This window comes from Pseudomonas sp. SWRI51 (genome assembly GCF_014268825.1).
Classification (GTDB): Bacteria; Pseudomonadota; Gammaproteobacteria; order Pseudomonadales; family Pseudomonadaceae; genus Aquipseudomonas; species Aquipseudomonas farsensis.
Genome location: NZ_JABWRG010000037.1, coordinates 1 through 42749 on the forward strand (window position 1 = coordinate 1; position 42749 = coordinate 42749).

Genomic DNA, 42749 nt, shown 5'->3' on the forward strand with positions numbered 1-42749 from the left:
CTGCGTAGCAGCCCCGGGATCTGAGCACCATGCAGAATCGCTGGGGCTGCTACGCAGCCCATCGCGACACGAGGCCGCTCCTACACTGACCGGGTAAACTGCATCGACCTCAGGCGTTGCCAGACAGCTTCAGGCGCGCTGCCTGGGTGAAATCGAGCATGCGCTGCAACGGTTTCACAGCCTTGGGGATCAGCGCCGGTTCGACGAAGATCTCGTTGCTGCCAGTGCGCAGGCAGTCGAGCACCCGCTCCAGGGTGTTCATCGCCATCCACGGGCAATGCGCGCAACTGCGGCATGCCGCGCCGTTACCGGCGGTGGGCGCTTCGACGAACTCCTTGTCCGGGCACAGCTGCTGCATCTTGTAGAAGATGCCGCGGTCGGTGGCGACGATGAAAGTCTTGTTCGGCAACGTCTGCGCAGCCTTGATCAACTGGCTGGTGGAACCCACCGCATCGGCCAGGTCGATCACCGCCTCCGGCGACTCCGGGTGCACCAGAATCGCTGCATCCGGGTACAGCGCCTTCATGTCCGCCAACTGGCGCGACTTGAACTCTTCGTGAACGATGCAGGCGCCATCCCACAGCAGCATGTCGGCGCCGGTCTTTTTCTGGATGTAACGGCCAAGGTGCTGGTCCGGGCCCCAGATGATGGTCTCGCCGTTGTCCATCAGGCTTTCGACGATTTCGAGCGCGCAGCTTGACGTTACCACCCAGTCGGCGCGGGCTTTTACCGCTGCCGAGGTATTGGCATACACCACCACGGTGCGCTCGGGGTGCTGGTCGCAGAACGCCGAGAAGGCCTCTACCGGGCAACCCAGGTCGAGCGAGCAGGTGGCCTCGAGCGTGGGCATCAGCACGCGTTTTTCCGGGGTGAGGATTTTCGAGGTTTCGCCCATGAAGCGCACGCCGGCTACCACCACGGTATCTGCGGCGTGGTTCTTGCCGAAGCGGGCCATTTCCAGCGAGTCGGACACGCAACCGCCGGTCTCCTCGGCCAAGGCTTGGATGATCGGGTCGCAATAGAAGTGTGCCACCAGTACCGCGTTCTGCTTTTTCAGCTCGGCAGCGATGGCCGCACGGTATTCGGCCTCTTGCGCGGGCGTCAGCGGCTGGGGCTGCTTGGCGTCGAGATGGGCCTGAACCAACAGGCGTTCGGAAATCTGGGTCATGATCGCTGGACCTGCGGGGCGCCGTGGCGCGTCAGTCGAGAGTATCACCCGGCCCTGGCAGATCGGCTAATGGCGCCGGACGGCCAGCCGGGGCGGGCCCTCGCGGCCCCTTCTGCGGGCGCGGATTATTATCGGACGGCGAAGGCTACAGGCAATCGAGGCGATGCAAAAGGGGTTTTTACGCCGGGCTGCCCAACGCAATCGCGGGGCCAGCCCACCCCCACGCTGCCCGGTATATCAGGCTTGCGTGCAAGCGCGCTGGCCCCGCGATTAAAGTGCCGCGCGGTGGATCAACCCTGCGGCTGCAACGCCGCTACCTGCGAGCTGATCATCATGGCGAATTCTTCAACGGTCATTTTCTTGCCATTGAAGTCGACCATGCCATCGGCGTACTGCAGGCTGGTCACCACGTCGTTGCCCTGCACGGTAGCCATGCCGCTCTGCACCGCCATCATGCCGACCATTTCACCAGCCTGGCTGGACTGCTGAGCAATGGCCTGGGCATCGGTTTCACCGGCCAACAGCGCTTGCAGCGTGGCCAGGTCGCCAATCATCGGCTTGGACAGGGTGAGCTTGCTGTGCATACGGCTGACCAATTGCTTGCCCAGCTGGTCAGGCGGCAGGTCGAAGGAGCTCGGGTTGGTGAAGTCCATTGCCAGGTTGAAGTGGCTCTCGCCGTTGGCCGTCTTGAACGCCAGTTTTTCCAGCGCGAACTGCGGCTTGCCAGCCAGCAGCTTCTGCACATCGGCTTGCACCTTGGCTTTTTCTTCTGCGCTCAAGTTCAGCTGAGGCAGGCCGTTGCCTTCGGCGGCAGCTTGCTGCATTTCTGGCAGCTTGGTCTGGTACCACTGCACCAGCGCCTGCATGGCCGGGATATCGATGGACTTCATGGTGAAGACCATCTCGCCGCTACCCACTTTGCGCCCGGCATAGGTGATGTCGCCGACCTTGTACTCCAGGCGGCCAGACAGTTTGTCCTCGGCGTCGCCTTCAGCGCTGTACAGGTTGTTCTGCTGCAGGTCCGTCATCAACAGCACGTCCTGGGTCAGGCCGCTGGTGATACGCGCCTCGGCCAGGGCCAGGTCGATGTTGCCGACGTAGATCATGTCATGGCTGGTCTGGCGCATCTTGCCGCCCAGCTTGAAGCCTTTGAGCTCGACCTTGGCCGGCACCTGCTGGGCATCGGCGAAGTTCAGCTCCAGGCTGCCCATATTGCCGTGCACCTCGGCGGCCTTGCCTTCACGGTCACCGCTGACCAGCAACTGCATGCCGGAGAAGTCCAGCACCTTGACGCCTTCCTCTTCGACCTTGACCGGCGCCAGGCGAATATCGCTGTCGACGCTGCCGGTGTAACCCAGGCTCACCTGCGCAGTAACCGGTGGCTTGTCGCCAGCGGCGGCGAACCAGTCGGCGGTGAAGTCGTCTTTTTCCAGCGCGCTGTTGCTGGTGGCCATGACCGGCATCAGCTTGAACGCCTTGACCCGCGACCATGGGAATGGCCCGTGTTCGATATTGTCGACCACGCCAACCTCGAAGTTGAGCGCTTCGGCTTCACCGAACGGGATGTCTTTGGCTTTGATGCGGTAATGGGCGGTGCTGGTAAAGAAGCGCTGCTCCAGCGAGGCCAGCTCGATGGTCATGCTGCCACCCGTGCCGGCCAGGGATTTTTTCAGCTCGGCGTTGCCGTCAGCGATCGAGCGCTCAAGCTCTGCCGGCAGTTGCTGGCCGGTGTACCAGGCGCCAGCGGTGGCGGCGATGGCGATGGCAACTGCCAGGCCGGAAAGGATGCCTACTGATTTCTTCATGAATGGGAACCGTTGCTGTCCATAAGGGGCGAATGCGCAGTGTTACGCGGGCGCCAAGAATATCCCATTGGATGGACCGGCTGCACGAGGCGAAGCGCAAGCAGGGTTGGCAATCAGGCAAAAAAACGGGGTTTCTTGCCTGGAACGCACCCATTGGCCTTAGCCGCACCTTGGATTGAAATACAGGCCGCGCATTCTCTGCACGATAGTGCTCATCGCCCTATTTACATACTGCAACAAGGTGGCAGAATGCCACAACTCTGCGTGACCGCTTTACGCCGCCCCGCTGCACCCCTTCCGCTGCCAGGGCACGAATGCCCTGGCCAATCCTGCAAGGAAATGGACATGAGCACTCTGGATCAATACACCTTCGGCAATGATGGCCAGAATATCGTCATCAAAGAAGGTGCTACGGTGAAGTACGAAGGCAGCGGCAGCCAGAGTGTTCAGCTCGATGGCGGTAGCGTGCAGATTATCCGCGAAAGCAACAACACCCTGGCCTCGGGCAACGTCGATGGGCCAGCCATGGCCGCACTGACCGCCAATGGCCAGGACGATGGCTATGCGCTGGTGTGGAGCTCTACTGACGCTACCTTCGAAGGCGTGGTAGTGGCGCGCTACAGCGCCAGCGGCGAGTTGTTGCAGCGTACCGAAATCGCCAGTGACGAGGTTGATGACCCGTCGGTTACGGTCTTGCCCAATGGGCAGTTCATCGTGGCCTGGACGTCGGAGAATGACGCAACTGACGTTTCTACCGTCTACACCCAGCTGTTTGCAGCTAACGGCAGCAAGGTCGGCAACCCGGTCAAAGTCGCCAGCGCCGGTTTCGAACTCGAAGACGCCACCGTCACAGTGCTGGGGTCGAACAAGTATATTGTCATGTGGGGCGAAACCCATGGCGACGACCGCACCCAGGACGATCTCTACTCCAATGTCAAAGCGGTGGTGTACACCAACGGCAAGGCCGGCGCGGTACAGACGCTGCTGACCGGCAACGCCCAGAAAGGTGAAGCCGACGACATGGCGTTGCATTCGGCGGGTGACGGTAACTACTGGCTGACCTACACCCTGCAGAAATACCAGTTCGATACCGACGGCCAGCAGGTAATGACCCCGACCACGCTGATGGCCACCAAGGTGACCGCCGATGGCAAGCCCATCGCTGGCACCACCGTGACCGTGCAGGAGGTGGTGCCTACCGGTACCGCCAACGCCGAGTACTTCCAGGTTGTGCCGACTTTTACCGGGTTTCTGGTTACCTGGGTCGACACCGGCAGTTCAGACCCCTCGCGCGTGATTCACGCCCAAGCCTATGAATCGAACTTCGAGCCGCGCGGCGACGCTTTCGAGGTGGGAAGCAGTGTCAACGGTTCTTCGGCCATCGCCCTCCCCGACGGCGCATACCTGCTAGCCTGGAACGTCTACGACCCAAATGGCGCCGATGTCTACGTACAACGCTTCAACTACAACGGCAGCGCCATGGATGAGACGCCGATTCTGGTCGGCAAGTCGGCCAGTGGCGAGCAGCTATGGGACGCCCCGACCGTATTGGTACGCGCCGACAACAGCATGGTCGTGAGCTGGTCGACCTCCACTGAGCCCGGCAACAGCGATGATAGTTTTTCTCAAGTCGTGCATGTGCAACATGTCAACGCGCAAGGCTTCCTGGTCGGTAATAGCACGATTACTGAAATCCGCGGTGACGAAGGCGACAACACCCTGCACTGGGTCGGCAGCGACGACGTCACCCTCGACGGCGGCGACGGCAACGACACCGCACAGCTGGACGGCAACCTGGCTGACTTCACCTTTGGCACCGACAAAGAAGGCAATGTCGCAGTCAAGGGCCAGCAGACCACCAGCTTGGAAAGCATCGAACAGATCCGCTTCGATGACGCCACCCTGACCCTCGACACCGGCCGCTTTACCAACGAAAGCGGCAGCACGATCACCATGGAGCCGGCCTCGACCAAACTGAGCGATGGTGGCTACGTGATCGTCTGGGAACAACTCGGCGACGTTGGCCAGCCTAGCGGCATCTGGCTGCAGCAGTACGACAAAGACCAGGACCTGGTTAAAAACGTCCTACTCGACGGCGCCAACGGCAGCAACCCGATCGTTACCGCCGACAAGGACGGTGGCTATCTGGTCGGCTGGACCGCCACCGATTACACCTTCACTGTCCAGGCCTACACCAATGCAGGTGTGGCCAATGGCACGCCGGTCACCATCCACACCCAAGACAGCGACAACCCCAGCGTGCGCGTCGAAGACGCCTCGATCACCGTGCTAAAGAACGGTACCTGGGTGTTTGCCTGGAACGAGGAGATGCGTGATTCGTGGGTGGACCAGCAGGGTAACAATCACTTCTCCGAAGGCGGTGAAGTGTTCATCCAACTGGTCAACCCGGTGACCCACGCGCTGATTGGCGAGCCCATTTCGGTCGATTCCGCCACCCGCGACAATTTCATCTACGCCGAAGAGCCGAGCGTGACCGCCCTGACCAATGGCGGCTTCGTGGTGGTCTGGGAGCGTGAAATCGACGCCACCGATGACGCCGATATCTACATGCAGCGCTATGACGACAGCGGCAAGGCCATCGGCGCGAATGTGCGCGTCAACACCACAACCGCAGGCAGGCAGACGGGCTCCGAGGTCGCGGTACTGGACGATACCAGCTACGTGGTGACCTGGGTCAGCACCAAGCTGGACAAGAACGAAAACGCCATCAGCGGCAATGTGTTCATGCAGCGCTACAGCGCCACCGGCGCCAAGCTGGGCGGCGAAACCCAGGTCAACACCGCAGGCACCGAGATCCAGGGCGAACCTGCAATCACCGCGCTCAAGGGCGGTGGCTACGTGATCAGCTGGGCCACCTCCGATGAAGCCCCGCACAGCGGCCCGGCCAACCTGTACGCGCAGGTGTTCGACAAGAACGGCGTCAAGGTCGGCAGCCAGTTGACCATCGCTTCGGACGCCAGCAACGACCTGTTCCCGGTGGTTGCAGCCACCGACGATGGCGGCTTCATCGTTACCTGGGAAGCGCTGTCGCCTACCCGCGATATCAACAACCGCAATACCTCCGGCGACATCTACAGCCAGCGCTTCGACGCCAATGGCAACTCCACCAAGCTGATCGGCGACAGCGGCGACAACACCATTACCTGGACTGGCGACAGCGCGGTGATTCTCAGCGGTGAGGATGGCGACGACCACCTGGTCGGCGGCAAAGGCAACGACACCCTGATCGGCGGTGCTGGCGATGACGTGCTCGACGGCGGTGCCGGTGCCGACACCCTGGCTGGCGGCACCGGCAACGACACCTACATCGTTGACAACATCAAGGACGTGATCATCGAGAACGAAGGCGAAGGGACCGACACCGTACAGTCGTCGATCACCTGGGCCTTGGGCGCCAACCTTGAGCACCTGACCCTGACCGGCAGCGCCGCAATCAACGGCACCGGCAACGCAGGCGACAATATCCTGATCGGCAACAGCGCCAGGAACGTGCTCACCGGCGGCGCCGGCAATGACACCCTCGACGGCGGCGCCGGCATCGATACCCTGATCGGCGGCACGGGCGATGACAACTATGTCGTCGACCTGCTGGTCAAGGGCACCGGCGCCAAGGCGACCGTGGCGCTGGAAGACACCATCACCGAGAAAGCCAACGAAGGCACCGACACCCTGACCCTGCGCATGGGCAGCGATGCCATCGCAGCGTTCGCCGGGACCGCCGCACTCACCCTGGCCGCCAATCTGGAAAACCTCGACGCCAGCCTGACCGGCGCGCTCAAGCTGAACCTGACCGGCAACGCGGCCAACAACACCCTCACCGGCAACGACGCGGACAACGTGCTCGACGGCAAAGCCGGCATCGATACCCTGATCGGCGGCAAAGGCAACGACACCTATGTGATCGACGACGCCCAGGAACTCGACCTGCTGGTAGAACACGCCGACGAAGGCATCGACACCCTGCAGATCACCTACCGCAACCTGTCGAAAACCACCGCGTTGCAGGTCGACCTGTCCCAGGCCTCGCTGCTGAACGTCGAGAACGTCACCGTTACTGGCACCGGCCTGTTCAACATCACCGGCAATGACGGCGACAACGTGCTGATCGGCAATGCCCTGCGCAACATCATCATTGCCGGCGAAGGCGACGACACACTCAACGGCAAGGGCGGCGGCGACCGCCTGGTCGGCGGCAATGGCAACGACACCTACTACGTCTACAGCGACAAGGACGAGGTGATCGAGGACAACGCCGAGGCCGGCGGCATCGACACCGTGCGCGTGGTGTCCTACGCCAAGAACAGCTACACCCTGGCCGACAACGTTGAAAACGCCATCGTCGACTCGGCCGCTGCCATCAACCTGACCGGCAACAGCCAGGACAACGTCCTGATGGGCAACGCCGCCGCCAACATCCTCGATGGCGGCCTTGGCGCCGACACCATGATTGGTGGCAAGGGCAACGACACCTATATCGTCGACAACGAAGGCGACGTGGTGGTCGAGCTGTTGAACGAAGGCATCGACACGGTCAAGTCGTCCATCGACTACGTCCTGGGCGATAACCTCGAAAACCTGATCCTGCTCGATGGCGCCAGCAACGGCACCGGCAACGACCTGAAAAACAGCATCACCGGCAACAGCGGCAACAACCGTCTGGACGGTGGCAAGGGCGTGGATATCCTGACTGGCGGCGCTGGCGACGACACCTATGTCGTCGACCTGCTGGTCAAGGGCACTGGCGCCAAGGCGACCGTGGCGCTTGAAGACACCATCGTCGAGAAAGCCGGCCAAGGCACCGACATTGTGGAACTGCGCCTGGACGCCAACAGCATCGCCAGCTTCACCGGCAGCGCCTCGATCACCCTGGGCGCCAACCTTGAGAACCTCGACGCTCGTCAGCTGGGCAACCTGTCGATTAATCTCACCGGCAACGCGGCCGATAACGAAATATGGGGCAGCGGTGGCAACAACGTGCTCAACGGCGGCGCTGGCAACGACACGCTGCATGCTGGGGACGGCGGCAACAATGTGCTGATCGGCGGCCTCGGTGCCGACACGATGTATGGCGGTTCGGGCAAGGACACCTTCAAGTTCAACGCCTTGACCGAGTTGGGCCTGGGTGACAAGCAGGATGTGATCCATGACTTCGGCACCGACGACACGCTCGATTTCTCGGCGCTCAAAGGTTACACCTTCAAGGGCACCGGGGCGTTCGACGGCGCCAAGCAGCTGCGTTACGAGGTCGATGGTGACGGCGGTATCACGGTGTATGGCAACAGCAACGCCAACACCGCGCCAGATTTCTCGATCAAGCTGGTCGGCGTTACCGAACTGCATGCCGATCAGTTGACGCTGTAAGGCATACTCGCCCCCTGCCCTGGCCTGCCAGGGCACCCTGCCAATGCCCATGCCTGCCTCGCAGCCATGGGCATTGGCCTGTTCGAACGTTCACTTTTTCACGCATCACCACCCGAATTTCAGGCACATACCCATGGCGACACCCACCCGAACCGAACTTGAGCAAGCGCTTGCCACCTGCAAGAACAGCTTCCTCTCGGTCGGCTTCTTCAGTTTCTTCGTCAACCTGCTGATGCTGGTGCCGTCGTTCTACATGCTGCAGGTGTACGACCGCGCAGTGGGGAGCGCCAGCGAATCGACCCTGTTGATGCTGACGCTGATCATGCTGCTGTTGATGGGCACCCTGGGCGCCCTTGAATGGGTACGCTCGCGCATCATGGTGCGCATCAGTACCCGGCTGGAAACCTTGCTGGGCAAGCGCCTGTTCGATGCAAGCTTTCGCCAGGCCCTGGACAGCGGCGGCATGAACGCTTCGGCGCAGCCGTTGAGCGACCTCAGCAGCCTGCGCCAGTTCTTGACCGGCAATGGCCTGTTCGCCTTCTTCGACACCCCGTGGATTCCGATCTACCTGGCCGTGATGTTCATGTTCCACCCCTGGTACGGCTGGATGGGCGTGATTTGCGCGCTGCTGCTGGGCCTGCTGGCCTGGTTCAACGAGCGCATGACCAAGGCGCCATTGCACAACGCCAACCGCGAGCACATGGCCGCCACCGCCTTTACCAACAAGAGCCTGCGCAATGCCGAGGTGGTGGAGTCGATGGGCATGTTGGGCGACCTGCGCCAGCGCTGGAGCGCGCGGGTGCACAAGGTGCTGAGCCTGCAGAGCGTGGCCAGCGACCGCGCCGGGGCCATCGCTTCGGTATCGCGCACCTTCCGGCAAATCGTGCAGTCGCTGGTACTGGGCCTGGGTGCTTACCTGACCATCAAGCATGAGATCAGCTCGGGGCTGATGATTGCAGGCTCAATCCTGCTGGGCCGGGCGCTGGCACCCATCGACCAGCTGATCGGGGTATGGAAGGGCTTTGTCGGCGCCCGTGGCCAGTATGCCCGCCTGCACGAACTGCTGGAGAAGATCGCCGCACAGCCCGAGCGCATGTCGTTGCCGGCGCCAGTGGGTGCAATCAGCGTCGAAGGCCTGTCGGTGGCCGCACCCGGCAGCCGCACGGCGCTGCTGCGCAACCTGAGCTTCAAGGTTGGCGCAGGCGAAACCGTCGGCATCATCGGCCCCAGCGGCGCGGGCAAATCGACCCTGGCCCGCGCCCTGTTGGGTATCTGGCCAGGCCTTGCCGGCACGGTTCGCCTGGACGGCGCCGATATCACCCAGTGGCGCCGCGAAGAGCTCGGCCCGCACTTGGGCTATCTGCCGCAGGATATCGAATTGTTCGAAGGCAGCATCAGCGAAAACATCGCCCGCTTTGCCAGTGTCGACGCCGCAGCCGTGGTGGAAGCGGCGCGCATGGCCGGGGTGCACGAGATGATCCTGCAACTGCCCCAAGGCTACGACACGCTGATCGGCGCCAACGGCGGCGGCCTGTCCGGTGGCCAGCGCCAGCGTGTGGGCCTGGCCCGCGCGCTGTACCGAAAACCGCGGCTGGTGGTGCTGGACGAACCAAACTCCAACCTGGACGAAACCGGCGAGCGGTTGCTGGCCGAGGCGCTGCTCAAACTCAAGCAGAGCGGCGCCACGGTGTTTGTCATCACCCACCGCTCCGGCGTGCTGGCCGCCGTCGATCGCCTGCTGGTGCTGAACCAGGGCGAGCTGAGCCTGTACGGCCCACGCGACAAGGTGCTCGCCCATCTACAGAACGCTGCAAACCCGCCCGCGCCGAATGCGCAGGCCATCGGTACCCCGCTATGAACCTGAACCTGCAAGCACCGGCCTCGGCGGATGACGCCGACGCCCCACTGCCGGTGGACGACCGCCCGACCCGGCGCATTGGCTACCTGATCGTGCTGGTGACCTTCGGCCTGTTTGGCGGCTGGGCCGCCCTCGCCCCGCTCGACAGCGCCGCCCTCGCCCCAGGCGTGGTCACAGTGAAAAGCTACCGCAAGACCGTGCAGCACCTCGAAGGCGGCATCGTGCGCGAATTGCGCGTGCATGACGGCGATCAGGTCAAGGCCGGCGATGTGCTGCTGGTGCTGGACAACACCCAGGCCCGCGCCGAAGCCGAGATGATCCGCAGCCAGCTGATCGCCGCACAGGCGCTGGAAGAGCGCCTGGTGGCCGAACGGGATGGCCTCGCCGCCCCTGCCCTGCAAGCACGGCTCAACGCCGACGACCCGCGGGTGCGTGAAGCCCGCGAAAGCGAAGCGCGAATCTTCCAGGCCCGTCGCGCTGCGCTGCTGGGCGAAATCAGCCTGCAAGAAAAGACCATGCAGCAGATCCGCGCGCAGATTGCCGGCAACAAAGCCGTGCGCGCCGAGAAAGAGCGCCTGTTGCCGGGCTACGACAGCGAAATCGCCAACCTCGACGACCTGCTCAAGCAAGGCTATGTCGACAGCCAGCGCCTGCAAGAGCGCCAGCGGGACCTGGGCAACATGAAGGCGCAACTGGCCGAACTGCACTCGGACGCCGCCCGCGCCGAACAGCAGATCGCCGAGGCGCAATTGAAAATCCTGCAACTGAACAAGGCTTTTGCCAGTGAGGTGGCTGGGCTTCTGGGCGAGACTCGCAACAAGGTCTACGACCTCAGTGAACGTCTGGGTGCCGTGCAGGACCGCGAGCAACGTACCCAGGTGCTGGCCCCCGAGGCGGGCATGGTGATGGGCATGACCGTACACACCCTGGGCGGGGTCATCAGCCCTGGCACCCCGCTGATGGATATCGTGCCGGCCAATGAAGAGCTGATCGTCGAGGCGCAGATCTCGCCCATGGACATCGACCGCATCAACGTCGGCACCTTGGCCAACATCCGCTTCAGCGCCTTCAAAAGCAGCACCACCCCGGTCATCGAAGGCCGCCTGGTGCAGGTTTCGGCTGACCGCCTGATCAACAAGGACACCGGCGCGCCGTACTACCTGGCGCGGGTTGCGGTGACCGACAACGGCCACAAGGCGCTGGGCCGCCTGGCACTGTTGCCGGGCATGCCGGCCGAAGTGCTGGTCAATACCGGCGCACGCACGCTGCTGCAGTATCTGATGCAGCCCGCCAGCAACGCCTTTGCCCGTTCGCTGATCGAGGAGTGACATGAAGTACTTGTTCATCCTCCTGCTGGGCTTGCCCGGCTTGGCAATGGCCAGCCCTGCGTCGACCGACCTATGGCAGTTGCAGCAAGAAGCCGCCAGCGCCGACCCCCGCGTGCTGCGCGCCCAGGCGGTAATCCGCAGTGGCGCGGGCCGCGAACGCGAGGCGCTGGGCCAGATGCTGCCGCAGATCAGTGCCACCGGTAGCATCAACCGCAGCCGCCGTGACGATGCGCTGAGCCGCACCGAATACAACGGCAAGCGCGTGGCCATGAGCATCAACCAGGCGATCTACGACCCCCAGGTGTGGCGCAGCTACCAGAAGTTCCAGCAACTGACCCGCCAGCGCACCTTCGAGGCCGAAGATACCAGTATCCAGGCCAGCATCGACCTGGCCGAACGCTACTTTGCGGTACTGGCCGCCGAAGACGAACTGCAGCTGGTGCGCGCCGAGCTCGAAGCCACCGAGAAAGACAGCAAGCGCCTGGATGCCATGCTCGCCTACCACATGGCCACCACCCAGGACTCGCAGGCGATGCGCGCCCGCGCAGACAACCTGATCGCCGATGAAATCGAGGCAAGCAACCGCGTGGCCGTGGCCCGCGAGGCGATTTCCGAGCTGGTCGGGCGTGATGTGCAGGAGCCGCTCAAGCGCATCGCGAGCAACGCCACCTACACCTTGCCGGCGCAGTCACGGGCGTACTGGGAAGAGACCGCGCTGCGTGAGAACCCGGGCATCAAAGCCCGCGAACGCAGCCTGGATGCCGCCCAAGCCGCTATCTCGGAGGCCAAGGCGGGCCACTTGCCGCGCCTTGGGCTGAGCCTGACCGCGCTACGCAGCGACATCGGCTATGAAGGCACGCTGACCCCGCGCTCGGACAACTATGTCGCCTCGCTGGACATGCAGGTGCCGCTGTACAGCGGTGGGTCCACCAGCGCACGGGTGGCAAGTTCGATGGGGGATCGGGATGCGGCCGAGCAGGAACTGGAAGCGTTGCGCCGGGAAGTCAAACGCGAAACGGCCACGGCGTTTCTGACCATGAACGCCGAGTTGCAACGCATCAAGGCGACGCGGGTGGCGGTGGAGTCGACGGCCAAGGCCACCGAGTCGTCCAAGGAAGTGTTCAAGCGCGGCATTACCACCAGCACTGACGTGCTGTACAACATCCGCGAAGAGTTTCGCGCACGGCGCGACTTGCAGCAGGCGCAGTACCGCTTCATCACCAGCCTGCTGACCCTGCACCGCTGGCGCGGGCAGTTGACCGACAGTGATATACGTCGGGCCAATGACTGGTTGGTTGAGCCCTGAAGCGGGGTTTGGCTTGGGCGCCATGGGGGCCGCCACGCGGCCCTTCGCGGGGCAAGCCCGCTCCTACACGTACCGCGTGATCATCTAGGAGCGGCCTTGTGCCGCGAACACCGGCGAAGCCGGTGCCCCGAAACAGCGATGCCAACTGTCAGGTGAGTGCCAGGAAGTCTGCCTGGGTCAGGCTCTTGACCCCAGTGAGTGCGATCTCGAAGCCTGGCTCCAGGCTGCCCTCCAAGGTGCCCTGCAGCACGCCTTGCACCAGTTTGACCTGGAAGGCGCCGGTGAAATCCGCACTGCTGTCGATCAACTGGAAGTTGCCGATGGCACTCAAATCGATCAAGTCTTCGCCGCTTTTGAAGTCGGTGATGGTGTCTCGGCCAGCAACACCTTTGCCCAACTGATCCAATGCATCAAAGCGGAACACATCGCTGCCACGCCCCCCGGTGAACACATTCTGGGCGCTGTTGCCGACGAGCACGTTGTCCAACGCGTTGCCGACCAGGTTCAGGCGCACACCCGCTGCCGTTGCGCTGACGTCGAGGTTCTCAAGGTTGGCGCCCAGGGAGATGGTCTTGCTCGCAAGCCCGGCGGTGCCGCCACGTACATGCAAGGTGTCGCTGCCCTGCCCGGCCAGTTCGACAACCTGGTCCTCCAGCGCGTTGGCCGCAGTCAGGTCAACGAAATAGCTGTCGTTCCCGTCCCCGCCGCGCAACGTGTCCACCCCCGCACCGCCGTCGAGGCGGTTATCGCCGTCGTTGCCGATGATGATGTTCTTCAGGCCATTGCCGGTGCCGTCGATGCCGCTGGAGCCTAGCAAAGTGAGGTTTTCAACGTTGGCACCCAAGGTGAAACTGACGTTGGCTTGAACCAGGTCGATACCTTCATTGAAACCTTCGACCACGGTGTCGCCAGCGCCGACCACGTAGGTATCGTTGCCTTTACCGCCCGCCAACTGGTTTGCCGCGCTGTTCTGCGAACCGTCGAGCAGGTTGGCCAAGGCGTTGCCGGTGGCATTGATGGTTGTACTGCCGGTGAGCACCACGTTCTCCAGCGTGGAATTCTGCAGGTCGAAGCTGATGCTGGAGATGACCGTGTCGACTCCTGCGCTGTCGATGATGACATCGCCAGTATCGTCCACGTAGTACGTGTCGTTACCGGCACCACCGTTCATGGTGTCCGCACCCGCGCCGCCGTTGAGCACATTTGCGGCAGCGTTGCCGGTCAGGATGTTGTCCAGGGCATTACCGTTGAGGTCAAAGGCTACCTTGTTGATCAAGGTGCCATTCTCGACGTTGGCGCCGAGGGTGTAGCTGCCTTTGGCCAGCGCGATGGCGATCTTGACCGTGTCGGTGCCCTGGTCGGCCAGCTCGACCACAGTGTCCGCAACGTTGTCGACGGTGTAGGTGTCGTTACCTTCACCGCCGAACATCTGGTCGACGCCAAGGCCGCCGTCAAGGGTATCGTTGCCCAAGCCACCGCGCAGGGTGTCATTGCCGGCCAGGCCCTGGATCACGTTATCGGCATCATTACCGATGATTTCGTTGTCGGCGGTGTTACCCGTGAGGTTCAGCAGCGCCGCGCCGGTTTGCTGCGCGTCGAGGTGCTCAAGGTTGGCGCCCAACACCTGCGTCACCAACTTGATGCCAGTGGTGCCGCCGGTAAGGCGCAGGGTATCGGTACCGGCCGCGGCAGCCTCGATGACGCGGTCTTGCAGCGCGTTGGTGGCGGTCAGGGCAACGATGTAGGTGTCGTCGTCAGCCCCACCCTGCAAGGTATCCACGCCCCCGGCGCCGTCCAGCACGTTGTCGCCACTGTTGCCGATGATGATGTTGGCCAAGTCGTTGCCAGTGCCATTGATATCGGCACTGCCGAGCAGGGTGAGGTTTTCGATGTTGGCGCCCAAGGTACGACTGAAGCTGGTCTGGACCAGGTCAACCCCTTCATTGAACGCCTCGACAGCGGTGTCATTGGCGCCCAGCAGGTAGGTGTCATTGCCCTTGCCACCGGTCAGCACGTTGGCTGCGCTGTTGCGGGTGCCATCTAGAATATTGGCCGCATCGTTGCCGCTGCCGTTGATCGCGGCGTTGCCGGTCAGGGTCAGGTTTTCAAGGCCTGCGGCGAGGGTGTAGGCGATGGACGACTCAACGGTGTCGATGCCTGCGCTGTCGATGATGCGGTCATCGGCATTGTCCACCACATAAGTATCGTTGCCTGCCCCACCGTCCATGGTATCGGCGCCCAGACCACCATCGAGGCGGTTGGCCGCAGCGTTGCCGATGAGGATGTTGTCCAGCCCGTTGCCAGTGAGGTCGTAGGCAACCCGGTTGGTGAGCGTGCCGTTTTCGATATTGGCGCCCAAGGCGTAGCTGCCGCTGGCGGCAATCGCGACCTTGACCGTATCGGTGCCTTCGTTGGCCAGCTCCTCGACCTGGTCGGCGATATTGTCCACCACATAGGTGTCGTTGCCTTGCCCGCCACGCATGAGGTCGGCACCCGCGCGCCCGTCGAGCAGGTCATTGCCGGCAAAACCCAGCAACGTGTCGTTGCCCGCACTGCCCAGCAACGTATCGTCGCCGTCGAGGACATAGGCGTAGGTTTCCAGCGTGTCGCCCTCGGTGAGGGCAAACTCTGCCAGCTCCGCCAGGCTCTTGTTCATACCGGTGACGGTATAGACGAGTGCGCCATTCATGCGGAATGTGCTGGTAGACACCACGCCGCTGACCATATCCCCGAAGTACACGAAGCGGCCGCCAAAGGTCTGGGTGTGAATGCCGTCGCTGATGACCATTGAGGTGCTGGTGGCCTGGGTGACATCCCAGCCCCAGTCCTGCGCGTCGAGAAAGCTGAAAGTGCGGGATAAGGTGATAGTGGCCATGTCGCGTCGCTCATTCCGTTGATAGGGGATCGGGCTGGCAGCACAGGGCTGCGACAAGGCCGATGAACCAGCAGACTAGTTGATCTTGCGGCGAGTAGGAACAACCCTTTTACAAGGTTTTTTGCCTGCAGCAATACCGAAAAGCGCGCACAAAAAAGCCCGCCATGAAGGCGGGCTCTTTCTTGTTGCGTATGGTGGGTCGTGTAGGATTCGAACCTACGACCAATTGGTTAAAAGCCAACTGCTCTACCAACTGAGCTAACGACCCGTTGGATGGCGCGTATATTACTGATTTCCCACAGGAAATCAACACCCTGTGGGAAATTTTTCAGTAGTAGCGCGTCGGGTCTGGTACGCCAGCCGCCTTGAAACCATCGGCGCGCAGGCGGCAGCTGTCGCACTTGCCACAGGCGCGGCCAGCATCGTCGGCCTGGTAGCACGACACCGTGAGGCTATAGTCAACGCCACGCGCCATGCCGGCTTGCACGATCTGCGCCTTGCTCAGGTTCTGCAGCGGCGCCTGGATGCGGAAGCCATTGCCTTCGACACCGGCTTTGGTGGCCAGGTTGGCCATGCGCTCGAACGCTTCAACGAACTCAGGCCGGCAGTCCGGGTAACCGGAGTAATCCACCGCGTTGACACCGATGAAGATATCGCGCGCTTCGAGTACTTCAGCCCAGCCCAGGGCCAACGACAGAAACACTGTGTTGCGCGCCGGTACATAAGTGACTGGGATGCCTTCAGCGGGTGCCTCCGGCACAGCGATGCTGCTGTCGGTCAGGGCCGAGCCGCCGATACCGTTGAGGTTCAGGCCAATCACCTTGTGCTCGACCACGCCCATCTCGCGGGCCACGCGCTCGGCCGCATCCAGCTCGGCGCGGTGGCGCTGGCCGTAATCGAAGCTCATGGTGTAGCAGGCGTAGCCGTCGGCCTGGGCCATGGCAACCACAGTGGCGGAATCAAGGCCACCGGACAGCAGAATTACCGCACGTTTGTCAGTCATGTCTTTTCCTCTCAACGGCCAGGTTCGTCGTTCCACAGAAGCTTGTGCAGCTGCATCTGGAAACGCACGGGCAGATTGTCGGCAACGATCCAGTCAGCCAGGTCAGTGGCGCTCACCTGTTGGTGGCTGGGCGAAAACAGCACTTCACCGGCGCGCTCGGCCAGGTTGTACTGGATCAACTTGGAAACTGCCCAGTCGTAGTCTTCGCGCGAACAGATGACGAACTTGACCTGATCGTTCCGGGTCAGCAGCTCGATGTTCTCGTAACGGTTGCGATGCGACTCCTGGGAACCTGGGGTTTTGAGGTCGACTACACGGCTCACCCGGGTATCGGTCGCCGAGATATCCAGCGCGCCGCTGGTCTCTAGCGATACCTCGTAACCTGCGTCGCACAGGCGCTCCAACAGCGGCACGGCGTTAGGCTGGGCCAGTGGCTCGCCACCAGTGACACAGACGTAACGCGGCTTGAAGCCGGCCACCTGTTCCAGGATGGAGTCGAGGGTACGAAGGGTGCCGCCGGTGAAGGCATAGGCACTGTCGCAGTACTGGCAGCGCAGGGGGCAACCGGTGAGGCGCACAAATACGGTGGGCAGCCCCGCCGTTCGTGTTTCACCCTGCAACGAGTAAAAGACTTCGGTGATGCGTAATGTGTCTTGCATGATCGCCTCGGGCGCGGCAGCTAAACAGGCTGCTCGCCTCTGTCAGGCACTGTCGCGGACTCGACATGGCGTTATCCGCAAAAGCGTGTGAAAAAAGGGCGGCAAGTGTAACGAAAAGCGCCTATTCAGTCCACAAGCACCGGGATCAGGAGCGGCCTTGTGTCGCGATGGGCTGTATCCACAACGAAAAAACCCGCGACAGGCGCGGGTTTGGTCTTGGCGGTACAGCTCAGAGCTTTTGCAGGTCGCGTTGCGCCAGTTGCGCGGCGGAAGTGCCGGGGTACTGGGTGACGACCTGTTGCAAGATACCTTTGACCTTGTCGGTGTGGCCAAGACGGCGTTCGACGTCGGCCAGCTTGTACAGCGAATCTGGCACTTTGCTGTGCTGCGGGTATTGCTGGCTGACCTTGGCAAAGGCTTGCCCTGCAGCTTGCAGGTCACCCTTGGCCAAATTGACTTCGCCAAGCCAGTACTGGGCATTGCCGGCGTACTGACTGTTGGGGTATTTGCGCAGGAAGGCATTGAACGCCTGGCTGGCCTTGTCGAAGTCTTTCTGTTTGATCTGGTCGAAAGCAGCATCGTAATAGAGCTTTTCTTTCGCCGGATCACCCGGCTCGCTGTTGGCGGCCGGTGGCTGCGCGGCGTTGGTGCCGGCGGCCGCACCTGTGGCTGCGCTGTTGGCGCCACCGGTGGAAGAATTGTCTGGAGTCGCGGGTGCAGGTGTACCGGTGCCGATTCGACGGTCCAGGTCCTGATAGCGCTCGAGGTTTTCCTGCTTCATGCGCGACACATCGTTTTGCAGCTCTTCGATGATGCCTTGCTGGCGGGAAATCTGGTCCTGCATCTGTTGCAGTTGCATGAACAGCTGGCCATTTGCAGAAGCAGGGGCCGAAGCCCCTGCTCCGGCATAGGCGCCGCTCGTGCCATAACCCGCAGGTGGCGAACCACCCGCGTTGTCATCTACTACGGGAACCGCAGCCCACGCCGAAAGCGGCAGGCTGAGTGCGAGGACGGTTACAGCACGACGGCACATACGCATAGGAACTTACTTACGCAGTTCTACGCGACGGTTTTGAGCCCAGGACTGCTCGTCGTTGCCGGTAGCAACTGGACGCTCTTCGCCGTAGGAAACCAGTTCCAGCTGAGCAGGGGAAACGCCCTGCAGAACCAGGTAACGCTGGACAGCCTTGGCACGACGCTCACCCAGAGCCATGTTGTACTCGCGGGTGCCGCGCTCGTCGGTGTTGCCTTCCAGGACAACACGGTTGCCGTTGGACTTCAGGTCCTTGGCGTGAACGTCCAGGGCGCGCATGGCTTCTGGCTTCAGATCCGAGCTGTCGTATTCGAAGTAGAAGGTGGTGATTGCGCGCAGGGCGGCTTCTTCGCTCAGGGAACCGTCGACAGCGCCGGTGTTTGCACCGTAGCCAGCGTTCGGATCAACAGCGCCTTCGCCAGCGTTATCGCCGCCTTTGGAGGAGCAACCTACAGCTACAGCCATGGCCAGAGCCAGCGCAGCGAATTTACCAAACTTCAGCATTTCCATCGTGAAACTCCTAATGAAACCCCAGTGTGTTAAGCAAAACGTATTACGCCGCAATCAGTTCAGGTAAGGGGACCAGGACGGTTCTCTGACTTCGCCTTGAGCGGTAGGAAGTGGGAGCCTCACGCGGCCATTAAGCGACACGAGCATCAAGACTCCCCGGCCCTGCTGGCGGGTGGCGTAGATTAGCATGGTGCCGTTGGGCGCAACAGTAGGAGACTCATCAAGACTGGTCTCAGAGAGAATCTTTACACTTCCGCGTTGCAGATCCTGGGCCGCCACCTTGAAGTTGGTGAAGCCTTGTTGGCGATGAATCATCACCAAGGTCTTTTCATCTGCCGACAGTTTAGGGTTGGCGTTGTAGTTACCGACGAAAGTTACGCGCTCGGCACCACCACCGCTGACCGACTGTTTATAGATCTGCGGTTTGCCGCCACGGTCGGAGGTGAAGTAAAGCGTGTTGCCATCCTTGCCCCAGAACGGTTCGGTGTTGATACCGGGGCCGGCAGTGACACGGCTGATCTGGCGCGAGGCGACATTCATTACATAGATGTCGGGGTTGCCATCCTTGGACAGCACGAACGCCAGGCGAGAGCCATCTGGCGACCACGCGGGTGCACCATTGAGGCCTTCGAAGTTAGTGATCTGCTCGCGGCGCCCAGTATCGATGTGTTGAACAAAGATGCGCGGACGCTTCTGCTCGAACGACACATAGGCGATACGCTTGCCATCCGGTGCAAAACGCGGCGACAGGATCGGCTCGCGCGATTGCAGCAGCGTTACAGCACGGGCACCGTCGTAGTCCGAACGTTGCAAGGTGTAACGGGTGTTGTTGGTCGAGAAACGTTCGGCAGTCACGTACAGCATGCGCGTGGAGAACGCACCCTTGATACCGGTGAGTTTCTCGAACGACTGGTCGGCAATGTAGTGCGACATGTCGCGCAGTTGGTCAACGCCGCCAGCGACGCTACCGGTCAGCACTTGCTGTTCGGTGGCAACGTTGAACAGCGCATAGGTGACCTGCAGGCGGCCGCCCGCTGGCACGATGCTACCCACCATCACGTACTGTGCACCCAGTGCTTTCCAGTCGCGGAAGATGACTTCGCTGGCCTGGCTTGGCTGGCTGATCATGTTCTGGCGCGGGATCGGCGCATAGTAACCGGAGTTACGCAGGTCGTTGCCGATAATGTCGGCCATGTCTTCGGGCAGCACGCTGCCGCCCTGCACACCGAATGGCACGACCGCGATAGGGGTTGCCCGGTCACTGCCACTGGTGACCAGGATGTTTTTTTCTTCCGCCATTGCCATGCCCGCTACGCAGCAGAGCAAGACCAGGAGTCCTCTCAGACGTTTAATCACAACGCTAGATCCTCAGGTGTAAATGTCATCTTGAACGAACGATACGGATTGAAATCGCTCGGCTTCAAGCCCTGCATCTCGGTCAACCGGCCAATGTTCTTCACTGCGGCCACTGCCGAGCTGTCGAACGGGCCGTCGCCGCTGGATTTGGCAACGCTCACATTGGTCACGGTGCCGTCCGGCAGCATGTTGATCTGCAGAACTACCGTCATACCCTTGCGCGCAGATGGCGGACGCGCCCAGCCTTCGGCTGCTCGCATGCGGATCAGGTCGTCGAAGTCGCCGGCTACCTGGTCACCCTGCTCATCGGCCAGCGCTTGCTGACGCTCGGTCGAATCGGACAACAGCTCGGCCAGGGCCTGGGCTTTCTTGTCTTCTGCCGACTTGCGTGCAGCTTCCTGTGCCTTTTTCTTCTGGGCGTCTGCAGCGGCCTTTTTCTTGGCCTCTTCAGCAGCTTTTTTCTTCGCATCCTCGGCCGCGGCTTTTTTCTTGGCGTCCTCGGCTGCTTTTTTCTTCGCGTCTTCGGCGGCTTTCTTCTTCGCCTCTTCCGCGGCTTGTTTCTTGGCTTCTTCGTCGGCTACTTTCTTGGCCTCTTCTTCAGCCTTCTTCTTGGCGATGTCAGCCTGCTGCTTTTTAGCTTCTTCGGCCTTTTTGGCTTCGGCGGCCTTTTTCTGCTCGGCAGCCTTGGCAGCGTCATCGGCTTTTTTGGCTTCGGCGGCTTCGCGAGCCTCTTCGGCCTTTTGAGCGGCATCGGCTTTCTTTTGTTCCGCAGCCTTCACGGCTTCCTGCTCGACCTTCTTCTGTTCAAGCTGCTCGACCTCGGTCTGGCGCGCTGCAGTCTTCTTGGCTTCCCCGGCAATCTTCTGATTGGTCTGGGTGGTCGCCTGACTCTTGGACTTGAGCTGATAGAGCGTAGCCTGAACGATGGGCTTGGAAGGCGGCAGTTCCGGCGTCATGGCGAAACTGACGAACAGCAGACCGAACACCAGCACATGCAGGCCAATGGCCCAGACACTGGGCCAGAAGAAGCTTTCCGAGGCGGATGGCTCTCGCTGTTGCATCAGGGCGCCTCGGTAATCAGGCCAACGTTACCGACACCAGCCTTCTGCAACCCGCCCATGGCGCCCATTACCGCACCGTAGTCGACGGACTTGTCGCCACGAATGAAGACTTGGGTCTGCTTGCCCTGGTCGCGACCGGCGGCGATGATTTTAGTCACCGCGGCCGTCATGTCCGGCAAGGTCATGGCCTTGTCCATCTGTTTGTCGGTATCGACTTCACTGCCGAGGTTCCAGAAGTAGGTCTTGTCGGCCTTGATCGAGATGGTGAGGATCTGGACGTTGTTATCCTGCGGCAAGGCTTCACTGGAAACCTTGGGCAGGTCCACCTTCACGCCCTGGTTGAGCATGGGGGCAGTCACCATGAAGATGACCAGCAGCACCAGCATCACGTCGATGTAGGGCACCACGTTCATCTCGGCGACCGGCTTGCGTTTTTGGCGAACTCGGGCCATGGGTTTCTACCTGATCACTCTTCGCTGGTGTGCACTTTACGGTGCAGGATCGCCTGGAACTCGTCGGCGAACGTGTAGTAACGGCCGATCAGCGTTTCACTGCGCGCGGCGAAACGGTTGTAGGCGATTACTGCAGGGATGGCTGCGAACAGGCCGATCGCGGTGGCGATCAGGGCCTCGGCAATACCCGGGGCCACGGTGGCCAAGGTCGCCTGCTGGGCACTGGCCAGGCCGCGGAACGAGTTCATGATGCCCCATACGGTACCGAACAGGCCGATGTACGGGCTGGTGGAACCGACAGTCGCCAGGAATGGCAGGCTCTGTTCGAGCTTTTCTTCCTCGCGGGAGATGGCCACGCGCATGGCTCGGCCAACGCCTTCCATGACCGCATCAGGGTCAACGCCCGGCTGCTGGCGCAGACGCGAGAACTCCTTGAAGCCGGCGCGGAATACCTGCTCTACGCCCGAATCCGGGTCTGGGTTGCTGCCCGCCTGGCGGTACAGCTTGGACAGGTCGATACCCGACCAGAAGCGCTCTTCGAAGGCTTCGAGGGCACGACGACCGGCGCGCAGCATGGTGCTGCGCTGGAAGATCATGATCCACGAAGTCACCGAAGCGGCCACCAGAGTCAACATGACCAACTGAACAACGACACTGGCATTGGCGACCAGGCTCCACATGGAGGTATGGTCGACGACGTTTGCTTCCACGCTTATTCTCCTGCGTTGGATTGAGTACCCGCGCCATCCGCCAGAAAGGCGTCCCGCAGTGCTGCGGGCATGGCTCGGGGTTTGAAAGTGTCGGCACGCACTGCGGCCACCAGAAACTGCCCTTCGCAGAGCAGCGTTTGATCTTTTGTACGCCAGACCTGCTGCACGAAGCGCAGGCTGGCACGGTTCAATTCGGTTACTTGCGCGGTGACCTGCAGCTCGTCATCCAGCCGCGCCGGCGCGTGGTAGCGCGCTTCGCTGGAATGAACGACGAACAAAAGGTTGTCCCCGGCCAGCTGCAACTGGGAAAACCCCAGGTGTCGCAGGCGTTCGGTACGCGCACGCTCCATGAACTTGAGGTAGTTGACGTAGTACACCACCCCGCCTGCGTCGGTGTCTTCGTAATAGACGCGACAGCGGTGTGCGAACGGTTCCAGCCCATTTTGCGCGCGCATACTCTAGTGCTTACTCCTGTACTTGCCAATCCGCCCCGGCAACTGTTTTTGCATCGATGGTGTCTTATTGCCAGCGGCGAACCTGCGTGCCTGCGGTAGGACCACGAAAACGCCGATTCGATCTGTCATTCATCGTCCTGCGCCGAATATTCCCCGCCCTCGCAGAAGCGCCCTGGAATGTTCAGGCCAAAGTGCAGGTAGGCATGACGGGTGACGACCCGGCCGCGCGGGGTGCGCATGATATAGCCCTGCTGAATGAGGTAGGGCTCAAGCACGTCCTCGATGGTGTGGCGCTCTTCGCTGATGGCCGCGGCCAGGTTGTCGACCCCCACCGGGCCGCCATCGAACTTCTCGATCATGGTCAGCAGCAGGCGGCGGTCGGAATGGTCAAAGCCGCGCTCGTCGACATCCAGCAGGTTCAGTGCCATATCGGCCACTGCCTTGGTGATATCGCCCTTGCCGCGCACCTCTGCGTAGTCACGCACACGGCGCAGCAGGCGGTTGGCGATACGTGGGGTGCCACGGGCACGGCGCGCAATCTCGAAGGCGCCTTTGTCTTCGATGGCAAGGCCCAGGATGCCCGCCGAACGGCTGACGATGGTGGCCAGGTCGCGGTCGCTATAGAACTCCAGGCGCTGGACGATACCGAAGCGGTCGCGCAACGGGTTGGTGAGCATGCCGGCACGGGTAGTGGCGCCAACCAAGGTAAACGGCGGCAGGTCGAGCTTGATCGAACGGGCCGCCGGGCCTTCGCCGATCATGATGTCGAGCTGGAAGTCTTCCATCGCCGGGTAGAGCACTTCTTCGACCACCGGGGAAAGCCGGTGAATCTCGTCGATGAACAGTACATCGTGGGGCTCAAGGTTGGTCAGCATGGCGGCCAGGTCGCCTGGGCGCTCAAGGATCGGGCCCGAGGTGCTTTTCACCGACACGCCCATTTCGTGGGCAATGATGTTGGCCAGGGTAGTTTTGCCCAAGCCCGGCGGGCCGAAGATCAAGGTGTGGTCGAGCGACTCGCTGCGACCCCGCGCCGCCTGGATGAACAACGCCATCTGCTCGCGGACCACCGGCTGGCCGATGTAGTCTTCCAGGCGCAGGGGGCGGATGGCCCGGTCCTGGACTTCTTCGCGGTCGCGGCCGGAGGCGGCGATCAGGCGGTCGGTCTCGATCACTTGGTAATCATCCCTTTGAGGCTGCGGCGGATCAGCTCTTCACTGCTGAGGTTGGCCTTGCCCTCGATGGCCGAAATGGCCTTGCTCGCCTCTTGAGGCTTGTACCCCAGCGAAACCAGGGCACTGACCGCATCGGCCTCGGCATTGGAAACGCCGGCCACCGGCAGCGGGCCATCAGACACCAGGGCGAACATCGAAGGCGAGGTTTCCCAGGCCTTGAAGCGGTCCTTGAGCTCGACCAGCAGCCGCTCGGCGGTCTTCTTGCCGACACCCGGCACACGCACCAGCGCCGAGGCATCCTGAGCCTGCACGCAGCGCACCAGTTCATCGGCTTCAAGGCCGGACATCAGGGCCAGCGCAAGCTTGGGGCCAACGCCATTAAGACGGATCAGCTCGCGGAACAGCTCACGCTCGCGCTTTTCGAAGAAGCCGTAGAGCAGATGGGCGTCTTCGCGCACGACAAGGTGGGTGTGCAGCGTGACGGTTTCGCCGAGCTTTGGCAGGCGATACAGCGTGGTCATGGGGACCTCGAGCTCATAGCCCAGACCGCCCACGTCAATAATCAGGTGCGGCGGCTGTTTCTCCGCCAGGGTGCCGCGCAAACGTCCAATCACGTTCCGATCCTTCCTCTCGGGTGCCGGCCGAAAACCGGTTCACCCTATCAGCAAATGTGCAGGGTGAATGTTTCACCCGGACAAAATGTGTATCAGCGCATGAAGCCGCTACAGACGCAAGCGCCCGCCGCGTCGCCGCGCCGTGCTCAGCCCATGGGGAATCAGGCTGGAGCGGGTATGGGCATGGCACAGGGCAATGGCCAGGGCGTCGGAAGCGTCGATCTGTGGTTTTTTGGTGAGTTTGAGCAGGTGCATGACCATCAGCATGACCTGTTCCTTGTTGGCCCCGCCGCTGCCGGCGACCGCCTGCTTGACCTGGCTGGCGGTGTATTCGGCGATTTCCAGGCCTGCCTCGGCGGCGGCGACGATGGCAGCGCCGCGGGCCTGGCCAAGCTTGAGCGCAGAGTCGGCATTGCGCGCCATGAACACCCGCTCGATGCCCATGGTCACCGGGCCATGTTGACGGATGATTTCGCTTACGCCGCGAAAAACCACCAGCAAGCGGTCGTGCAGCTCGCCATCGCCGGTACGGATGCAACCTGAGGTGACGTACTCGCAGCCGCGCGCAGTATGGCGAACGACGCCGAAACCGGTGATGCGCGAGCCGGGGTCGATACCAAGAATCAGAGTCATAGCGCCTACGGATGTTTGGGGATTTTCCCGCTACTGCTCAGCCCAACGTTTCCATGATCTCGTCGGAGATCTGTGCATTGGAATAAACGTTCTGCACATCGTCCAGGTCTTCGAGCATGTCGATCAGTTTGAGCACCTTTTCAGCACCGTCCTGGTCCAGCTCGGCACTGGTGGTCGGCTGCATCACGATCTCGGCATCAGAAGCCTTGAAGCCGGCCTCCTCGAGCGCGTTGCGCACCGCATAAAAACTGTTGAACGAAGTAAACACCTCGAACGAGCCATCACCATTGGCAACCACGTCATCGGCATCGGCTTCCATGGCCGCTTCCATCAGCGCGTCCTCGTCGACCTGAAGCTCGGCGGCAAAGCTGATCTGGCCCTTGCGTTCGAATAGGTAGGCCACCGAACCGTCGGTACCGAGGTTGCCGCCGCACTTGGTGAACGCATGGCGCACGGCGGCCGCCGTACGGTTGCGGTTGTCGGTCATGGTCTCGACCATGATCGCCACGCCGCCTGGGCCGTAGCCCTCGTAGCTGAGCTCTTCGACGTTGTCGTTTTCGTTGGTACCCGCACCACGGGCAACCGCGCGATCAATGATGTCGCGGCTCATGTTGGCGCCCAGGGCCTTGTCCAGCGCCAGACGCAGGCGCGGGTTGGAGGCAGGGTCTGCACCACCTTGCTTGGCCGCGACGGTCAGTTCACGGATCCACTTGGTGAAGATCTTGCCTCGCTTGGCATCCTGGCGCTCTTTGCGGTGCTTGATGTTCGCCCACTTCGAATGACCGGCCATAACCACTCCAAATCCTTGAAACAGAAACAGGTTCCGCCCCGTAGGGCGGAACGCGATAAAACTGCGCGCAAGCGCGGGGCACCCCGTTGGCGAGGTGCCCGGGGCCGATTACTCGACCTTGGTCTGCTCGCGCAGACGGATGTGCAGCTCGCGCAGTGCCTTGGCATCGACCTGGCCTGGGGCCTGGGTCATCACGTCGGCGGCGCTTTGGGTTTTCGGGAAGGCGATCACTTCGCGGATCGACTGCGCGCCGGTCATCAGCATGACCAGACGGTCCAGGCCGAAGGCCAGGCCGCCGTGGGGCGGTGCACCGAACTTCAGGGCGTCGAGCAGGAAGCCGAACTTCTCTTGCTGCTCGTCAGCCTCGATACCCAGCAGGCGGAAGACCGCTTGCTGCATTTCCTTGCGGTGGATACGGATCGAACCGCCACCCAGCTCGGTGCCGTTGAGGACCATGTCGTAGGCACGCGACAGCGCGCCAGCCGGGTTGGCCTCAAGCTCTTCGGGCGAGCATTTCGGCGCGGTGAACGGGTGGTGCAGCGCGCTGAAGCTGCCGTCTTCGTTCTCTTCGAACATCGGGAAGTCGACAACCCACATCGGCGCCCACTTGCAGGTCAGCAGCTCAAGGTCGTGGCCCAGGCGAATACGCAGCGCACCCAGGGCTTCGCTGACGATCTTGGCCTTGTCGGCGCCGAAGAACACGATGTCGCCGTCTACGGCGCCAACGCGGTCGAGGATGACGTTGAGGTTGGCCTCAGGGATGTTCTTGACGATCGGCGACTGCAGGCCTTCAACACCTTTGGCACGCTCGTTGACCTTGATGTAGGCCAGGCCCTTGGCGCCGTAGATGCCGACGAACTTGGTGTACTCGTCGATCTTGCTGCGCGGCATGCTGGCAGCGCCAGGCACGCGCAGGGCGGTAACGCGGCACTTCGGATCGTTGGCAGGGCCGGCGAACACCTTGAAGTCGACGTCCTTGAGCTGGTCGGCAACGTCCACCAGTTCCAGCGGGATGCGCAGGTCCGGCTTGTCCGAACCGTAGCGGCGCATGGCCTCTTCATAGGTCATGTGCGGGAACTCACCGAACTCCAGGTCCAGGACTTCCTTGAACAGCTTGCGGATCATGCCTTCGGTCAGGCCCATGATCTCGGCTTCGTCGAGGAAGCTGGTCTCGATGTCGATCTGGGTGAATTCCGGCTGGCGGTCAGCACGCAGGTCTTCGTCGCGGAAGCACTTGGCGATCTGGTAGTAGCGGTCGAAGCCGGCGACCATCAGCAACTGCTTGAACAGCTGTGGCGACTGCGGCAAGGCAAAGAAGCTGCCTGCGTGGGTACGGCTAGGTACCAGGTAGTCGCGAGCGCCTTCAGGCGTTGCACGGGTCAGGATTGGCGTTTCGACGTCGAGGAAGCCGTTTTCGTCGAGGAAGCGACGGATGCTGCTGGTGATGCGCGAACGCAGACGCAGCTTGTCGGCCATTTCCGGGCGACGCAGGTCGATGAAGCGATAGCGCAGGCGGGTTTCTTCGCCAACGTCGGAGAACTCGTTCAGCGGGAACGGCGGGGTTTCGGCTTCGTTGAGTACGGTCAGCTCGTAGCCCAGCACTTCGATGCCACCGGAGGCCATGTTCGGGTTGACCGCGCCTTCAGGACGCAGGCGCACCTTGCCGGTGATCTGTACGACGTATTCGCTGCGCACGCGGTCGGCGTTGGCGAAGCTCTCGGCGCGATCCGGGTCGAACACGACCTGGGCCATGCCTTCGCGGTCACGGATATCGAGGAAGATCACCCCGCCGTGGTCGCGGCGACGATGGACCCAGCCGCAAAGGGTGACTTCCTGGCCGTCCAGGCTCTCGTTCAGTTGGCCGCAATAATGGCTGCGCATCATGATGGTGTTCGCTTCTCGTGATTCGTGTAGTCGGTGAAGGTCTCGCTTGCCAGGGGCAAACAGCGCAAGACCCGATCAGGGCAATTCAATTCAGTCGGCTTTGTCGCCGCCTGCCAGGTTCTTTTTCGCCCCGGTCTTGAAGTCGGTCTCGTACCAGCCGTTGCCACTCAGGCGAAAACCGGGGACAGACAGCAGTTTCTTCAATGCCGGCGCCTGGCAGGCCGGACAGTCGGTCAGCGCAGCGGCGCTGATTTTCTGCATGGCTTCAAACTGGTGCTCGCAGGATGCACATTGATAGTCGTAAAGGGGCATGGGTGTCTCTCGTCAACCACATCGCACGCTGCCCAACGCAGCAAAGAGCGGGATTATATATGGTTAACGGAAGCAGTGCAGCCCGCCCGGCGATCAGTGCATATCTGGAGCGTCCTGCAGCCAGGCCACGCAAATGACCCGTACCAGCCCGCTGAAATTCCTGACCCCGCCATGGCGCAGGTGCACTTCGCGATCCACATAGGACAACACCGCGCTTACCGAACAGCCATTGGCCTGCGCGATGCGCTCGAGAATCCGCCAATACACCACCTCCAGGCGCAGACAGGTAGCAAAGCCATTCAGGCGCACCGAGCGCGACACCGGCCCCGCCTGGTCCATGTCGAAATCCACCTTGAATGGGTCGAGTTCGGGCTTGCCTGCCCGCTGCCCCAGCTTCGCACCCCCACCCGCCACACGCACCACTTCGCCCATCGCCTCGCCCCCTGTCACGAAAAACCCGTTCGCCATGGCGAGCAGGTCAAGGGCGACCATCAAGCGCTGCAACAAAGCACCATCCCAGCAGCAAGGTTTTCCCTGCAAGCGAACGGGCCCGACACCTGCCACGGCGTCGGGCCCGTATTCAAAGCGCTGCAAGCGACTCAACCGGCAATTACTTCCCGTCGAGTAATACCCTCAGCATCCACGCGGTTTTTTCATGCACCTGCATGCGCTGGGTCAGCAGGTCGGCGGTAGGCTCGTCACTGACCTTTTCCACATCCGGGAAAATGCTGCGCGCCGTGCGCACCACCGCCTCCTGGCCCTGGACCAGTTGACGGATCATTTCGTCGGCATGCGGCACCCCTTCTTCTTCCTTGATGGACGAATGGCGGGCATAGAAAGCGTAGGAACCTGGCGCTGGGAAACCCAGGGCGCGGATGCGTTCGGCGATGGAATCCACGGCCAGGGCCAATTCGTTGTACTGCTCCTCGAACATCAAGTGCAGGGTGCGAAACGATGGACCGGTGACGTTCCAGTGAAAGTTGTGGGTTTTCAGATACAGCACATAAGTGTCGGACAAAAGACGCGACAGCCCATCGACGATGGCTTTGCGATCTTCTTCATTGATACCGATATCGATTGCCATGAAGTTCCCCTTTGCCAAGGCCTGAATAACCAAGCGGACGCGAACCACTGTAGCAAGAGTTGCCCGACTGTGCATGGCCGCTCGGGGCCGCGTGCGCGCCTGCGGTTTGAGAAGACTGCGCCTTTGCTGTTAAATAGGCAGGGTGCCACCCGTGCGGATTGTCAATGCCGGGTGCATAGGCTGGCTTGCCACGTTTTCGCGCTTCCGTTCACGCGCACCGTGCAGCCCGCTCATCCTGTGATTGGCCTTATCAATGTGAGCCTAACCAAATGTTCAAAATCGTCCATCTGGTGACGGGCGTGGCTGCCTTGCTGCTATCGCTCATTCCCAGCCTCAGAACCGACGCCACACCGTTGCTGCAACAACCCGAGGCCGTTTACCTGGCCTTGCTCGGCCTGCTGAACCTGCTGCTCGCCCCTGCCCTGCCGCTTTATTACCGAGGCATGCGCCAGCAACTGCAGCACACCGCCAGCGTCCTGCTGGTGGCTGCGGTAATTCTGCAGACCATCACCCTGCTCGCCCGCCCAGAGCTTGGCAATTTGCCTGCACTGGTCTGCGCAGCCCTGGCTACCGCCTTGCACCTGGCCGCAGGCCTGGCCCGCAGCCCTCGCCGGGCCCGCGCCAGCCAAGGCAGCACCACGGAGGCCGGCAACCGCGATACTGGCACGGTGAAGTGGTTCAACACCTCCAAGGGCTTTGGCTTCATCTCGCGCGATTCGGGTGACGATATCTTCGTGCACTTTCGCGCCATCCGCGGCGAAGGCCACCGGGTACTGGTCGAAGGCCAGCGCGTGGAGTTTTCGGTGATGCACCGCGACAAAGGCCTGCAGGCCGAAGACGTGGTCGCGGTTTCGCGCCGCTGACCACCACCCTCCACCACCTTTAATAATGAGGTGGTGGAGGCTCCTCTCCCCCGCCACCGTACTGGCCGACCATATCCTCGTAGCGCTTGATCAGCTCGGCAACCTGCAACTGCAAGCGGTCGATGATCTTGTTTTGCTCAAAGACCATGTCATTGAGTGCCTGAATGGTGTCGTCCTGAAACGCCTGCCGGGTTTCCAGCTCGACGATACGCAGCTCTAGCGACATACCTCAAACCCCCTTGAAACTTTCGCCAAGCAGCGCGGTGACACGCTGACGGATCGCATCGACTGCGCCCGGCTCATAGTCGCACGCGGCAACCTTGCCCCACACCGGCGCCGGCCAGGCAGCATCGCCATGGCGACGAACGATAACGTGCATGTGCAACTGGCTGACCATATTGCCCAGCGTGGCAACGTTCATCTTGTCGGCAGCGAAGGCATCCTTGAGCGCCTCGGCCAAGGCAGTGGTTTCTTCCCACAGCTGGCGCTGGTCCGCCTCGTCGAGGTCAAACAGCTCGCTCACATCAGCGCGGCGCGGCACCAGGATGAACCAGGGATAGTTGGCGTCCTTGCTCAGCAGCAGGCTGCACAGCGGCAGCTCACCCAACAGCACAGAGTCCTGTTGCAGACGCGGATCGAGGGTAAACATGACAAACCTCCTTAAACAGATGCCTCGCCCAAGGTGCGGGCGCAGGGCGCGCAGGATACCTTGCTTGGCCTGCCGTCACACCCGCACGGCACGCAATGAAGCACCCGCGCACCAAATTGGCCCACCCGTCACCCTGCAAACGATCGCTTGCGGTAACACCGCGCTACTTTTCGCACCACAATGAGGCCGATCGTCACCGCGACACCATCAACCGGTCACACAAAACAGGCAGGATCAACAAAGAGTGGTAACACCTTGACTTTCAAGGCAGCTCGCAACGACGGGGAGGTGGCACACCATCAGACATGCTCGACCCCGTGTTTACTGGGGTTTTGCGCCAGGTCGCCCCCAGCTTGTGAAAAATTCATCAAAGGAATGTGAATTTGAGCATGCTTGTTGCATTCCTCAAACGCCAAGTCGGCACGACACCTGCAAAGACAGGTGAACGCGACAAATGGACAACAGCGGCATCGGAATCACCAGGGAGTCTGCTCGCCCTACTTTGTGTTTATACATAAATGATGGGCGCGCGACAGCGCTGGCGTTGTACACCCCTGGTAACAAGGGGTGTGATTTGCGACAAGGAAATAGCCGTTAGCGACATGGCCATAAAGTTACCGAAAGGTTGTTTTTACCCGTATCGCCAAGAATAGTCAGCGTGATATAAATTTTCGCCGACATAAAAAGAAAGAGCTGCCCCTATAACTAAAACACTTGGGCGCAGCGGTACTCTTCCTAAAAACCAAAGGAGCAAATCACGATGCGCGTGATGAAGTGGAGCATGATCGCCCTGGCCGTTGCAGCAGGGACTTCGCAGTTCGCAGTCGCCTCTTCGCAAGACGAATCCAAAGGTTTCGTTGAAGACAGCAAACTCAACGTAAAAATGCGTAACCTGTACTTCAGCCGTGACTACCGCAACACCGAGTCGGCCGCTAACCGCGCCGCCGGCTTGCGTCACGACCAGCGTGAATGGGGCCAAGGCTTCATCGGCACCTTCGAATCCGGCTTCACCCAAGGCACCATCGGCGTCGGCGTCGACGCTATCGGCATGCTGGGCCTGAAACTGGACAGCGGCCGCGGCTACTCGGGCACCGGCCTGTTCCCTACCGGTTCGGATGGTCGCTCGCAGGATGATTACTCCAAAGGCGGCGCAGCAGTTAAGTTCCGCATGTCCGACACCGTACTGAAAGTCGGCGACCAGTTCACCGCACTGCCAGTCTTCGCCACCGACGACAGCCGTCTGCTGCCGGAAGTTGCCCAGGGCGCGTTGATCACCAGCAATGAAATCAAGGGCCTGACCCTGCATGCTGGTCGCTTCACCGGCCTGACCAACCAGGAAGAAACCAACCACGACAGCGCCCACCTGAAATCGGCGAACGTCGTCGGCGGTACCTACGCCATCACCGACACCCTGTCGAGCAGCCTGTACTACTCCAAGGTCGAAGACTACTGGCGCAAGTACTACGCCAACCTGAACTGGGCACTGCCACTGTCCGACAACCAGGGCATGGTGTTCGACTTCAACATCTATGACACCAAGAGCGAAGGCAGCGAAGCCCGCGCGTTCGATGGCGACAAGATCGACAGCCGTGCCTTCAGCCTGTCTGCCGCCTACAACATTGGCGCGCATACCTTCACCGTGGCTTATCAGAAGATGACCGGCGACGGCGGCTATGCCTATGGCGTGGACGGCGGCGGCAGCATCTTCCTGGCCAACTCCATCGCCCGTTCGGACTTCAACGCCGAAGACGAAAAATCCTGGCAAGTGCGCTACGACCTGAACTTCGCCGAGTACGGCGTGCCAGGCCTGAGCTTCATGACCCGCTACGTGCGTGGTACCGATGCCAACGTGGCCGGCACCAACAATGGCCAGGAATGGGAACGCGACGTCGACATCAAGTACGTCCTGCAGGAAGGCCCGGCCAAAGACCTGAGCTTCCGTGTCCGTCAGGCCACCTACCGCTCCTCGGACGCCGTGTACTCCAACTCCCTGGACGAACTGCGCCTGATCGTCGAGTACCCGCTGAGCATCCTGTAAGCTCTCGCCTACAGCGCTTTGCACCTGAAAAAGCCCGGCGAATGCCGGGCTTTTTCTTGGCTGACAGCAACGCACCACTGCTGCATTCTGTACGCTTTCGTTTCGCCCCCGTACAATGCGGGGTCATTTCACATTCAGGCAATCGACACGGCTCCCCATGCGCACCAGTCAATATTTGCTCGCCACCCAGAAAGAAACCCCGGCAGACGCCGTGGTCATCAGCCACCAGCTCATGCTGCGCGCCGGCATGATCCGTAAGCTGGCCTCCGGCCTGTACACCTGGCTGCCGATGGGCTTGCGGGTAATGCGCAAGGTCGAGGCCGTGGTCCGCGAAGAAATGAACGCAGCCGGCGCCCTCGAAGTGCTGATGCCGAGCATCCAGCCTGCAGAGCTGTGGCAGGAATCCGGCCGCTGGGAACAGTACGGCCCTGAGCTGCTGCGCTTGAAAGACCGCCACCAGCGCGAATTCTGCGTAGGCCCGACCCACGAAGAAGTGATCACCGACCTGGCCCGCAACGAGCTGTCCAGCTACAAACAGCTGCCGCTCAACATGTACCAGATCCAGACCAAGTTCCGTGACGAGATCCGTCCGCGCTTCGGCCTGATGCGTGGCCGCGAGTTCATCATGAAGGACGCCTACTCCTTCCATGCCGACCAGGCTTCCCTGCAAGAAACCTACGACCGCATGCACCAGGCCTACAGCAATATCTTCACCCGCCTGGGCCTGGACTTCCGCCCAGTGCAAGCCGACACCGGCTCCATCGGTGGTAGCTACTCCCACGAATTCCACGTACTCGCCTCCTCCGGCGAAGACGACGTGATCTTCAGCGACAGCTCCGACTACGCCGCCAACATCGAAAAGGCCGAAGCCATGCCACGCGAAAGCGTGCGCCCGGCACCGACCGAAGAGCTGCGCCTGGTCGACACGCCGAACGCCAAGACCATCGCGCAACTGGTCGAGAACTTCGGCCTGCCGATCGAGAAAACCGTCAAGACCCTGATCGTGCACGGCGCCGAAGAGGGCAAGCTGGTTGCCTTGATCGTGCGCGGCGACCACGAGCTCAACGAAATCAAGGCGACCAAGCTGGAACAGGTTGCCGACCCGCTGGTCATGGCCAGCGAAGCCGAACTGCGTGACGCCATTGGCGCCGGTGCCGGTTCGTTGGGCCCGCTGAACCTGCCGCTGGAATGCATCATCGACCGTTCGGTTGCCCTGATGAGCGACTTCGGCATCGGTGCCAACATCGACGACAAGCACTACTTCGGCGTGAACTGGGAGCGTGACCTTCCGGTTCCACAAGTGGCAGACCTGCGTAACGTGGTTGCCGGCGACCCGAGCCCAGATGGCCAGGGCACCCTGGTGATCAAGCGCGGCATCGAAGTGGGGCACATCTTCCAGCTCGGTACCAAGTACAGCGAAGCACTCAAGTGCCAGGTGCTGGGCGAAAACGGCAAGCCGGTGGTGCTGTCCATGGGCTGCTACGGTATCGGCGTCTCGCGCGTGGTAGCTGCGGCCATCGAGCAGAACCACGACGACAAGGGCATCATCTGGAACGACGCACTGGCGCCATTCCAGGTCGCCCTGGTGCCGCTGCGCTACGAAACCGAAGTGGTGCGTGAAGCCACCGACAAGCTGTACGCCGAACTGACCGCCGCAGGCTTCGAAGTACTGCTGGACGACCGCGACAAGAAGACCAGCCCCGGCATCAAGTTTGCCGACATGGAGCTGATCGGCATCCCGCACCGCATCGTCGTCAGCGACCGCGGTCTTGCCGACGGCAACCTGGAATACAAGCACCGCACCGAGTCGGACGCCCAGGCGCTGCCGCTCAACGAAGTGCTGACCTTCCTGCAGGCCCGCATCCGCCGCTGATAACCCGTTACGCGAGTGACCATGTCCAAGCGAAGTACCTACACCCTGGGGGGCGCCGCACTGTGCGGCGCCCTGCTCCTCAGCGGCTGCGCCAACCAGATGTCGCAGCGCAGCGACCATGAGGAGCGCGTCGAGCGCAAGCTGCTCGAACACACCCTGCAGATCGACGTCGGCGAGCCAAAGGTGATGGAGCTTGCGCAGCGGCGCGTGCGCGTTCACGAACAGAAGCGTTTCGAGGTCACCGAGTTCGAAGTGACCCGCCACTACGACCGCTACACCCCTTACCAACCCTGGCGGGAGATCTACGAGATCCCACTGGGCGCGGTCGCGGTGGTCGCAGGGGTAGGCGCCAATGTGGTCAACGTGTTCGCCCTGGGCAACCTGCCTGCCAGCGTTACCCATGACTGGCTCAGCTATGGCGTGGCCGGGCTCAACCCGTTCATGAACGTGCAGTCCAACGGCCGCGCCCAACAGAACCTGGCCGGGATCAGCGAAGTGGAGAAGGACAAGCGCGAGGAGTTCACCAGCCTGCCTTGGAACGAGCGCCTTGTTGAGGTCAAAGCCGGCAAGATGACCCACGAGCTGACCACCGACAAGAACGGCGTACTGCGCCTGAACCTGTTGGACAGCCCGTTTTCCGAACAGAACCTCAAGCACGTCGGCACCTTGCACCTGCAAGTGGTCGATGAAGACAACGGCGTGCGTGGCGATGCCAGCCTGCTGGTCAGCAGCAGCCTGCGCGGCAAGCTGCTCGAAGCCCACGAGCTGATTTTCGACGACCTTGAGGACGACGAGGTCGGCCAGTGGGTGCATCGGGTCAAGCGTTTGTCCGAGCTGGGCCTTGAAGAAGAAGCCAGTGAACTGGAGCAGAGCCTGATCGAGCTGACCCGCAACGATCCGGAACTGCAAGAGGAATTCGTCAAGAGCCTGACCAAGGCAACTGGCCGCGTGGTGGTAGATCCGGGCGCGCAATGAGCGCGCCTGGCACTCCTGTAACCACCGGGCCTGCTCTGCAGGCTGTCGCAGCTTCCACAGGGGCCGCGCACAGTCGCAATTTCGAGGCTTGGCCCAGATCCCTGTGGGAGATTCTATGGTTTCGGGCAAGTCGCTTTTGATTGTGTAGGAGCGGCCTTGTGCCGCGAAAGGGCTTGCCAAGCCCTGAAACCTGCTTTGCCCAAAGCCAGTGTTACAAATCCTTGAACAGATCCAACTGCTCATGCGCCCCGCGCAGATCGCGCAACCTCACCCCTACCCCAAGCAAACGCACAGGCTTGCCGCCGCGGGCGAATGCCTGCCTGAGCAAATGCTTGTAGCTGGCCAGGTCGCGGCCCGCGCCAGCCTGCTCCAGGGTGGTCTGGCTGAAGTCATGGAACTTGACCTTGACGAACGGCTTTTCAGGCCGGTAGCTGCTGTCCATGCGGGCAATGCGCTGGTCCAGGCTGGCCAACAGCTCGGGTAGCTTCTCCAGGCAGCTGTCCAGGTCTGGCAGGTCTTGGTCGTAGGTGTTTTCAACGCTTACCGACTGCCGCCGGCTGTCGTTGTGCACCGGGCGCTCATCAATGCCACGAGCCAAGCCCCATAAACGTTCGCCAAAGCTGCCGAACTCGCGCACCAGCGCCAGGCGCGACCAATCGCGCAGCGACAGGCAGGTATCGATACCCAGCCGGGCGAGTTTCTCTGCCGTGACCTTGCCAACCCCATGCAGGCGCGCTACAGGCAGTGCAGAGACGAACGCCTCCACCTCATCAGGGGTAATGACAAACAGCCCGTTTGGCTTGCGCCAATCACTGGCGATCTTGGCCAGGAACTTGTTCGGCGCCACCCCAGCTGAAACGGTGATGTGCAACTGCTGGGCGACACGCTTGCGAATATCGTCGGCGATGCGCGTGGCACTGCCAGCAAACCACTGGCTGTCGGTGACATCCAGGTAGGCTTCATCCAGGGACAGCGGCTCGATAAGGTCGGTGTAATCACGAAAGATCGCATGGATTTCCCGCGACGCCTCTTTATAAGCGTCAAAGCGCGGCTTGACGATCTCAAGGTCCGGGCACAGCTTCATGGCATGCCCTGAGGCCATTGCCGAGCGCACCCCATAGGCGCGGGCTTCGTAATTGCAGGTGGCAATCACGCCACGCTGCCCCGGTTGCCCGCCCACAGCCATCGGGCGCCCCACCAAACGCGGGTCGTCGCGCATTTCGATGGCGGCGTAGAAGCAGTCACAATCGATGTGGATGATCTTGCGCTGAGGCATGGACGACAGCCAGTACTGTAAATTCATACAGATAGTACTCCATGCGCCAGTCAGCGAAACAGCCCGCGCACGACAATCGGCCTACAAGCCCCGCCGATACTGGCCTCCCGCCCGGCCAAGGATGCTAAGAGTTTGAACGAGAAAGGTTTTTTCCATTTAAAACTTGACATGCGGAAGGAATTCCGTAGAATTCGATCTCACAGGCGCGGGATGGAGCAGCCTGGTAGCTCGTCGGGCTCATAACCCGAAGGTCGTCGGTTCAAATCCGGCTCCCGCAACCAGATTCAAGAAAAGGCCACTGTTTCGACAGTGGCCTTTTTTATTGTCTGCAGAAACGTCTGGGGGCGCTGCGCACCCCTTTCGCGGCACAAGGCCGCTCCTACAAGAGGTTGCGGTCACCTGTAGGAGCGGCCTTGTGCCGCGAAAGGGGTGCGTAGCAGCCCCGGCGATTTCAGCCTTGAATCAGGCTTTGGCCTTGGCAGCTGCGTCCTTGATCAGGGTTTGCAGCTCACCGTTTTCGAACATTTCCAGCATGATGTCGCTACCGCCGACCAGCTCACCGGCTACCCACAGCTGCGGGAAGGTCGGCCAGTTGGCGTACTTGGGCAGGTTGGCGCGGATTTCTGGGTTCTGCAGGATGTCGACGTAGGCGAACTTCTCGCCACACCCCATCACCGCTTGCGATGCCTTGGCCGAGAAGCCGCACTGCGGGGCATTCGGCGAACCTTTCATGTAAAGCAGAATGGTGTTGTTGGCGATCTGCTCTTTGATTGTATCGATGATATCCATGAAGCACCTCGGCTGAACTTTGCGACGTGATCGTCGGCACGGTGGCGCATTGTAACGAAAAGCTCGACAACGTGCTCGCCCTGCCCCGGCTTCACGCGGCCTCGACATCCACCGGCACGCCATTGAGCGCCGCATTGCCAGACACGCCATCACGCAGCTGCTCGTCGGTCAGGTCATTGGCGCTGACCCCAGGCTGCGCGGCCGCAATCTGCAGCTGCGCGCCATGGCGCTTGTGCCCGTAGCCATGGGGCAGGCTGACCACCCCGCGCATCATTTCTTCACAGGCCTGCACCTGCACTTCGAGCGCACCCGTGCGCGAACGCACCCTCACCGTCTGGCCGTCCTGTAACTGGCGATGCCGCAGGTCGTCGGGGTGCATCAGCAACTGGTGGCGTGGCTTGCCTTTGACCAGCCGATGATAGTTATGCATCCAAGAGTTGTTGCTACGCACATGGCGACGGCCGATCAGCAGCAATTGATCACGCGCTGGGGGCGCCTGCTGTGCCAGCCGTTCAAGGTCAGCGAGCAATGCCGGCGGCGCCGCCTCGACCGCTTGCCCGGCAGTGCGCAAGCGCTTGGCAAGATTGGCACGCAATGGGCCCAGGTCGAGGCCGTGGGGATATTGATCGAGCGTTGCCAGGGACAGCCGGTGCTCAGTCTCATCGCCGTAGCGCCCCTTGCGCAGGGCGAAATCGATCATCTGCGCAGGCGCCATGGTCGGTTTCAGCTCCACCTGGGCGCGGGCGGCGAACGCCTTGGCCAGGCCGACGAAAATCTCCCAGTCATGCAGCGCGCCCTCGGGCTTGGCCAGAATCGCCCGATTGAAGCGGGTAACGTTGCGCACCGCCAGCAGGTTGAAGGTCGAATCGTAGTGGTCGTTTTCAAGCGCCGAGGTGGACGGCAGGATCAGGTCGGCATGGCGGGTGGTTTCATTAATGTACAAGTCGATACTGAGCATGAAATCCAACCCCTCCAGGGCCTGATCCAGGCGTCGCCCATTGGGGGTGGAAAGCACAGGGTTGCCGGCCACAGTCACCAACGCCCGCACCTGGCCTTCGCCCGGCGTGAGCATTTCTTCTGCCAAGGCCGAGACCGGCAGCTCGCCGGCATACTCCGGCAGGCCGGAAACGCGGCTCTGCCACTGGTTGAAATGTCCGCCAGAGGTGGTGGCGACCAGATCGACTGCAGGCTCAGTGCACAGCGCGCCACCCTCACGGTCGAGGTTGCCGGTCACCAGGTTGATCAGTTGCACCAGCCAATGGCACAACGAGCCGAACGTCTGCGTCGAAACCCCCATGCGGCCATAGCACACCGCCTTGTCGGCAGCGGCGAAGCCCCGCGCCAACTGGCGGATGTCATCGGCAGCGATACCGCACAACGCGCTCACCGCCTGAGCATCGAAGGGCGCGATAGCCGCGCGCACCTGCTCAAGGCCGGTCACCGGCAGGTGGGTGCCGCGGGCGAGGCCTTCGGCGAACAGCGTGTGCAACAGCCCGGCCAGCAACGCCGCATCGCCGCCGGGGCGGATGAACAGATGCTGGTCGGCAAGCATGGCGGTTTCACTGCGCCGTGGGTCGACAACCACCAGCCGCCCGCCGCGAGCCTGCAAGGCCTTGAGCCGCTTCTCGACATCCGGCACGGTCATGATGCTGCCATTGGATGCCAGCGGGTTGCCACCCAGGATCAGCATGAACCCGGTGTGATCGATGTCCGGCACCGGCAGCAACAGGCCATGGCCGTACATCAGGTGGCTGGTCAGGTGCTGGGGCAACTGGTCCACCGAGGTGGCCGAGAAGCGATTGCGCGTTTTCAACAGGCCCAGAAAATAGTTGCTGTGGGTCATCAACCCATAGTTGTGCACGCTTGGGTTGCCTTGATACACCGCTACGGCATTGCGCCCGTGAGCCTGTTGTACCGCCCACAACCGTTCGGCGGCCAGCGCAAAGGCTTCATCCCAACTGATTGCCTGCCACGCCTGGCCCACACGCCGGTGCGGCTGGCGCAGGCGATCGGGGTCCGCTTGAATATCCTGCAGCGCCACCGCCTTCGGGCAGATATGCCCACGGCTGAAGGGGTCGAGGGCATCACCTTTGATCGAGGTGATCCGGGCGGCGCCCGCTGGGTCGTGGCTGACTTCAATGTTCAGGCCGCAGATGGCCTCGCACAGGTGACAGGCTCGGTGATGCAGGGTCTTGGTCATGGCCGCCTCTGCCTTGTTATGGGTCGCCCGACTATGCGCTGCCGGCCCATGCCGGGCCAGCGCACTTTGCGGCGTGAATCGGGCGACATCAGGCGGGCGATTCACGACAGCCGGTTTGCCAAAGCTGCGCCAGGGCGTGTACAAACCCTGTAGCAAATAAAAAACAGCGCACCCACAGGGGTTTAGCACGCCTGTCGTGGCGCGGACGCTGTTTCTCCCCTTGGTTTCAGGCGACATTTAATTATAGTATTGCGCCTTTCCCTAATCCGTCCGCCCCGTGCGGCTTACGCCGCAGGTCACTCCCGTTGTCAACAAAACCCATACGGTCGACCTGCACACTGTTGCAGATAAGGTAGTCAATCATGAGCGCTAGGCACTTTCTCTCCCTGCTGGACTTCACCACCGACGAATTGCTCGGGGTGATCCGCCGAGGCATCGAGCTGAAGGACCTGCGCAAGCGCGGCGTGCTGTTCGAACCGCTGAAAAACCGTGTCCTGGGCATGATCTTCGAAAAGTCGTCCACCCGCACCCGGGTGTCGTTCGAAGCCGGCATGATCCAGCTCGGTGGCCAGGCGATCTTCCTGTCCCCGCGCGACACCCAACTGGGCCGTGGCGAGCCGATTGCCGACAGCGCCATCGTGCTATCGAGCATGGTCGATGCGGTGATGATCCGCACCCACGCCCACAGCACCCTTACCGAGTTCGCCGCCAACTCGAAAGTCCCGGTGATCAACGGCCTGTCCGATGACCTGCACCCCTGCCAGTTGCTGGCCGACATGCAGACCTTCTTCGAGCACCGCGGCTCGATCCAGGGCAAGACCGTCACCTGGATTGGCGACGGTTTCAATATGTGCAACTCGTATATCGAGGCCGCCCGCCAGTTCGACTTCCAGTTGCGCATCACCTGCCCTGAAGGCTACGAGCCCGACGCCCGCTTCCTGCAGCTTGGCGGTGACCGCGTACAAATTGTGCGCGACCCCAGGCAAGCCGTGCGCGGCGCCCACCTGGTGACCACGGATGTCTGGACTTCCATGGGCCAGGAAGAGGAAACTGCACGGCGCCTGGCGCACTTCGCGCCTTACCAGGTCACCCGCGAACTGCTCGACCTGGCGGCACCCGATGCCCTGTTCATGCACTGCCTGCCCGCCCACCGCGGCGAGGAAATCAGCCAGGACCTGCTCGACGACCCACGGTCTGTCGCCTGGGACGAAGCTGAAAACCGCCTGCATGCACAGAAGGCCCTTCTCGAATTCCTTGTCGAACCGGCTTACCACCACGCATGAGTCAACCCCTACTGCTGAACCTGCGCAACCTCGCCTGCGGCTATGGCGACCAGCGCATCGTGCAAAACCTCAACCTGCACCTGAACGCAGGCGACATCGGTTGCCTGCTGGGCTCGTCCGGTTGCGGCAAGACCACCACCTTGCGCGCCATCGCAGGCTTTGAGCCTGTGCATGACGGCGAGATCCAGCTGGCTGGCGAGGTCATATCCCGTGCCGGTTTCACCCTGGCACCGGAGAAGCGCCGTATCGGCATGGTGTTCCAGGACTACGCGCTGTTTCCGCATCTTACCGTTGCGCAGAACATCGCCTTCGGTATCGGCAAACACCCCAAGCAAGCCGAAGTGGTCGAAGAAATGCTCGAGCTGGTCAAGCTTGGCGGCCTCGGCGGGCGTTACCCGCATGAGCTGTCCGGCGGCCAGCAACAACGTGTAGCGCTGGCCCGCGCACTGGCGCCAGAACCGCAACTGCTGCTGCTCGACGAGCCGTTCTCCAACCTCGATGTCGAGCTGCGCAGGCGCCTGAGCCATGAGGTTCGCGACATCCTCAAGAGCCGCGGCACCAGCGCCATTCTTGTCACCCACGACCAGGAAGAAGCTTTCGCCGTGAGCGACCAGGTGGGCGTGTTCAAGGAAGGCCGCCTGGAGCAGTGGGATACGCCTTACAACCTCTACCACGAGCCGCAGACCCCGTTCGTCGCCAGTTTTGTTGGCCAGGGCTATTTCATTCGTGGGCAGATGAGCAGCCACGAGTCGGTCAGCACCGAGCTTGGCGAGCTGCGCGGCAACCGGGCCTATACCTTGGCAGTCGGCAGTTCGGTGGATGTGCTGTTGCGCCCGGATGACATCATCCATGCGCCCGAAAGCGAGCTGCGTGCGCGCATTGTCGGCAAGAGCTTCCTCGGCGCCTCGACGCTGTATCGCCTGCAATTGCCGACTGGCAGCCAGCTTGAAGCGATCTTCCCCAGCCATATCGACCATCAGGTCGGGCAGGATGTCGGCATCGCCGTAGCGGCCGATCACCTGGTGTTGTTCCCGGTGCCGGGTAGCGTGGCGGCGCGCCAGGAGAACGGCGTGCGCCGCTACAGCTCGGCGCATTGACCTTTGCTCTGAGCCAGCCAGTGCTGGCCTCATCGCAGGCTATCGCCAGCTCCCACAGGGTCTGGGCAAGGACTCATTATTACGACTGCGCGCGGTCTCCGTGGGAGATTCTATGGTTGCGGGCAAGTCGCTTTTGATTGTGTAGGAGCGGCCTTGCGCCGCGAAAGGGCTGCGAAGCAGCCCCTGCGATTCTGGTGGATGCTCAGATCCTGGGGCTGCTTCGCAGCCCTTTCGCGGCACAAGGCCGCTCCTACAC

35 protein-coding genes and 2 tRNA genes are annotated in these 42749 nt (G+C 61.8%); 11 read left to right on the plus strand and 26 right to left on the minus strand.

The window, feature by feature from the left end; translation table 11 throughout:
* Positions 1–109: 109 nt before the first annotated feature.
* Together nadA and HU720_RS12985 are read right to left on the minus strand one after the other, a co-directional pair.
* Entirely contained in the window at positions 110–1168 is a 1059-nt protein-coding gene (gene nadA, locus HU720_RS12980) for a quinolinate synthase NadA (RefSeq protein ID WP_186520331.1), read from the minus strand.
* A 290-nt stretch (positions 1169–1458) separates the two neighbouring features.
* Positions 1459–2973 carry a YdgA family protein gene (locus HU720_RS12985; RefSeq protein WP_186520332.1) on the minus strand — a complete coding sequence of 505 codons (1515 nt, stop codon included), beginning with the start codon at positions 2971–2973 and terminating at the stop codon, positions 1459–1461.
* 345 nt (positions 2974–3318) lie between these two features.
* Between HU720_RS12985 and HU720_RS24520 the strand changes: the two genes are divergently transcribed.
* The 4 genes from HU720_RS24520 to HU720_RS13020 all read left to right on the plus strand — a co-directional run bounded on the left by HU720_RS24520 (position 3319) and on the right by HU720_RS13020 (position 12847).
* Positions 3319–8355 (plus strand): calcium-binding protein, encoded by a 5037-nt coding sequence (locus HU720_RS24520; protein ID WP_272969295.1) that lies wholly within the window; start codon positions 3319–3321, stop codon positions 8353–8355.
* Between the two features lie 133 nt (positions 8356–8488).
* On the plus strand, positions 8489–10213 hold the full coding sequence (locus tag HU720_RS13010) for a type I secretion system permease/ATPase (protein WP_186520333.1): 1725 nt from the start codon (positions 8489–8491) through the stop codon (positions 10211–10213).
* Entirely contained in the window at positions 10210–11541 is a 1332-nt protein-coding gene (locus HU720_RS13015; RefSeq protein WP_186520334.1) for an HlyD family type I secretion periplasmic adaptor subunit, read from the plus strand. The genes HU720_RS13010 and HU720_RS13015 overlap by 4 nt, the downstream gene beginning before the upstream one ends.
* A gap of 1 nt (position 11542) precedes the next feature.
* Positions 11543–12847 (plus strand): TolC family protein, encoded by a 1305-nt coding sequence (locus HU720_RS13020; RefSeq protein ID WP_186520335.1) that lies wholly within the window; start codon positions 11543–11545, stop codon positions 12845–12847.
* Positions 12848–12995: 148 nt separating this feature from the next.
* Here the strand turns inward: HU720_RS13020 and HU720_RS13025 are convergent, their stop codons facing one another.
* From HU720_RS13025 to HU720_RS13115, 19 genes are all read right to left on the minus strand, one after another.
* The gene (locus HU720_RS13025; protein ID WP_186520336.1) at positions 12996–15722 is read right to left on the minus strand and encodes a calcium-binding protein; all 2727 of its coding nucleotides are present in this window, start codon (positions 15720–15722) and stop codon (positions 12996–12998) included.
* A 192-nt stretch (positions 15723–15914) separates the two neighbouring features.
* A tRNA-Lys gene (locus tag HU720_RS13030) sits at positions 15915–15990 on the minus strand.
* A gap of 60 nt (positions 15991–16050) precedes the next feature.
* Positions 16051–16725: a 7-cyano-7-deazaguanine synthase QueC gene (queC, locus tag HU720_RS13035; RefSeq protein ID WP_186520337.1), complete on the minus strand. Its 675-nt coding sequence runs from the start codon at positions 16723–16725 to the stop codon at positions 16051–16053.
* Between the two features lie 11 nt (positions 16726–16736).
* The gene (queE, locus tag HU720_RS13040; protein WP_186520338.1) at positions 16737–17384 is read right to left on the minus strand and encodes a 7-carboxy-7-deazaguanine synthase QueE; all 648 of its coding nucleotides are present in this window, start codon (positions 17382–17384) and stop codon (positions 16737–16739) included.
* 229 nt (positions 17385–17613) lie between these two features.
* Complete coding sequence (gene ybgF / locus HU720_RS13045; protein ID WP_186520339.1) at positions 17614–18423, minus strand: tol-pal system protein YbgF; 810 nt, start codon at positions 18421–18423, stop codon at positions 17614–17616.
* A 6-nt stretch (positions 18424–18429) separates the two neighbouring features.
* Positions 18430–18927: a peptidoglycan-associated lipoprotein Pal gene (gene pal / locus HU720_RS13050; protein ID WP_008090230.1), complete on the minus strand. Its 498-nt coding sequence runs from the start codon at positions 18925–18927 to the stop codon at positions 18430–18432.
* 54 nt (positions 18928–18981) lie between these two features.
* A complete protein-coding gene (gene tolB / locus HU720_RS13055; RefSeq protein WP_189659887.1) occupies positions 18982–20232 on the minus strand; it encodes a Tol-Pal system beta propeller repeat protein TolB in 1251 nt (416 codons plus the stop codon).
* Between the two features lie 47 nt (positions 20233–20279).
* On the minus strand, positions 20280–21344 hold the full coding sequence (gene tolA / locus HU720_RS13060; RefSeq protein WP_186520341.1) for a cell envelope integrity protein TolA: 1065 nt from the start codon (positions 21342–21344) through the stop codon (positions 20280–20282).
* A complete protein-coding gene (tolR, locus tag HU720_RS13065; protein WP_186520342.1) occupies positions 21344–21796 on the minus strand; it encodes a protein TolR in 453 nt (150 codons plus the stop codon). Before tolR ends, tolA begins: the two co-directional genes overlap by 1 nt.
* A 14-nt stretch (positions 21797–21810) precedes the next feature.
* Complete coding sequence (gene tolQ / locus HU720_RS13070) at positions 21811–22506, minus strand: protein TolQ (protein ID WP_186520343.1); 696 nt, start codon at positions 22504–22506, stop codon at positions 21811–21813.
* Between the two features lie 2 nt (positions 22507–22508).
* Positions 22509–22961, minus strand: coding sequence for a tol-pal system-associated acyl-CoA thioesterase (gene ybgC, locus HU720_RS13075; RefSeq protein ID WP_186520344.1), 453 nt, complete (start codon positions 22959–22961; stop codon positions 22509–22511).
* A gap of 125 nt (positions 22962–23086) precedes the next feature.
* Positions 23087–24133: a Holliday junction branch migration DNA helicase RuvB gene (gene ruvB / locus HU720_RS13080; protein ID WP_186520345.1), complete on the minus strand. Its 1047-nt coding sequence runs from the start codon at positions 24131–24133 to the stop codon at positions 23087–23089.
* The gene (ruvA, locus tag HU720_RS13085; protein WP_186520346.1) at positions 24130–24747 is read right to left on the minus strand and encodes a Holliday junction branch migration protein RuvA; all 618 of its coding nucleotides are present in this window, start codon (positions 24745–24747) and stop codon (positions 24130–24132) included. The genes ruvB and ruvA overlap by 4 nt, the downstream gene beginning before the upstream one ends.
* 108 nt (positions 24748–24855) lie before the next feature.
* Positions 24856–25380, minus strand: coding sequence for a crossover junction endodeoxyribonuclease RuvC (gene ruvC / locus HU720_RS13090; RefSeq protein ID WP_186520347.1), 525 nt, complete (start codon positions 25378–25380; stop codon positions 24856–24858).
* Positions 25381–25417: 37 nt separating this feature from the next.
* Complete coding sequence (locus HU720_RS13095; protein WP_186520348.1) at positions 25418–26170, minus strand: YebC/PmpR family DNA-binding transcriptional regulator; 753 nt, start codon at positions 26168–26170, stop codon at positions 25418–25420.
* 108 nt (positions 26171–26278) lie between these two features.
* Complete coding sequence (aspS, locus tag HU720_RS13100; protein ID WP_186520349.1) at positions 26279–28054, minus strand: aspartate--tRNA ligase; 1776 nt, start codon at positions 28052–28054, stop codon at positions 26279–26281.
* A gap of 90 nt (positions 28055–28144) precedes the next feature.
* Entirely contained in the window at positions 28145–28366 is a 222-nt protein-coding gene (locus HU720_RS13105; RefSeq protein ID WP_186520350.1) for a zinc ribbon domain-containing protein, read from the minus strand.
* A 93-nt stretch (positions 28367–28459) separates the two neighbouring features.
* The gene (locus HU720_RS13110; protein ID WP_238337692.1) at positions 28460–28705 is read right to left on the minus strand and encodes a ribbon-helix-helix domain-containing protein; all 246 of its coding nucleotides are present in this window, start codon (positions 28703–28705) and stop codon (positions 28460–28462) included.
* Positions 28706–28976: 271 nt separating this feature from the next.
* Complete coding sequence (locus HU720_RS13115) at positions 28977–29450, minus strand: Dps family protein (RefSeq protein WP_186520351.1); 474 nt, start codon at positions 29448–29450, stop codon at positions 28977–28979.
* Between the two features lie 269 nt (positions 29451–29719).
* Between HU720_RS13115 and HU720_RS24525 the strand changes: the two genes are divergently transcribed.
* Positions 29720–30313, plus strand: a complete 594-nt coding sequence (locus HU720_RS24525) for a cold shock domain-containing protein (protein WP_186520352.1) — start codon at positions 29720–29722, stop codon at positions 30311–30313.
* Positions 30314–30332: 19 nt separating this feature from the next.
* On the opposite strand, the gene HU720_RS13125 is transcribed toward HU720_RS24525, so the two are convergent.
* Positions 30333–30539: a SlyX family protein gene (locus HU720_RS13125; RefSeq protein WP_186520353.1), complete on the minus strand. Its 207-nt coding sequence runs from the start codon at positions 30537–30539 to the stop codon at positions 30333–30335.
* A 3-nt stretch (positions 30540–30542) separates the two neighbouring features.
* The gene (locus tag HU720_RS13130) at positions 30543–30962 is read right to left on the minus strand and encodes an HIT domain-containing protein (RefSeq protein ID WP_186520354.1); all 420 of its coding nucleotides are present in this window, start codon (positions 30960–30962) and stop codon (positions 30543–30545) included.
* 760 nt (positions 30963–31722) lie between these two features.
* Here HU720_RS13130 and HU720_RS13135 point away from each other — a divergent pair.
* The 3 genes from HU720_RS13135 (at position 31723) to HU720_RS13145 (ending at position 35848) form a co-directional block, all read left to right on the plus strand.
* Entirely contained in the window at positions 31723–33000 is a 1278-nt protein-coding gene (locus HU720_RS13135; protein WP_186520355.1) for an OprD family porin, read from the plus strand.
* A gap of 157 nt (positions 33001–33157) precedes the next feature.
* Positions 33158–34873: a proline--tRNA ligase gene (locus HU720_RS13140; RefSeq protein WP_186520356.1), complete on the plus strand. Its 1716-nt coding sequence runs from the start codon at positions 33158–33160 to the stop codon at positions 34871–34873.
* Positions 34874–34894: 21 nt separating this feature from the next.
* Positions 34895–35848, plus strand: a complete 954-nt coding sequence (locus HU720_RS13145) for a hypothetical protein (protein ID WP_186520357.1) — start codon at positions 34895–34897, stop codon at positions 35846–35848.
* A 211-nt stretch (positions 35849–36059) separates the two neighbouring features.
* Here the strand turns inward: HU720_RS13145 and dinB are convergent, their stop codons facing one another.
* Entirely contained in the window at positions 36060–37124 is a 1065-nt protein-coding gene (dinB, locus tag HU720_RS13150; RefSeq protein ID WP_186520363.1) for a DNA polymerase IV, read from the minus strand.
* 204 nt (positions 37125–37328) lie between these two features.
* On the opposite strand from dinB, the gene HU720_RS13155 reads away from it, so the two are divergent.
* Positions 37329–37405 (plus strand) — tRNA-Met (locus tag HU720_RS13155).
* Positions 37406–37586: 181 nt separating this feature from the next.
* Here HU720_RS13155 and grxD read toward each other — a convergent pair.
* Both grxD and HU720_RS13165 read right to left on the minus strand, forming a co-directional pair.
* Positions 37587–37913 (minus strand): Grx4 family monothiol glutaredoxin, encoded by a 327-nt coding sequence (gene grxD / locus HU720_RS13160; RefSeq protein ID WP_186520358.1) that lies wholly within the window; start codon positions 37911–37913, stop codon positions 37587–37589.
* 91 nt (positions 37914–38004) lie between these two features.
* Positions 38005–40113, minus strand: a complete 2109-nt coding sequence (locus tag HU720_RS13165; protein ID WP_186520359.1) for a molybdopterin-dependent oxidoreductase — start codon at positions 40111–40113, stop codon at positions 38005–38007.
* Positions 40114–40475: 362 nt separating this feature from the next.
* On the opposite strand from HU720_RS13165, the gene argF reads away from it, so the two are divergent.
* Positions 40476–41396, plus strand: coding sequence for an ornithine carbamoyltransferase (argF, locus tag HU720_RS13170; protein ID WP_186520360.1), 921 nt, complete (start codon positions 40476–40478; stop codon positions 41394–41396).
* On the plus strand, positions 41393–42493 hold the full coding sequence (locus HU720_RS13175) for an ABC transporter ATP-binding protein (protein ID WP_186520361.1): 1101 nt from the start codon (positions 41393–41395) through the stop codon (positions 42491–42493). The genes argF and HU720_RS13175 overlap by 4 nt, the downstream gene beginning before the upstream one ends.
* Positions 42494–42749: the final 256 nt, after the last annotated feature.

Coding starts and splice junctions, on each gene's coding strand:
- nadA (WP_186520331.1), bottom strand. CDS start 1,168: ATGACCCAGATTTCCGAACGCCTGTTGGTTCAGGCCCATCTCGACGCC.
- HU720_RS12985 (WP_186520332.1), bottom strand. CDS start 2,973: ATGAAGAAATCAGTAGGCATCCTTTCCGGCCTGGCAGTTGCCATCGCC.
- HU720_RS24520 (WP_272969295.1), top strand. CDS start 3,319: ATGAGCACTCTGGATCAATACACCTTCGGCAATGATGGCCAGAATATC.
- HU720_RS13010 (WP_186520333.1), top strand. CDS start 8,489: ATGGCGACACCCACCCGAACCGAACTTGAGCAAGCGCTTGCCACCTGC.
- HU720_RS13015 (WP_186520334.1), top strand. CDS start 10,210: ATGAACCTGAACCTGCAAGCACCGGCCTCGGCGGATGACGCCGACGCC.
- HU720_RS13020 (WP_186520335.1), top strand. CDS start 11,543: ATGAAGTACTTGTTCATCCTCCTGCTGGGCTTGCCCGGCTTGGCAATG.
- HU720_RS13025 (WP_186520336.1), bottom strand. CDS start 15,722: ATGGCCACTATCACCTTATCCCGCACTTTCAGCTTTCTCGACGCGCAG.
- queC (WP_186520337.1), bottom strand. CDS start 16,725: ATGACTGACAAACGTGCGGTAATTCTGCTGTCCGGTGGCCTTGATTCC.
- queE (WP_186520338.1), bottom strand. CDS start 17,384: ATGCAAGACACATTACGCATCACCGAAGTCTTTTACTCGTTGCAGGGT.
- ybgF (WP_186520339.1), bottom strand. CDS start 18,423: ATGCGTATGTGCCGTCGTGCTGTAACCGTCCTCGCACTCAGCCTGCCG.
- pal (WP_008090230.1), bottom strand. CDS start 18,927: ATGGAAATGCTGAAGTTTGGTAAATTCGCTGCGCTGGCTCTGGCCATG.
- tolB (WP_189659887.1), bottom strand. CDS start 20,232: ATGGCAATGGCGGAAGAAAAAAACATCCTGGTCACCAGTGGCAGTGAC.
- tolA (WP_186520341.1), bottom strand. CDS start 21,344: ATGCAACAGCGAGAGCCATCCGCCTCGGAAAGCTTCTTCTGGCCCAGT.
- tolR (WP_186520342.1), bottom strand. CDS start 21,796: ATGGCCCGAGTTCGCCAAAAACGCAAGCCGGTCGCCGAGATGAACGTG.
- ybgC (WP_186520344.1), bottom strand. CDS start 22,961: ATGCGCGCGCAAAATGGGCTGGAACCGTTCGCACACCGCTGTCGCGTC.
- ruvC (WP_186520347.1), bottom strand. CDS start 25,380: ATGACTCTGATTCTTGGTATCGACCCCGGCTCGCGCATCACCGGTTTC.
- HU720_RS13095 (WP_186520348.1), bottom strand. CDS start 26,170: ATGGCCGGTCATTCGAAGTGGGCGAACATCAAGCACCGCAAAGAGCGC.
- aspS (WP_186520349.1), bottom strand. CDS start 28,054: ATGATGCGCAGCCATTATTGCGGCCAACTGAACGAGAGCCTGGACGGC.
- HU720_RS13105 (WP_186520350.1), bottom strand. CDS start 28,366: ATGCCCCTTTACGACTATCAATGTGCATCCTGCGAGCACCAGTTTGAA.
- HU720_RS13110 (WP_238337692.1), bottom strand. CDS start 28,705: ATGGACCAGGCGGGGCCGGTGTCGCGCTCGGTGCGCCTGAATGGCTTT.
- HU720_RS13115 (WP_186520351.1), bottom strand. CDS start 29,450: ATGGCAATCGATATCGGTATCAATGAAGAAGATCGCAAAGCCATCGTC.
- HU720_RS24525 (WP_186520352.1), top strand. CDS start 29,720: ATGTTCAAAATCGTCCATCTGGTGACGGGCGTGGCTGCCTTGCTGCTA.
- HU720_RS13125 (WP_186520353.1), bottom strand. CDS start 30,539: ATGTCGCTAGAGCTGCGTATCGTCGAGCTGGAAACCCGGCAGGCGTTT.
- HU720_RS13130 (WP_186520354.1), bottom strand. CDS start 30,962: ATGTTTACCCTCGATCCGCGTCTGCAACAGGACTCTGTGCTGTTGGGT.
- HU720_RS13135 (WP_186520355.1), top strand. CDS start 31,723: ATGCGCGTGATGAAGTGGAGCATGATCGCCCTGGCCGTTGCAGCAGGG.
- HU720_RS13140 (WP_186520356.1), top strand. CDS start 33,158: ATGCGCACCAGTCAATATTTGCTCGCCACCCAGAAAGAAACCCCGGCA.
- HU720_RS13145 (WP_186520357.1), top strand. CDS start 34,895: ATGTCCAAGCGAAGTACCTACACCCTGGGGGGCGCCGCACTGTGCGGC.
- dinB (WP_186520363.1), bottom strand. CDS start 37,124: ATGCCTCAGCGCAAGATCATCCACATCGATTGTGACTGCTTCTACGCC.
- grxD (WP_186520358.1), bottom strand. CDS start 37,913: ATGGATATCATCGATACAATCAAAGAGCAGATCGCCAACAACACCATT.
- HU720_RS13165 (WP_186520359.1), bottom strand. CDS start 40,113: ATGACCAAGACCCTGCATCACCGAGCCTGTCACCTGTGCGAGGCCATC.
- argF (WP_186520360.1), top strand. CDS start 40,476: ATGAGCGCTAGGCACTTTCTCTCCCTGCTGGACTTCACCACCGACGAA.
- HU720_RS13175 (WP_186520361.1), top strand. CDS start 41,393: ATGAGTCAACCCCTACTGCTGAACCTGCGCAACCTCGCCTGCGGCTAT.